Genomic DNA, 54,512 nt, shown 5'->3' on the forward strand with positions numbered 1-54,512 from the left:
TGCTTCTTCGTGCCGGCCGGGGCGGCAACAGTCGTCTCGGTCATCGACCCGACCCTAACAAGTCCCCCAAGCCGCGCCCGGGGTGTGTCGAGGGCTGCTCCCCGATGTGCGTAGGCAAACGGTTGCTGAGGATCGAGGGAGTTCCCCAGACAGGAGATTCCCCTGATGACAGCCAGACAAGTGCTCAGGACCACCGCGTGGGGTGTGGTCCTGGGATTCGCCGCGGCGGGTCTGACCGCGGTGCCCGCGCCGGCCGAGGTACCCAAGCCGGTGACAGTGCAGTGGTCCGACTGCAAGCCCGAGGGCAAGGACGATCCCGAGGAAGTGAAGGGATCGCAGTGCGCGACCTTGCAGGTGCCGGTGGACTGGCATCACCCGGACGGACCGACGTTCGGCCTCGCGATCGCCCGGCGTACTGCGAAGTCCCCGAGCGACCGGGTCGGCGTACTGATGTGGGGCCCGGGTGGTCCCGGTGACTCGGGCGTCGACCGGATCAAGACCGGCATGTTCCGGTTCAGCGAGGACCTGCAGGACCGGTTCGACATCGTGAGCTTCGATCCGCGGGGGGTGGCTCGCAGCAACCCGGTGAAGTGCACGGCCGCACTGCTGGCCCAGCAGCCGTCGCCGATCATCAAAAGCGCCACGGCGTTCCGCGTCACCATCGCCTACAACAAGCAGCTCGCGACCGACTGCCGCGAGCACACCGGGCCGGTGTACGACCACATCGACACCTGGCAGACGGTGCGCGACGTCGACGCGATCCGCACGGCGCTCGGAGAGTCGGCGATCTCGTTCCACGGCAGCTCGTACGGCACCGTGCTCGGCGGGCAGTACGCCGAGACGTACCCGGGCCGGGTGCGCGCGATGGTGCTGGAGAGCGTGGCCGACCACAGCGCGGCGTCGGCGAAGGAGTTCGTCGACGACCAGGCCGAGGCGGCCCAGGACTCGTTCTCGGAGTTCGTGAAATGGTGCGACTCGGCAACGACCTGTGCCCTGCACGGGCGCGACATCCACGCCCTGTGGACGGACCTCCTGGCCCGTGCCGACCGTGGCGAGGTGCCGGACCCACAGCACCCGGACGTCGCGACCACACCGTTCAACCTGAGCTTCTACGTGTTCCGCCAGCTCTACGACCCGGAGTGGCGAGCGCTCGCGGACACCTTGAAGCAGCTCGACGCCAGCGCGCCGCCGACCGCGCAGCCGCCGATCCCGCCCGGACTGGCATCGAACCCGCTGGCCGTGTTCTGCCAGGACTGGAACCTGCAGGTCAGCGACTACAAGGAGTACGCCGGTCTTCTCGCCCGGCTGGCACGGAACAACCCGGACATGCGGTACCCAGGTCAGCTGATGGCCGTGTCGATGTGCCTCGGACAGCCGCCGGCCACCAATCCGCAGCATCGGTTGAAGGTGCACGGCCTGGATACTCCGGTCCTGCTCGCGAACGCGATCCACGATCCGGCCACCGGCTACAACTGGGCGAAGAGCGTGGCACGCCAACTGGGTAACGACGGCAGGCTGCTGACCTACGAGGGTTGGGGCCACGGCAGCTACACGACCAGTCCGTGCGTGCAGTCGACGATCGACGACTACCTGATCGCACGCGAGGTCCCGAAGCGCGGCCGCAGCTGTCCCGCCGTACCACCGGTGGGCTGAGACGAGTCCGGGCCGGCGCTCCCAACTAGCGCCGGCCCGGGGTTCCTGCGTGGACTCAGACCGGTACGCCGGTCACATCGAGTACACGGTTGATCTCGTCGCCGCGGACCATGCGGCCCGCGAGCAGGCGAAGTTCGGCGCAGGCGGATTCGAGGGCCTGCGTCTGGGATCGGCAGTTGTCGACGTACCAGAAAGGATCGTCGGGCTGCGGATCATCGGCGTCGTCGATGTCGGCGTACCAGCGTTGATCGCCGCAGTGAACTACGCGCACTCGTAGGTTCATGACGTGCTCCCCGTGCCCCAGGATTCTGGGTCCCCCACGGCCCCAGTCGGGGCCGCCTCGGCCGGGCGCGTGGTACGCGGCCCCCCACTGCCACGCGCCGAGCCGAGTTCGACCCTCCCCCGCTCCCTACATCGTTGCCGAGGGCCTCAGTGTTACTGCTTGTGATGGGTAATTTTCCGGAGTCGACCGGTCACCGCGCGTCGAGGTGGGACCGCGTCCACTTCTCCAGGCCGTCGGTGGTGATCGGAAGGTCCTTGGTGAGGATCTCGAGCCGGTCGGAGTGGACCACGACGTTGTCCTCGATCCGGATTCCGATACCGCGCAGTTCCGGCGGCACGGTCTCGTCGTTCGGGTGGAAGTAGAGCCCAGGCTCGACCGCTAGCGCCATCCCGGCCTCGATGTCGCCGGCGAAGTACGCCTCCGGACGCGAAGCGTCACAATCGTGGACGTCGAGGCCGATGTAGTGGCCCGTCCCGCACACGATGAAACGGCGGTGCTGCTGCCCGTCCGGGCCGAGCAGTTCGTCGATCGAGACGTCGAGCAGCCCCCAGTCGCGCAGCCCTTCGGCCAGCACCCGCATCGCCTCGTACTGGAAGGCGCGGTACGGCGCTCCGACCTTGACGGCGTCGAGTGACGCCAACTGGGCCTTGTGCACCAGGTCGTGCACCTGCCGCTGGGCCGCGGTGTACTCGCCGGTGGCCGGGAACGTCCGGGTCACGTCGGCCGTGTAGAGCGTCCGGGTCTCGACGCCGGCGTCCAGCAGGATCACGTCGCCCTCGTTCACCGGGCCGTCGTTGCGGACCCAGTGCAGCACCGGCGCATGATTGCCAGCAGCAACGATCGAGGCGTACCCGACGCCGTTGCCCGCGGTCCGCGCGCGCCGGTCGAAGGTCCCCTGCAGCCACCGCTCCCCGCCGCCCCGGATCGCCTCCGGCAGCTCACGCGCCACGTCGCCGAACGCGAGCACGCTGGCCGCGACGGCCTCCCGCAGCTGGTCCAGCTCCCAGTCGTCCTTGATCCGGCGCAGCTCCGCCAGCGTCTGGCGCAGCGAGTTCCCGTCCGTCGGGGAGGTCCGGACCAAAGCGTCCAGCATCGGCTCGACGCCGGGCACCGACAGCATGAACGGCACCGCGCCGCGCACGCCCTGGGGCAGCTCCTCGATCGGGCGGCAGGGGATCTGCAGCGCGTCCGACCAGTCCTTCAGCCCGGGCACCGGCCCGATCCACAGCTCACCGTCGCGCGCGTTGGCGAAGAAGTCGGCCTCGTCCGGCCCAGCGGTCTCGCGCAGGTACAGCGTCGCCTCGCCGTCGGCCGACAGCACCAGTACGGCGCCTTCGGCCTGGCAACCGGTGAGCCAGACGAAGTCGCTGTCGGCGCGGAACATGTAGTCGGTGTCGTTCGAACGAACCGGCGCACGGCCGGCCGCGATCGCGATCCGCCGGCCCGGCAGCGACGCCGACAGCTTGCGCCGGTGTTCGGCCGCGGCCTCGGCAAGTCCCTCCGGCACGGTCACGGATCGGTCGACGGGCCCCCAGCCGCGCGAGATGGACTCCCGGAACCCCTTCGCGTCGATCGGGCGGTAGGACTTGGGTGTCTGCTCGGTACGGTCGTCGTCGGTCATGCGCTGTGCTCCCCTTTGCAGCTGACGGTTACAGGTATCAACTCAGGTCGTGGCGGAGCGCGCAAGCCCTTATCGCCTGTTGGATCAGCGAGCCCGGAATGCTTCGAGAATCCCCTGCTCGCTGTCGAGCAGGTACTGGTGCAGGTCGGCCGCGGCCTGCTCGTACTTGCGCGCCTCGAGCAGCTCGAACAGCCCGCGGTTGCGTGCGATGTACGGCTCGTGCAGCTCGCGCGGGGTCGCGATCACGTGGAAGAGCAGCCGCAACTCGGCCAGCAGGCGCCCGGTCATCGCGTCCATCCGCGTGCTGTCGGCCAGACCGATCAGGTGCTCGTGGAACCGCATGTTCGCCGTACCGACGGCCGGCCAGCGGTCGACGAGCGCGGCCGCCTCGGCTGCTTCGACGTCGGCCTGCAACGGCTCGAGCCGGCTGGCCGGCAGCTCCGGGTCACGCTCGGCCAGGCCGCGGACGACGTCGACCTCGAGCACGCGGCGCAGCCGGTACAGGTCGATCACGTCCCGCTCGTCCAGCTCCGGGACGAACACCCCGCGGTGCAGCTTGTAGACCAGCAGCCCCTCGTGGGTGAGCAGCCGGAACGCTTCCCGCAGCGTGTTCCGGCTGACCTCCAGGACCTCCGTCAGCTCGATCTCGGAGAGCTGGGCGCCGGGCGGCAGCGCGCCCTCGGTGATGCTGCGGCGCAGGATGTCGGCGGCCCGCTCGGCCGAACTACTGCGGTCCAGCCGCGCGACATCGTCGGCCACTGTCCGCAACCATGCCTGCCGGCCCTCGTCGGCCCCACCCGTGCTCATCTCCGCATCATCGCCCACCCGAGGCGGTGAGGGGAAGTTTAGTGGAACAAGACTCTTGCAGGATTGTTGAACAATCTCTACGCTCAAGTCATCCCTCGTTACTCACAGCCATGGAGCCCATCCCGACAGCAGCCCGCCAGACCCTGGAGACACGCCCATGTCGACGCCCACCTCGAAACGTCCGCACCGCCCACCGCGGCGGCCCACCACGAAGCCAGTCACCCGCCGGACCAATCCCTATGCCCGCCGGCTCGCCCCCGCGGCCGGACGGAAGACGCCGGACAACGCGATGAAGACCGGCAGCCGGTCGACGCTGATCGGCGCGATGTTCCTGATGGCCACCTCCGCGATCGGGCCGGGGTTCATCACCCAGACCACACTGTTCACGGTGTCGCTCGGCGCGGCGTTCGCGTTCGCAATCGTCGTCTCAGTGCTGGTCGACATCGCGGTGCAGTTGAACGTGTGGCGGGTGATCGGTGTCTCCGGGCGCCGGGCCCAGGAGCTCGGCAACCTGGTCGCCCCCAGACTCGGTACGGCGATGTCCGCGCTGCTGTTCGCCGGTGGACTCGTCTTCACGATCGGCAACGTCTCCGGCACCGGGCTCGGCACCGACGCCATGATCGGGCTGGATCCGCGCCTCGGCGGCGCACTCTCCGCAGTCATTGCCATCGGCATCTTCTTGTCCCGGCGGGCCGGGGTCGCGATGGATCGGGCCGTGATCATTCTCGGCAGCGTGATCATCCTGCTCACCGGGTACGTCGCGATCACCTCGGACCCACCGGTCGGCCAGGCGCTGCGGAACGTCGTACTGCCGTCCCACGCGGAGTTCCTCGTCATCACCACGCTGATCGGCGGAACGATCGGCGGCTACATCACGTATGCCGGTGCCCACCGGCTCCTCGACTCCGGGGTGTCCGGGCCGCCGTACGTCCGGGACATCACTCGCGCGGCGGTCGGCGGGATCCTGCTCACCGGCCTGATGCGGGTCGCCATCTTCCTCGCCGTACTCGGTGTCGTCGCGGGTGGAGCGACGCTCGACCCGGCGAACCCGACCGCCTCGGCCTTCCAGCACGCGGCCGGCGAGTTCGGCCTGCGCGCCTTCGGGGTGGTGCTGTGGGCGGCCTCGATCGCCTGCGTGATCGGAGCGGCGTACACGACTGTCACCTTCGTCACCTCGCGGACGAAGACGTCGGAAGGGACCAGGACGGTCCTCGTCGTGCTGTTCATCGCGGTCAGCACAGCGATCTACCTGGCCGTCGGTACTGCGCCTGCCCAGTTGCTCGTGTTCGCGGGAGCGTTCAACGGGTTGCTGTTGCCGCTGGGGATCGGCGTGCTTCTCTGGGTGGCATGGCAGCGCCCCGACCTGCTCCGCGGCCATCGCTACCCGCGGCGGCTGCTCTGGCTTGGTGGGGCGGCCTGGCTGCTCACCGTGTATCTGGCCGTTCGTTCGATCGTCGCCCTGTTCTAACTTGGAGGAGTGTTCATGGACCTCAACGCCGATCTCGGTGAGGGATTCGGATCGTGGCCGATGGGTGACGACAACGCCCTGCTGGACGTCGTCACCAGCGCCAACGTGGCCTGTGGCTTCCACGCCGGCGACCCGTCGATCATGCGCCGAGTCACCGCGCGGGCTGTCTCGCGTGGCGTGGCGATCGGGGCCCACGTGGGGTACGCCGACAAGGCGGGATTCGGCCGGCGCTTCGTCGACATCGAGCCGTCGGTACTGCGCGACGAGGTCGTGTACCAGATCGCCGCGCTGGACGGCTTCGCGCGGATCGCGGGCGACCGGGTCCGGTACGTGAAGCCGCACGGCGCGCTGTACAACACGATCGGCCACCATCTCGAGCAAGCCGCTGCCGTCGTGGACGCGGTCGCCGACTACAACCGTTCGCTGCCGGTGCTCGGCCTGCCCGGGTCGGCCTGGCTGCGGCTCGCGGCCGACGCCGGACTGCCCGTCGTACACGAGGCTTTCGCGGACCGTGCGTACACACCCTCCGGCACCTTGGTGTCGCGGCGCGAGCCCGGCTCGGTGCTGCATGACGCGGACGAGATCGCTGCCCGGTGTACGGCGATGGCCACCGGGCAGCCGATCCACGACATCGAGGGTGGGACGCTGAAGGTCGAGCCGGCCTCGATCTGCGTCCACGGCGATACGCCGGGCGCGGTCGACATCGCACGCAAGGTCCGGTCCGCGATGGAGGGGGCGGGCGTGACGTTGAGCCCGTTCACCCAGTGATGCGGATCCTGCCCTCCGGCGACCACGCGCTCCTGGTCGAACTCGACACCCTCGACCAGGTCCTCGGCTACTACACCGCCCTCACCGCCTCACCACCCGCCGACGTCATAGACATCGTCCCGGCCGCCCGCACCGTCATGGTCACGACTTCCGGTGGTCTGGACGCGCTGTCTCGCGTCCTGCGCGCTGTCACACCTGCTGACGGAGCCCACGCGATTGGAGATCTGATCGAGCTTCCGGTCGTCTACGACGGTGAGGATGTTGCCGACGTCGCCGAGGTGCTGGGCTGCAGCATCGCCGAGGTGGTCGAACGCCACACGGCAGCTGAGTGGACCGTCGCCTTCTGCGGCTTCTCCCCCGGCTTCGGCTACCTCACGTCCACCGCGACGTGGGACATCCCACGACGTCAGTCCCCACGGACAAAGGTGCCGACGGGAGCCGTGGCTCTGGCTGGGGAGTTCAGTGGGGTCTACCCGCGAGAGTCGCCGGGTGGGTGGCAACTGATCGGGCGAACCGACGTGAAGATCTTCGACCAGGAGCGCGATCCGGCCGCTCTGTTCCATCCGGGCCGCCGGGTCCGGTTCGTCGACGCGGGCCGTGGATGACCAGCCTCACCATCCTCGAAACGGGGCCTTTAGCAACAATCCAGGACGCCGGCAGAGCCGGACAGGCGTCCCTCGGCATCCCCACGTCCGGCGCCTGCGACCGCGCGTCGTACGCCCTCGCCAACCGCCTGGTCGGAAACCACGACGGTGCCGCCGCGATCGAGGTCACCTTCGGCGGCCTCGTACTGCACGCCGACAACGACCTGACCATCGCCATCACCGGCGCACCCTGCCCCGGCGTCCCGTTCAACGCACCGGCCGTGATCAAGTCCGGCCAGGTACTCCGACTCGGCCCGCCGCGGACCGGTCTCCGCACGTACGTCGCCGTCCGCGGCGGAATCGACGTACCGCCGGTCCTGGGGTCCCGCTCGACCGATCTCCTCTCCGGCCTCGGTCCCGCACCACTCACCGCCGGCGTAACCCTGCCGGTCGGCTGCTCCTACAACCCGATGCCCGGCGTCGACCTGGCCCCCGTCGCCGACCCGCCCACCGGCGAAGTCGTCGTACGCGTAACCCCCGGCCCCCGACGCGACTGGTTCACCGACGCCGCCTGGGCGACCTTCACCACCCAGTCGTATGCCGTCAGCAGCAACAGCAACCGCGTCGGCGTCCGCCTGGACGGCGAACCCCTCGAACGCGCGCGCACCGGCGAACTGGCCAGCGAAGGCATGACCCTGGGCGCCATCCAGATCCCACCCTCCGGCCTCCCCGTCATCTTCCTCGCCGACCACCCCGTCACCGGCGGCTACCCCGTCATCGCCTACGTCACCACCCCTCACCTCAACCCCTGCACCCAACTCCGCCCCGGCCAACCCCTCCGCTTCACCTAGGTGAGAGGTGGGAACCTCCGCCGCCCGTCGACGCCCACGCGCAGCCGCTCCGCCGGGTGGCGGTAGCAGCCTCGGTCCCGCGAGGGCCGGAACCAGAACCCACCCGCCTCGATGTCCATCTCCTGCAACTCGTCGGGCAGCGGAACGGCGCTGTCGCGAGCGGTACTCTCCGCCTTCAGTCGCAGGTCGTCGCCTGGTTGCGGCGAACCGGGGGTGTCGAGCGACTTGAACGCGGGATCGTTCGACTGGCCGTTCTGCTCCTGCGGCGATTCGGCTTGCACATAGTCGGCAAGGTCCGGGTACTGGTCGAAGTGATCGGGGTCGCCTGTGATCGTCACGAAGAACTTCTTCTCCGGGCCGGTGCCGAATCGGTGGTAGGTGTTCCCATCCGTCGGTCCGGGGAACTCACTCGGTGGCAGGAAAGCGATCGTCCTGGCCTCGCCCGGTCGCGAGTACACCGCCACGAAGATGTTGTTGTACGCCCTCCGTCGACCAGCAGGGCCCAGCGGCTTGTAGTGGCCGAAGGCGGTGAGCACGATCTCCTCGCGCGCCGCGCCGACAGCCCCAGGGTCGAGGACGATGCAGGTGTTGTGGAACAGGTCGAACGGTCCTTCGTCCGTGCCGTCCTTGTAGAACTGGCCGTGTCGCAACGATCGCTGCTCGGTCTGGCTGCGCGGCCGGTTTCCCAGGGTCGGGCGCCGGATGTCGATCAAGTTCCGGAAGATGGAGATCTGCCCGACACCGCCTCCGGCGAAGCTCAGCGCCGTCAGGCATTGCGTGATCACGTTCTGGTAGATCCTCGCGTCCTTGGTCCCCGGTACGCCGGCCACGATCATGCTGTCGTCGTTGATGTTGTGCACCCAGTTGTGGTGGAAGCGCATCTGATCGCCGAATGCGACCGAGATGTCATGCCCGTTGACAATCTCGCAATGATGCACCGAAACGCGCACGGCGCCTTCGTCCGAGGACAGCAGCACCCCACCGGTGGACGCGCCGAGCCGGTTCTCGACCACGGCAGCATCCGGCGCCGGGCGGAACCTGTACGTGTCCTTGCGGTCGCTGCGGAAGAACCACGTCGGGAGGCCGCCGTCGATCAGACAGTGCTTGACCTCGATGTCCGTGTTGGCCTCACCGGGGTTTTCCGACTCGGTCTGGAGCCGGATCCCGCGACTGGTTGCCCAGACCCGAACGTGGTCGAAGGTGATGTCGGTGCAGTTCCGGAGCCGGACCGTGTCTTCGTCACCGAACCGCAGGGTGAGGTTCTGGAACACCATGTGTTCGCAGGTCACCAGCCGCAGGACGTGGCTCTCGGCGGTGGACAGAGCCAGGCGCAGTTGCCGTGGGTCCGTCTTCCCGGTGTAGTCCGGCCATCCGTCGATCAGGTTAGACGTGTGCGACAGACGGATATGGACTCTGCGTCCGTCGTCGCTCTCGTCGAACCAGATACCGGGGCCCATGTACACGAACGGCCGATATCGCCTCTTCGGCGCGAACGACTGGTCATCGTCGGTGAGCTGCTCATGGGACACGTCCGGCCCGAGTTGGTCCGGATTGTCCGCCAGGTCCTCGGGGTTCGGCCAGAGTTGGTTCGGAGAACGCAGGTCCTCGACACGGTCGTAGGTGACCAGCCGCGTGTACCGGCCCGCGTTCAGAAACGCGCCCTTGCGGACCACCGTGGAGCGGGCCCCAGGCACCTGCTCGAACCGACGCGTCGATTCGTATTCGCCAGGATGCCCGGTCACGGGTTGCCAGTCGGTTGCGAACGATGCGCCACGGAACTCGGCGACGGTGGAGTCGATGGTCACCCGCTCGAGCTTGTATGGCTTGACCACGAGCTTGACCGAGTCGGTCCCCTTCACGCCGGTGAGATTGATCGACTCCACATAGGTCCCGCCCCGCAGGTAGACGAAACCGCCATCGGCCGCGGCCGTGATGCCCTGCGCGATCAGGTGGTACGGGTCCTCCAACGTGCCCGACCCCTCCGGCACGGGATCTACTCCAGGTGGCGGCGGGCTCACGTAGAACTCAGGAATCACCATGGTCTGCTCCGATCCGATCAGCGCCGCGGCGGCTGCAGTACACGGCGGGCGTTGTCATCGCAGTAGCTCGGCGGCCTTGAGGTCCTTGCCTACGGCCCAGCAGGCGTCTTCTGTGCAACTGACACCGCGCAGGTCGTTCTGGTCGAACCAGCGCCAGCTACGCCCACCGTTGGCGGTGATGTCACTGCCCGACATACCAACGGCCACGGCGGTGTCTCGTCGGCTCGGATCCACCGCCATGTTGATTCGGAAGCCAGCCAGCGATCGCACCCGCTTCCAGGTCCTGCCTCCATTGGTGGTCCTGGCAGCCACGCTCGGCTTGTTGGAGGACGGGTCGCCACCCCCGAGCGCCAAGCCGTGCCTGGTATCCCAGAAGGCCAACGAAGCGATGCCGAACTCCGGGTCACCGGGTATCGGGGTGTCTGCCACCGACCAAGTGCGACCACGATCGCCGGTATGGAACACGCGACCGTTGGCATCCTTCGACCCGGTGCCGAACCAGGCATCGTGAGGACCCTTGGTGACCAGACAGGTCCCAGTCGCGCGCCCGAACTCGTCGGGCAGAGCGTCAGGCATTCCCTTGGTGGGGGCGACTTTCCAGGTCCAGCCACCGTCGTCCGTGATCAGGATCCGGAATGTGCCCTGGACCGGGTCGCTCATCGCAATACCATTCACGGCATCAAAGAACGCGATGCCGTTGTAGAACGCGTCCGCCTCCCAATTCTCGAACACCAGCTTCCAATCCTGCCCGCCGTTGACAGTCCGATAAATCCTCGAACCTTGGAGCACACCGGACGCCAGCGCCAGGACCTGATCGCGATCGAAAGCGTAGACATCACGAAACGTCAGACGACCGGCATCGGGAGGAGTGACGTTCTCCCAGGACCCTCCTCGGTCCAACGTCCGGACAACCAGTCCCGGACTGCCGAGTTCGCCAGGGCCGTCGAAACCACCCGAGGCCCACACAACATCGCGGTTGACGACGTCGATGCCGATGAGACTTGAAGGAATTGTTTGCATGAAACGCCAGGACGACATGGCTACTCCGATGACAGGTATCCGTCAGTGCTGAGGGCCGGCCTACCTGGCACGCCACATGCTCGGCCGGCTTGCCTCAGCAGCTGGGGCCGCCATGAGTTCCGAAGAACTATCAATCTGCTGAGGTAGAGAGATACCTGTCAATTTCGACATTTGCGCCCCCCCCGGTCAGTTCCTGATTCCTCGGCCGTGCCGAACCAGAAAACTGCCGCTTTACTGTCACATTACAGCGGCGGATAGGCGCAGTCGATAGTCTTCGTCAGGTCGGGCCTTTGCGGCCGATGAGGTGGAAGATTCGGCTGAGTTGGCGGTAGGGGTCTCGGCGGCCGGCTTCGAGTTCTACTGCGGCTGTTGCTTCCAGTTGCTTTGTGTCACTGGGGTCCAGCTCGGCTCCGGCGAAATCGAGCCAGTCGACGAACAGCCAAACGCCGTACCAGCGCAGAGTCTCCACGTCCCGGATTCGCAGGAGGTCGGTGAGCTGCTCCACGGTGTGGGCTCGAGTCAGGAGCCCCAGTACTGCGATCTCTTCCGTGGCGTCGAATGCTGCCAGGGCGTCGTCCCATCGCCGTTCCATGGCCGGCCGGACCGCGGACGTGTTGGCGTTGCCCGCCATGATCGAGACGATGCCACCGGGAGCAGCGCGTTGGCACAACTGGTCGAGCAAGGGCTCCTGCTGCTCGAGGTAGCCGAGCACGCCGTGGCACAGCACGGCGTCGAAGTGTCGGCCATCGACCGCTTCGCCGGCGTTCGCACCGTCGGCCTCCACAAACGTGACCCGTCGCTGGGCCTCAGCGGGCAATCCCTCGAGTCGCTGTCGCGCCTTGTCCAGCATCGCGGGCGATGGATCGAGCAGCGTCACGTCGTACCCCGCTCGTGCCAACGGGAACGACTGATGGCCCGCGCCGCCGCCAACGTCGAGCACAGACGCCGGAGGCGGTGGCAGATGCTCGAGCAACTGCTGGTGCATCACGTACGTGCGCACCCGCCCCTTCACCGTGGCGTAGGCCCCATCGGCGAATTGGTCAACCAAACCGGCCCAGGTGTCAGCGTCCACCCGACCACAGTACAAGTTAGTAGTTAGTAACTAGTAACCTAGCCACCATGGCTGCGCGCATGAGGGGATCTGAACGGCGGTCCCAGCTGTTGGGGATCGCCGCGCGTGAGTTCGCGGCTCACGGACTGCACGGCGCGTCGATCGAGGCGATCGCGCGCGAGGCCGGGATCACGCAGGCCTACGTCTTCCGGATGTTCGGAACCAAGAAGGCCCTGTTCCTGGAGCTGGTCGGCGCAGCCTTCGACCGCTTCAGCGACGGCATGTCCCAAGCCGCCGCCGGCGCCCAAAGCCTCGACGCATTAACGCTGATGGGTGCGCAGTACTACGAACTGCTCGCCGAGCGCACCACGCTCCTGTTGCAGTTGCAAGGCTTTGCGGCCTGCGGTGACAGCGAGGTGCGCGACCTTGTCCGGACGCGACTCGCCCACATGTGGGACACGGTCGCCGACACCACAGGCCTGGACCCAGTAACAGTGAAGTCGTTCCTCGCCTACGGCATGCTCCTGAACAACGTCGCCGCCCTCGACGTCGACGAACTGGACGAGCCATGGGCCAACGGCGTACGCACCCGCATCCAGCCGGGTCTCTTCGAACACATCACCACACGAACCAACCGCTGAACGCCTGAGGCCGGTGGCTCAGCCGTTGGTGGTTCTTGTTTGCATTTCTGTGGCGAAGGAGGCTTGGGCTTCGCGCATGGTGGCTAGTTCGGTTGGGTTGGCGAAGAGGTCGGGGAGGGTGGCGGGGTCTACGTCTTGGAGGTGGGTTTGGAGCCACCAGATGTTGCCGAGGGGGTCTTTGACCCGGCAGCCGCGGTCGCCGGTGATGCCGGAGTACATCAGCGGGGTGACGACGGTTGCGCCGGCGTCGAGGGCGCGGGCGTAGGTCTTGTCGACGTCGTCGACGTACACGCTCAGGAAGCTGGGGGTGTCCTGCCAGTCCGGGGCGGCGTCGAAGGTCATGAGGACCGAGTGGCCTACGGTCACCTCGGCGTGGCCGATGGTGCCGTCCTGGTTGGGGACGCGGAGGCTGGTGCAGACCTCGAAGGTGTGCTCGACAAAGTCCAGGAAGCGAGCGGCACCCTTCACCACGACGTACGGCGTGATCGTCGACTTGCCACCGGGGAGCTGCTGCGTTGTCTGCGTCATGTCTCCGAGTCTGCAGCAGGAAGCGGCCAGCTTTTGTCCTCTTCTCGAAACGCTGGTCATCCGGCCGCGCGGAAGCGGCGGAGGTATTCGGTGGGCGTCGTACCGAGGTGTCTGGCGAAGGCTCGGCGGAGGGTTTCGTCGCTGCCGAGGCCGCTGAGCCGGGCGGCTGAGGTGATGCTGTGGCCGTCGAGGAGAAGTTGCTGGGCTCGGTCGAGGCGTACACGTTCGACCCACCGGGCCGGCGTGGTGTGGAACTCGGTGTGGAACAGGCGAGTGAGGTGCCGCGGGCTGAGGGCAGCCGACGCGGCCAGGGCGGGCAGGCTGTGGTCAGCTGCGGGGTCGGCGACCACAGATTCGGTCACTGCTCGGAGTGGATCGCTGCGAGGTGGTGGGGTTGCGATCGCTGTGGAGAACTGGGACTGACCGCCGGGTCGTTGCATGAAGACGACCAGCTCCCGGGCGATCTCGCGAGCGACCTCCGCGCCATGGTCCGCCTGGACGAGGGCGAGGGTCAGATCGATGCCGGCGCTGATACCGGCCGAGGTCACGTACCGGTCGTCGTGGATGTGTAGCGCGTCCGGTTCGACACGCACTGACGGATAGCGGCGGGCGAGGGTCTGGGCGTGACGCCAGTGGGTAGTGGCGCTCCGGCCGTCCAGGAGCCCGACTGCTGCGAGTACGAAGGCACCCGTGCAGACGGACGCCACCCGGCCGGCCTGATCCGTGAGAGCGCGGACCGCGGCGAGCAGGTCGCCGGGCACTCGATCGACCAGGTGGTCGGCTCCCGCGACCATCACCGTGTCGAAGGGACCCGCCCCGGCTGCTGCTGTGGTGGCGGCGAGGGTCGGACCGGAGGATGTCGCGATGTCTCCACCTCTTGGGGAGACGAGAGTCGACTCGTACCGGGCGCCGTTGCGGTTGGCCTGGTGAAGGACCTCGAGAGGGCCGCTGACGTCGAGGAGGGTCACGCCGTCGAACACCACCAGGGCGATCCGATGTGTCCGAATCTGTGGTTCACGTGGCGTTCTGGACATGGCATCAGCGTAGCCACACCAGCGAATCTGGACGCACAGACGAGGCCACATCAGGAAGGCAGAACGACGATGAGCGAAGAGATCGCCGGGGTACGGATCCCGGACAGTGCCCTGGTCCGCGAGGCGACCGAACTGGTCCGTGAGGTTGCGTCACCGCTGCTGTTCGATCATTCGCGGCGGGTCTTCCTGTTCGGTGCGTTGCGCGGCCGGGAGCAGCGCCTCGAGTTCGATCCGGAGTTGCTGTACGTCGGCGCGATGTTCCACGACCTCGGTCTGACCGACCGGTTCCGTCGTACCGACCAGCGGTTCGAGATCGACGGCGCCGATGAAGCGCGCCGCTTCCTGCAGGCGCACGGCGTCACCGGGGAGCCGGCCGATCGGGTCTGGACCGGCATCGCTCTGCACACGACCCCGGAGATCCCGTTGCACATGGCGGCCGAGATCGCGCTCGTCACCCGCGGTGTCGAACTGGATGTCCTCGGCATCGGTTATCTGGCGGTCACCGACGAGCAGCGGGCGGCCGTGGTCGCGGCGCACCCGCGGCCGGACTTCAAGAACCGGATCCTGGCCGCGTTCACGGACGGCATCAAGGACCGGCCGGAGACGACCTTCGGGAACGTCAAGGCCGACGTCCTGGAGCATTTCGTCCCCGGTTTCCACCGCGGCGACTTCGTCGACGTGATCAAGAACTCCGACTGGCCCGAGTAGGACCGAGCCACACCCGGCGGACGCGTCGGGCGTGCCTGGGCTGCTTGTTTGGGGGCGGTGGGCAGGCGAGGATGTGCGGTATGACGGAGAGTTCTGGGACACCGGGAATCGACAGCACGGTTCCGCCGAGCGGGACCGGGTGCGCGGAGTGCCTGGAGGTCGGCGGCTGGTGGTTCCACCTGCGCCGGTGTGCGCAGTGCGGACATATCGGGTGCTGTGACTCCTCCCCTGCGCAGCATGCATCGGCTCACGCGTCCACGACCGGGCACCAGATCGTCCGCAGCTTCGAGCCGGGCGAGGACTGGTTCTGGCACTACGGCGAGTCCCAGTACTACGAGGGTCCTGCGCTCGCACCGCCGGAGTCCCGCCCGGTCGACCAGCCGGCGCCCGGCGGCAACGTCCCGCCCGACTGGCAGAACCACCTCAACTAGTAGGCGACAGGGCTAGAGGACGAAGCCGGCGGGGAACGGGTCGTCGGGGTCGAGCATGTAGTTGGCTGTTCCGGTGATCCAGGCTCGGCCGGTCACGGTTGGTACGACGGCCGGCCGCCCGCCGACCGTGGTTTCCTCGATCAGGCGTCCGGTGAAGCGGGTGCCGATGAACGACTCGTTCACGAAGTCGGTGTCGAGCGCGAGCTCACCGCGGGCATGCAGTTGCGCCATCCGGGCCGACGTACCCGTCCCGCACGGCGACCGGTCGAACCACCCCGGGTGGATCGCCATCGCGTTGCGCGAGTCCGCACCGTCGAGACCGGGCGCGGTGAACTGCACATGCTTGCACCCGTTGATTCCCGGATCGAGCGGATGCACGGGCCGGTCGGTCGCGTTGATCGCGTCCATGATGTCCAGCCCGGCCTGCAGGATCCGGTCCTTCTCGGCCCGGTCGAACGGGAGGCCGAGCTGTTCCAACGGCAGGATCGCGTAGAAGTTGCCGCCGTACGCGAGGTCGTAGGTCACCTTCCCGAGTCCCGGAACGTCCACCGTCGCGTCCAGTGCATGGCTGTACGACGGAACGTTGCGCAACGTTACGTGCTCGGCCCGTCCGTTGCTGACGGCAACGTCGACGACGACCAGGCCGGCCGGGGTGTCGAGGCGGACCTTGGTGACCGGCTCGGTCACCTCGACCATGCCGGACTCCACCAGCACGGTGGCGACGCCGATGGTGCCATGGCCACACATCGGCAGCAGGCCGGACACCTCGATGTAAAGCACGCCCCAGTCCGCGTCGGACCGGGTCGGCGGCTGCAGGATCGCGCCGCTCATCGCCGAGTGCCCGCGTGGTTCGTTCATCAGGAACAGCCGCAGGTCGTCCAGGTGCTTGATGAAGTACTCCCGCCGCTCGGCCATCGTCGCACCGGGGACGACGCCGACCCCGCCGGTGACGACGCGGGTCGGCATTCCCTCGGTGTGCGAGTCGATCGCGCTGATGGTCCGGATGGACCTCATCGCAGCGACTCCACGGCCTTCTTCATGTCCTGCTCCAGTTGGGTGAGGTGCTCGGGCACCAGGGGTCCACGCGGCGGGCGGCACGGACCGCCGTACCGGCCGACGTAGTCCATGCCGTACTTGATCGCCTGGACGAACTCGGTCCGCGAGTCCCACCGGAACGCGGCGACCAGCGGCTCGTACAGCGCCCGCGCCTCTTCCAGCTTGCCTTGTACGGCGAGGTCGAACAAGCGGACCGATTCCTTCGGGAACACGTTCGGGAATCCGGCGAACCAGCCGGTCGCGCCCATCAGCAGGGCCTCGAGGGTCAGGTCGTCGGCGCCGGCGATCACGGCCAGGTCCGGCGCGACCTCGCGGATCTCGAGGATCCGGCGGACGTCTCCGGAGAACTCCTTGACCGCGACGATGTTCTCGATCTGCGCGATCTCGCCCAGCAGGTCCGGGGTCAGGTCGACCTTGGTGTCGTGTGGGTTGTTGTAGACCATCACCGGCAGGCCGGCCTTCGCGACCTCGGTGAAGTGGTGGATCACCTCGCCACGGTTCGCGCGGTACATGGTCGGCGGCAGGCACAGTACGCCGGTCGCACCGTCCTCGGCCGCCTTCTCCGCCCACGCGCGGGCCTGGTGTGCGCCGACGCCATGTACGCCGACCACCACGATGCCATCGTTGCCGACGGCCTCGATCGCCGTGCGGGCGACGGCACGGCGCTCGTCATCCGTCAGCGACGAGTACTCGCCGAGGGAGCCGTTCGGGCCCACTCCGCGGCAACCGTTGTCGACCAGCCACCGGCAGTGCTCGGCGTACTTGTCCAGGTCCGGACGCAAACCTGCCGGCGCCGACGCGTCCTCGGCGTACGGCAACGCGGTGGCAACGATCACGCCTTCCAACTTCTCCGTCACAGATCCTCCTGAGCCTCTGCCAGATCCCGCAGCCTCACCGGCACGGCGATCGGTCGTTTCATCGATGATTCCGGTGCACCAACCAGCGCACCGACGGTCCGCGAACAGACCCGTCCCTGACACATCCCCAGTCCGGCGCGGCTGCTGAGCTTCAGCGCCCGGCCGTCCTGCACACCACGTCCGGCCACAGCCGCGTCGATCTCTCCGCGCGTGACTTCCTCACACCGGCACACCACGGTCTCGGCCGTGCTCCACGCTCGCCACCCGTCCCGTACCGGATACGCCCGCGCCAACACCTCCGCAAACTGTCGCCCACGCACGACGGCTTCCCGTGCCCCCATCGCGCCCGCCAGACCCTCGCGGTCTCCCGCTGCCCCGGCACCAGGCGGGTCCGGCGTACTTGCTCCCGCGTGATGGGCGGCGGCTGCACCGGCCACTCGACCTTCGGCAGCCGCTAGGTCCGCGCCGCCGATTCCGGTGAGCTCACCGGCGGCAAACACAGCGGGGGTGGTGGTTTCTTGGTGGGCGTCGACGACAACTGCTGGGCCACCGTCCGGGCCGGTCGTGAGGTTGCAGCGGGCGGAGACTGCGAGCTCGAGTTGAGCGGTGAAGCCGAAGCCGAGACAGACCGCGTCGACCTCGATCCGTCGCTCGGAGCCCGTGATCGGCTGCCACGAGTCGTCCAGCCGTACGACGGTGACGGCTTCGACGTGGTCGGTGCCGTGTGCGGCGACGACCGTCCAGCCGTGACGGAGCGGAATGCGATGCTTCGCCAGTAGCGCGCCGTACCCGAGGGCCTCGCGGAATTTGCTGGAGGCAACTAGTGGGTTGGTGAGCCAGCCGCGGCGGACTGTTCGCAGGGTGTTGGCCTCTAGTAGCTCGACGACCTCGGCTCCGACTCCGATCAGCGATTCTGCTACCGGGAGGAGGAACGGGCCGGTGCCTGCGACGAGTACGCGTTTGCCGACGGCGATGCGTTGTCCTTTGGCCAGTGCTTGTGCGGCGCCGGCACTGTAGACGCCCGGTAGATCCCAACCGGGGAAGGGAAGTACGCGGTCGTAGGCACCTGTGGCCAGGACGATCGCCTTCGCGTCAACTGCGAAGACCTGTCGTCCGGCGCTGTCCGCTGGTCCTTGTTGCACCCACAGTCGGAGGCCTTCCATCGCCCACACGGAAGTCTCCGCGAGATGGGTGATCCGCTCATGCCTCGCAAGCCGATCCCGCTGCGTGACGAATCCTTTCCAGCCGTGCTGCAACCGGCCGGCCCGCCGAGCCCCGAATTCCACCGGCAGTTGCCGGTTGAATTGCCCGCCCACACTCCGCCCGTCGTCGATCAACGTCACCGACGCACCACCATCCGCAGCCGCCAAAGCTGCGGCGATCCCGGCTGGCCCAGCCCCCACCACAACCACGTCAGCCACCCGCGGGACATCCGAGGTGGAAGCAGAGTGGGAGGACCCCGAGGCCAGATCCGCCCAAGGCTGCGCGTGGGTGCTGGCTGACGTGCCGCGGGCCGTCTCCCGAGCCTGCGCGTGGGAGGTGGCTGACGTGTCGCGGGCCGTCTCGCGAGGCTGCGCGTGGGCGGGGGCTGGCGCTTCGACTGTCCGGTGGCCGTCTGCAGGTTGGGGTAGGGCTGCGCCTGGTTGGGTTGTGATGGTGTCTGCTGGCTGGATGGTGCGTTGGCAGGCTCGGATGTCGGGGGTGCCGTTGACTATGACGAGGCAGTCGTGGCAGGCGCCGATGCCGCAGAAGACGCCGCGGGGGCGTGCGGCGATGCGGGTGGTTCGCCAGGAGTCTCGGCCGGTGGACAGCAGCGCGGCGGCGACTGTTTGGCCGGCCAGGGCGGTCACCGGTTCGCCGTCCACGGTGATGTCGACGGGCGTCGGCGTACCGACTCGGGCGGGGTCGCCGTCGCGGGGGCGGAGGTAGGCGGTCATGAGGCGAGCACCGCCGGACGGTCGACGCGGAACGGATCCGGGTCGACATGGGGAGCCAGTCCCAGGAACAGCTCGGTGATCAACCGACCGGTCGACGGCGCGAGTCCGATGCCCGCACCTTCGTGACCAGCCGCGTGCCACAGACCCGGCGTACGAGGATCCGGCCCGATGACCGGCAGATGATCCGGCGCATAAGGACGGAAACCGCCGTACGCCCGCATCACCGGCACGTCGCCCAGGAAGGGAAACAGCCCAACCGCCTTCACAGCAAGCTCACGCAGCACCTTCACCCGGAGTGAGTCGTCGAACCCGATTCGCTCCCGACTCGAGCCGATCAGGATCGTCCCGGCCCGCGTCGACTCCACCACCGTCGACGTCTGCAGCTCAGCGTCGCCGCTCCCGACCGCACCGACGTAGTCCGCGTCGTACACCTTGTGCCGAACGCATTCCGGCAGCGGCGCCGTCACCAGGATCACCCCGCGCCGAGGCAGCACCTGAATCGGCGCACCCGCATCGGCACTGAACGACCCAGCCCATGGCCCGCAGGCATTGAGTACGGCGCCGCACGCGATCACACCGTCATCGGTCTCGACCCCGACAACCCGTCCCTGAGCCGAACGTCGTACCGCCCGAGCCGTCACCCCCGAGCGCACCTCACCACCGCGGTCCCGGACGGCCGCGAGCAAAGCTGTTGCCGCGAGCACCGGTTGCACCTGCGCATCATCCGGGTAGTGGACCCCGACCGTCACCCGAGGAGTCAGCAAAGGCTCCAGCTCGAAGGCCTCCATCGGCGTGATCACGCGAGCATCGAGGCCCGCCGCCCGCTGCTTGGCCGCGAACGCCTTGAGCGGCTCGGGGTCAGTCGTCGCCACCACGACCCCGCCCTTGGTCTCCCACTCGACATCGGCGACCCGCTCAGGCAACCGCGACAGCACGACGTCCCACTCGGCCCGCGAGGCGATCGCCAACTCGAGCTCCGGCCCGGGCTCCTTGTCCGAGACGAGCACGTTGCCCTCACCGGAGGCCGTCGTACCGGCGGCCGGGCCGTCGCGATCGATCACCAGCACCCGGACGCCCGCCGCGGAGAGCGCCTCGGCGCAGGCCGCGCCGATCACGCCCGCGCCGACGACCACCACGTCGGGTATCGCGGTACCGGGCATCAGACTCTCCGTTCAGTAAAATGAACGAAACCGAGCCTACGCGTCCACCCTCGGCACGGTCAATGCACTCATCCGGCACTCACCAAGCACTCACTGGGCACTCACCCTGTACTACCCCGGCAGATGCGGGCTGCCCGGCGTGATCGGGTACGCGTCCGGCGGGTACTCCAGCAGCAGCACGGAACGCACCAGACCGTCCACCGCCTCGTACCCGTGCGGCCCGCCGGCCCGGAACGCCAGGTAGTCCCCCGGCCCCAACTCCTCAGTCCTGCCACGCGAGGTGATCCGCAGCCGCCCGGTCAGGACGATGTGATGCTCGGTCCCAGGATGCCCGTCCGACTGCTGTACGGCGTCCGGCCGGACCTCCTGGTTGTAGACCTCGAACAACCCACCGGGTGTCTCCAGCCGCCGCAGCATCCGCAGATCGATCGCTTCACCGGACAGTACGTCGATGTCCGCCGACCGTACGAGGACCAGCTCCGCACTCGGCGACTCGCTCAGTAGCGCCGACACCGGGACCCCCAGAGCGTTCGACAGACTGAACACTGTCTCGATCGTCGGGTTGCCCGCCCCGGACTCCAGTTGCGAGAGCGTCCCCTTCGCGATCCCCGACCGCCGGGCCAGCTCGGACAGCGAGATGCCCTGCTCGTCCCGCCGCATCCGCAGATTCGTCCCGAGCAACCGTCCCGCACCCATCGCCGCCACAGCCCGGAGCATGCCACATGCCACGAAGCACCGGCTCGGTTTGACCTGTCCACCCCACGGGCACGCGAGGTGGGTGGCTGAGGAATCCGTCGGGACCGTACTGCTGGCCGGAGTGGCGAATCTGGCGATCGCGATCGCCAAGGTGGTCGCCGGCCTGCTCTCCGGCTCGACCGCGCTGCTCGCCGAGGCGGCACACTCCGTCGCGGACACCATGAACCAGGCGTTCCTGCTGACCGCGCTCCACCGCAGCCGGAAGCCCGCCGACGCACGTCACCCGTTCGGCTACGGAATGGAGCGCTACTTCTGGTCCCTGCTGGCCGCGGTCGGCATCCTAGTGCTCGGCGCGGGGTTCTCGATCGCCGAAGGTCTGCGAGCCCTCATCGACCCAGAGCCGATCGCCTCACTCGGGTTGATCTACACGGTCCTGGCAGTCTCGGCGATCTTCGAAGGTACGTCGTGGTTGCGTGCAGTCAGGCAGGTACGACGGGAGGCCCGCAGGGAAGGCCTGCCTGCGCTGGAACACCTGAGAAACGCAGAACCGGCAGTCAAGACCGTCGCATTCGAGGACACCGCCGCCCTGATCGGACTGCTGATCGCGGCCGTCGGCGTGACGCTCGCGGTCGTCACAGGGCAGCACCTGTGGGACGGCGCCGCGTCGATCGGCATCGGCGTACTGCTGATCGTCGTCGCCTTCACACTCGGCCGCGACAACAAGGCGATGCTGATCGGCCGGGCACTGCCGGACGACGTACAGCAGCGGATCCGCGCGATCATCAATGACACACCAGGCATCGACGGCGTCCTCGAACTGCTCAGTCTCCGGCTCGCTCCGGACCAGGTTCTGGTGGTGGCGACCGTCGATCTGGCCGACATGCAGACCACCGGCGCGGCGATCGAACAGCTTGCCGAGCGGGTCGACTTCGAGGTACGCCGGCACTACCCGATGGTCCGGCACCTCTACCTCGATCCCACTCCTGGGATCAGTCCTGACCCCAGTTCGCGACGATGACCGCGATCGGCGGCAGTACGGCGGCGACCGCGCTCATCCCGATCGCGACCGGAATCGAGAACAGCCGCACGACGAACCACGCCAGCCCGATCAGCACCAGACAGCTGCCCATCAGCCAGTAGTAGAGCTTGCGGTTGTCGTACTTGCGGGCCATGTCAGACCTTCGTCGCCAGCCTGTCCAGAGCACCGACCAGCGGAGCCAGCTCGGGCAGTCCAGCAGCCTTCTCCAGAGCAGCAGCCAGTACGGCGTCGTGCGTCGGCCGGGCCTGGTCACGCAGCTCACGGCCGGCCTGGGTGACCTCGGTGTAGATGCCGCGGCGGTCGGTCGGGCACAGGTACCGCTGCAGGAGCTTGCGGTCCTCCAGACGGTTCACCAGCCGGGTCGTGGCCGACTGACTAAGCACGACCGCGCTGGACAGCTGGTTCATCCGCAGGTGGTAGTCGTCCTGCCGCGCCAGCACGTCGAGCACGCCGTACTCGCTGACGGACAGGTCGTAGTGCTTCTGCAGCGCGCGCTCCAGCTCGTCCTCGATCCGGGCGTGCAGAGCGGCCAGGGTTCGCCAGCCCGCTGCCCGCGCCTCCGCGGCATTATCCGGCAGTCCCACGACGCCTCCACGTGAACGATCGCGAATAACCCGCTTCTGCAACTATCGCGCACGCCGGTAACAGTCACAAGACCACGGTCCGATCGTGCTTGCCGGCCAGGCTTTTCGATGCGGAGCAGCAAGCCTTGACAGTCGGCATCCTCGCTCCTACGGTGAGCAACCAGGTGGATTATGGCCATGACCGTAATCCGACCGACCTACCGTGAGGCTACCTGAGAGGGGCCGGTCGTGAGGAAGTTCGGATTGTTGCTGACGGCAACCGTATTGGTCGCCGGAAGTCTGGTCCAAGCCGGAACGGCGCGGGCCGCCGTACCAGCCGGGGTGTTCCAGGATTTCGAGACCGATGCCGACCTGACGGGGGCGACCGTCACCCTGCCGCAGGCCGACAAGATCGAGCGGACCGCCGATCCCACGCACGGCGCCTCCGGGGTGAAGTTCAGCATCGCGCCGGCCGGCACGCCGGGAGCGACGGCCTCGTCGGGGCTCACCCTCAACGCCGGTACGCCGAGCCTGCCGGTCAGCGACTGGTCCGGTCACACCCTGCTCGGGTTCGACTTCTTCACCGAGCAGGACTACACCGTCGTCGGCCGGATCACCGTCCGGGACCAGGCCAACAAGGCGTACGGCGTCGACTACAAGATCAACGCCCGCAGCTGGACGCCGGTCGACCTGCGGCTGAGCGCGATCACGGCCGCCGGCGTCGACATCAGCCGGATCGCCTACATCGGCATCTCGATGCCCCGTGCAGGCGCGACGGTCGTCGGCCACTACGACGCCTTCCGGCTCGTCGACACCGACCCGCACGACAAGACGGCGTACGGCGACCAAGCGGCCGCGCAACTGCTCCGGCTGACGGACTTCAACGGCGTACTGACCAAGCTGGCGGCTCAGATCGCCACCATGGACCGTTCACTCGGCCACACGCCTGCCGATGAGCGGCTGCGGGCGCAGGTCGACTCCGCGGCGGCACAGTGCGCCGAGTTGCGCCAAGCGCTGTCCGCGGGGCCGATGACGTATGCGCAGTACGCGCCGTTCAACGCGGGTGTCACGGCGTTGCAGCGATCGGTGCCACGACTGGCGAACACGATCCAGGCGCGGTCGCACGACAAGCATGCGGACTTCGGGCTGGAGTCGGCCGACTCGATGGCGCTGGTCTATCCGAAGGACCTGCCGTTCGGCTCGACCGGACCGGCGCCGTCGGTGTCGCTGACCCGTGGTGAGTACGAGAACGTGCAGGCCGTCGTACTGCCGTTCGCGGAGCAGCTCAACGGCGTACAGGCGCGGGTGACCTCGGTGTCCGGCCCCGCAGGTGCGCTCACCGCCTCGGTGGCGCCGGTCGGATCGCTGAATGTGACGCCGACGAACCAGTATCACCGTCCGACGTACGCCGGCTGGACGCCGGACCCGATCCGCGACGACCTGTCCTCGGTGGATGTCCCGGCCGACACGATCCAGCCGTACTGGATCCGGCTGAAGGCCTCGCCGGACGCGCGGCCCGGCATCTACAAGGTGAAGGTCGCGTTCTCCGCGGGCGGCAAGCACACCCGGACGATGACTGTGTCGGCGAAGGTGTGGCCGGTGACCGTTCCGGATCGGCCGAAGCTCAACACCACCTTCCAGTTCACGCCGGCGATCGTGAACGACATCTACGGGATCACCGATCCCGCCGCGCAGGAAGCGACCAAGCACACGTACTGGTCGTTCCTGAACGACTACAAGATCGAGCCGGACCAGCTCTACACCTGCCCGTGCATCCCCTCGAGCCCCGGACCGGTGATCGTGCCGACCCCGGTCGAGGACGTGCTCTACATCCGCGACCACTACGGGCTGCGTGACTTCAACGCCTTCTACCTGTGGGCCGGAATGCTGAACCCGTCGAAGCCGGAGACCTGGCAGGCGCAGATCGACACCTGGATCTCACAGCTGCGGACCGCGATGGACAGCTACCGCGCCGCGGGCGTCGACAAGTACGCCTACGTCTACGGATTCGACGAGGCCAACGGGCCACTGCTGCAGGCCGCCAAGCAGACCTTCGCCGCGGTGAAGGCCGCCTTCCCGGACGTGCCGATCATGACCACGCTGCGGGACAACTCGATGGGAGTCGACACCGGACTGGCCGGGCTGGTCGACATCTGGGCGCCGCAGCAGGACCTGTACAACCAGACGGTGGCCGAGCGGACCAGGGCCCGCGGCGACCAGGCCTGGTGGTACCCGGACATCGCCACCGGTTCGCCGCTGCCGAACTGGTTCAACGGCTACCCGCCGATCGACTCGCGCACGCTGATGGGCCCGATGTCGTACAAGGCCGGGGTCGAGGGCGTCCTGTACTACGCGACGAACCGCTGGCTCCGTTCGGACCACGCCAACCAGTTGCTGGTGAACGACGGGATCCTGTCGGCGTGGAAGGCGGCGACGTTCAACGGCACCGCAGGCGACGGGTCGATGTTCTACCCAGGTCCGACCGGGCCGATGGCCTCGATCCGGCTCGAGAACTTCCGCGACGGCATGGAGGACTACAACCTGCTCTGGCTGCTGTCGCATGACGTGGCGGCCAAGCCCCATCTGCCACCCGCGCTGAAGGCGCACGCCGCCAAGCTGCTGACGGCCGGCGACGTGGTCACCGACCAGCGGAACTTCACCGAGGACCCGGTCCGCTACCGGCACTGGCGCACCGACGTCATCGCGACCATCACCGCGGTCGGGCTAGTGCACTAGGTAGAAGCGGGAGACCGCCCGGAAGGACTCCTTCGGCTGCCACTGGTACCGCGATGCCGGGTCGTCGGAGTCCTTTCGGATCACCTTGCAGAGACTGAATGCGGCGATGTCCTCGTCGTGGGGACGGTCGTGCGGGCGGTGCGGCGCGTCGGGTGAGATGAAGGTGTACGGCGACACACCGAGGAAGCCTTCGGCGGTGAAGACGTCGAGCATCGTGGCCAGGTGGTCGGCCTGTTCCTGCTCGTCGCGGACGTACTGCGGCGGGATGACCGGGACGTCGCCGGTGTAGTCGACGATGTCCCAGCCCATCCCGCCCAGCTCGGCCGCGCCGGTAAACGTGCAGCAGCCGAACTCGAGGATCATGATCGGCTTGCCCCACTGGCGGAACCGCGCCAGTTCCTCGGTGTGGCCGGCGCGGTTCGCGTGGTACGAGTAGTAGTCCAGCCCGACGACGTCGAACAGCGACCAGTCCACCTGCTCCAGGTCCGACGCGGCGCCGTACGTGATCCGGCCCTTGAAGTTGCTGCGGGCAACCTTCACCATCCGGGCGGTGAAGGCGCGGAACTTCCGCTGCAGCTCCGCCAGGTCGAACTCGCCCTTGGTCAGGTACTCGACCCGCTCGAAGAAGGTTGCCCCCGGCACGATCCCCGGGGTGAACAGCATGAACTCGCAGCCGATCACCAGGATCACCTCCTGGTCGTACCGCCGGCGCAACCGCTCCGCCTGGACCGCGACCTTCCGCAGCTTCTCCAGCTCGTCCGCCTGCGGTTCGTCGAACGAACGCGGCTGGATCGACACCCGCAGACCGTGCTCGAGCGCAGTGGTCGCGGTGTCGACCAGCCGGCCGGCATCGCTGCCGTAGATGCTGACCCAGTTCGCGTGCAGGCGGTCGCGGATCGCCCGGATCTCACCCTGCATGATGCTGCGCCGCCACAGCATCCGGCTGTCGTCACCGAGGAACCCGGTCCCGGTGTCGTAGGCGACCCCCTTGAACTCGAGGCGTCTTCGTAGGGCGGAAGCGGTCTGGGTACTGGAGACACTTGTCACCGCGAGGGCGAGGAGCCCCAGGAAGTGCGCACGATTGAGAGCGGGAGTCGTCATGCTCCTCAGGTTGTCGTGGGATCGGCCGTGCGTCGTCGTACCGAGGTCCCGGCCGGAAAGACTTTGGTCGCGCGACGTCGGGTGACACAGCAATGACCAGTCACCGATGTGCCGGTCAAACGCTTGCGCTACTCCTAGCGGCCCCCGACTCTTCTCGGTCATGGGTCGCGACGGACACCTCTGCTCTGACAGCTCAGCTCAACAGCTGATCGCAGGACGAGTGGCCGGCCCACGGGGGTCGGTCACTCATTTCTTCGGATGCGCAATCACCACGGCATTGCTGAGGAACGCCGTACCATCCCAGTCCTCGCAGGTGACCAGAACCAGCCGGCCCGGAACACTCTGGTCGAAAACCTGCGTGGCCTGGGTGGCGAGCGCCTTCTTCCGATACGTGGTCACGGACGCGACCACGTAGTTGAGGGTCCCTTTGCCTGTGGTGACCTTGACCGCGTCTCCGGCCTTCAACCGGCCGAGGTCGTCGAACGCGCCGCCGCCGTCGTGCACGGTGTGGCCGGTGATGATCGCCGACCCCTTGGCCGCACCGGGCTGAGCGCCGTCGGACCACCAGCCGAGCAGCTGCGGATTGGACGGCGGGATGAGAGCGCCACCGCGGGCGCGGATCCCCAGCACGCGGGCGGAGACCCCGAGACTCGGGACGGATACCCGTACCGGGTTGCCCGGCCGCGCCGGGGCGGTGCTCCGGACCTCGGGCGGAAACGTGGTCTTCGGTGCTGTGCCCTTCGGTGTGGTCGCCTTCGGCATGGTGGGCTTAGGCGTGCTGGGCTTCGGTGACGATTTCGTCGGCACGGCCGACGTCGTACCGGTCGGGGCCGCGTCAGTGCTGTTGTCCGTCCTGAGCTGCAGGTAGCCGCCGGTCAGGAGTAGTACGGCGCCGACCGCCAGGGCCCCGATCGTCCACCACGACGAACGAGCGCGACCCGGGCGGCGACGCTGTGCGGACATGTCAGGCAGAGTGCTGACCGCGGTTCTGCCGCGACTTCAGGATGCCGGCGAACACAAGCACACCACCGAGCGTGATCAGGGCGAGGCCCCACGCGCTCTGGTGACCGGTGATCGCCGAGGTGAGCTTGAGCCCACCGGACTGACCGGCGTCGACCTCGGTCGGAACCGCGACCGGCGACGTCGAGGTGCTGGTCGGGCTGTCCGTTGGCACGACCGACGGCGACTCGGACGGCGTCGCACTCGGGCTGTCGGACGGCGTACTCGGGGTGTCACTCGGCGACGTGGTCGGGGTCTCGGACGGCGTTTCGCTCGGGGTCTCCGACGGTGTCTCGGAAGGAGTCTCCGACGGGGTTTCAGAGGGAGTCTCGGACGGCGTCTCGCTCGGCGTCTCCGAAGGAGTCTCGCTCGGCGTCTCCGAAGGAGTCTCGCTCGGGGTCTCCGACGGAGTGTCGCTCGGTGTCGGGGTCGGCGTCGGCGTGGTCGTCGCCTTCACGACACAGAAGCGCAGATGACCGATGGTGTAGTACTTCCCGGTGGACGACTGAACCGGCGCGTGTACGCCAGTCCCGGAGGTGACTCCGGCCGGCCGGTAGTCGAAGAAGCTCGCCGCGTAGCCGAAGCTGCCCGGATCAGCGCCGTCGGTCTTGACGTTGACGAGTACACCGCGCACCGTGCCGCCCGTCGCGGTGAAGTCGACCACCGTGCCGCCGGTCTGATCACCGTTGTGATCCGGGTCGTCCTGCTGGAGCGTGCTCGCGGTCCAGGTCACCGTCACGCCGTCCACGGTCTTCGTACCGGGAGCCGGCGGGGTGTCGTCGTCGGCCCCGTCGAACGCGATCTCGGTCGAGTCCGGGATCACGTCGATGCAGGCCGGGGTGCCGTCGATGATGTCGCCGTTGGCCGACGCGGACGGCGCCAGCGCCAAGGTCACCCCACCCAGGACCAGCGCCACAGCGCCCGCCCCACCGAGCAGCGCAACCACTCGAGAGCTCTTCGATTTCATGCGCGCGTCCGTGGATGCGTCGTTCACAAGTCTTCCCCAACCATGCTCTGAGACCGCGGCCGGACCGACCGGCGGCGTCGGCGTCGCTCCCCCCGGAGCCATCCCCGGGCCACCCCGGGAACCTCGGAAGTCTGGTCCTCGCGGGTTGTCGCGCGCAAGGAACCCCGGCCCGATCTAACACAAAAACATCGTGTCAGTTCATGAGACACTGTTTTCGTGCGGGAAGCAGATCAGAAGACGGTGCTCGGATCGGTGTGGTTGCGGACCGAGCCGGAGGCGACCAGGTCGCCGCTGAGCCGGGACGACATCGTCCGTACGTCGATCAAGGTGCTGGACCGGGACGGGCTGGACCTGTTCTCGATGCGGCGGGTGGCGGCGGAGGTCGGCACGGCGGCGACCTCGGCGCTGTACTGGCGGATCGCCAACAAGAACGACCTGCTCGAGCTCGCCGTCGACGAGGTGCTGGGTGACGCCCTGGTCCCACCCGGCGACGGCGATTGGCGCGACCAGGTGACCGTGGTGGTGCGATCGGCTTACGAGGCGCTGTGGATTCATCCCTGGGCGCCGCAGTTGCTGGCGTCACATGCGGGGCTCGGGCCGAACTACCAGGCGCTGGCCGATCAGGTGCTCGCGATCCTGCGGGCGGCCGGGTTCAAGGGTGTGCATCTCGACTCGGCCGTGTCGGCGATCTTCCACTACCTGATCGGGTCCGCGGTCACCGACGCCGCGTGGTCGGCCGTCGTACGGCGGAGCGGCCTGAGCGAACCCGACTGGGCGTCCGAGGCCGGCGACCAACTGGGCGTGGGCGCGGCCAGTCTCGCGGCGTACCTGAACCGCGAGAATCTGGCCGGGCCGGAGGCACGATTCACTTCGGGACTGCGGGTCATCCTGGTCGGGCTGCGGCCCCGGCAGCTCTCCTGAGGCTCAGCTCGCCGGCTTCTCTTGCGGGTCGTGGGCTTCGGCTTGAGCGATCGGGCGTAGGCGACGCTCACTGCGAAGTGCCCGCGCAGTTCGTCGGTGTTGGCCAGGAGCGCGTCGGGGACGACGACGTACTCCTTCTGCTGTACTCCGTGGGCGACGTTGAGGGTGGTGTCGTACCTGGAGAGAAACGCCTCGCGCTCGGCTTCGGGAAGGCGCAGCGCGAGGGTGCCGTTCTCGTTCAGCATCGAGAACATGTTGCCGTTGACCGCGGTGTACGGGAAACCGGCACCCTTGCGCTCGACGTCAGGGAACTGTTCGACGAGTGCGTCGAACAGTGCGACCTTCTCGGCCGGAGCCTTCGCCATGCCGCCACGGTAGGAGCTCGGGTGGACGACCGCTAGAGATCGGCGAACGCTGACGCCGGGTTCTCGAACGCGTCGGCGACGAACCGGAGGAACGCGGCCGCCGTCCCGCCGTCGCAGACCCGGTGGTCGAACACGAGCGACAGTTGGGTGAGCTTGCGGATCGCGATCTGGCCGTCGACCACCCACGGACGGTCGATGATCCGGCCGACGCCGAGGATCGCGACCTGCGGGTGGTTGATGATCGCCGCGCTGCCGTCCACGCCGAAGCTGCCGTAGTTGTTCAGCGTGAACGTCCCGCAACCGAGCTCGTACGGCGTCAGCCTGCCGGTCCGCGCGGATTCGGTCAGTCGGCGGATCTCACCGTCGAGAGCGCGCGTGGTCATCGTGTGCGCGTTCGCCACCGCCGGTACGACGAGACCTCGATCGGTCTGCGCGGCCAGTCCGAGGTTGATGCCGTCGTACTGGACGAGCTCCTCGCGCTCGGTGTCGACGAAACCGTTCAGCTCCGGGTAGCGCTGCAGACCCGCCACCGTGAACCGCGCCATCAACGCCAGCAGACCCGGACCGGAATCCTTTGCCGACCGCAACGATTCCCGCAGCTCCACCAGGGCGGTCGCATCCACGTCCACCCAGGTTGTCGCCTCGGGGATCTCCGCGCGGCTCCGAGTCAGGGTCGCCGCCACGACCTTCCGGAACCCACTCATGGGGATCCGCCGTAGCTCGGGCAGCCCGGTTCGCGAACTCACGTCCTCCACCTGGGGGGCGGGCTCCTGCTCGAACCGTTGAGCGATCGCCTGCTCGACATCCCGGCGGACAATCAGACCGTCCGGTCCGGAACCGGTCAACGTCCGCAGATCCACCTCAGCGTCCCGCGCGATCCGCCGTACCAGCGGCGAGATCACCAGCGGCACCCGCCGCGCACTGCCCGTGTCCGGCGCCGACCCGGTCTCCGGTGTAGCGGCGCTGCGCGCCGACTGGAGGCCGGGGCGCGTCGCCGAGGTAGTGGAGTCGGGGTGCGTCGCCGGTGCGGCGGCGCTGCGCGCCGGCTGGAGGTGGGGACGGGGCTTGCGGCGCCGACCTGAGCCGGTGCCGGTACCCGTGCCGTAGCCGACGAGTACGCTCCCGGACCCGGCCCGCTCCTCCTGCCGGTACGCCTCTCCGGCCACCTCGGACCGTGCACCCGACCCGGCCGGCTCGTCATGCCGGTTGTTCCCACCGGCCGTCTCGGACCGTGCACTGTCGTCCTGCAGGTCGTTCCCACCGGCCGCCCCGGACCGTGCACTGTCGTCCTGCCGGTTGTTCCCACCGGCCGCGTCGGACCGTGCACCGTGGTCCTGCCGGTTGTTCCCACCGTCGGGCGCAGGCCGTGTGCCGGTGTTGATCTCGCCGATGGTGATGAGGGGTTTGCCTACCGGGATGGTCGTGCCGGGGTCGCCGTGGAGTTCTTCGACGACACCGGCGTACGGGGACGGGAGTTCGACGATGGACTTGGCGGTCTCGACCTCCGCGACCGGGGCGTCGACGGTGACGACGTCGCCGACCTTCACCAGCCAGCGGACGATCTCGGCCTCGGTCAGGCCCTCACCGAGATCGGGCAGCAGGAACGTGTTCACGAGTCCTCCCACTGCAGGTCGTCCACCGCGTCGAGAATCCGGTCCACGCCGGGCAGCTGGTACTTCTCCAGCTTCGGCGGCGGGTACGGGATGTCGAACCCGGTCACCCGCCGGATCGGCGCGGCCAGCGAGTGGAAGCACCGTTCGGTGACGCGGGCAACGATCTCCGACGACACACTGGCGAACCCGCTGGCCTCCGCGACCACGACAGCCCGCCCGGTACGCCGTACCGCCGCGCACACCGTCTCGTCGTCGAACGGCACGATCGACCGCAGATCCACCACGGACAGCTGCCGCCCTTCGGCCGCCGCGACCTCGGCCGCCTCCAGCGCGACCGGCACCGTCGGCCCGTAGGCGATCAGGGTCGCGTCCGCGCCTTCCCGCCGTACGACGGCCGTGCCGATCCCGGGCTGGTCCTCGGTGAGATCGACCTCTTCCTTGGCCCAGTAGAGCTTCTTCGGCTCCATGAACACGACCGGATCCGGCAGTTCGATTGCCCTGCGCAACAACGTGTACGCGTCCGCGACCGTGGCCGGCGCGACGACGGTCAGGCCTGGCGTGTGCGCGTAGTAGCTCTCCGACGAGTCGCAGTGGTGCTCGACGCCGCCGATCCCGCCGGCGTACGGCATCCGGATCACCATCGGCAGGGTGATCTTGCCGCGGGTCCGGTTCCGCATCTTGGCGACGTGGGAGACGATCTGCTCGAACGCCGGGTAGCCGAACGCGTCGAACTGCATCTCGACGACCGGGCGCATCCCGTTCATCGCGAGCCCGACGGCCATCCCGACGATGCCGGACTCGGCCAACGGGGTGTCGAAGCAACGATCCTCGCCGAACTCCTCGGTCAGCCCGTCGGTGATCCGGAAGACGCCGCCGAGCGCGCCGACGTCCTCACCGAACATCAGCACGGTGTCGTCGGCCTTCATCGCATCGCGGAGGGCCTGGTTGAGGGCCTGCGCCATGGAGATCTTCATGTGGGTCATCGCTCAGACCTCCTCTCGCGCCAGCTCGTCGCGCAGGAACGCCGCCTGCTCGCGCAGCTGCTGCGTCTGCTCGGAGTAGAGGTGCGTGAACAGTTCCCTCGGATCCACTTCGGGCTCCGGCATCAGTCCGTCGCGCAACCGCGTCGCGACCTGGTCCGCCATCGCCTCCGCGCGCTCGCGCACCGCGTCGTCGAGCCAGCCCCGCTCGTCGAGGTACGCCCCGAGCCGCTTGATCGGGTCGCGATCCAGCCACGGTGTGACCTCGTCGTCCTCGCGGTACCGGGTCGCGTCGTCGGCGTTGGTGTGCGCCTGCACTCGGTACGTGTGGGCCTCGACGAGCTGCGGTCCCTCGCCCGAGCGCGCCTTCTCCACGGCCTGTCCTAGGACGGCGAGCAGCCCGGCCAGGTCGTTGCCGTCGGCCCGTTCGCCGGGGACGCCGTACCCGATGCCCTTGTGGGCCAGCGACGGAGCGACGGTCTGCCGGGCGAGTGGCACCGAGATCGCGTACTCGTTGTTCTGGATGAAGAAGACGACCGGGGTGTGGAAGACGGCGGCGAAGTTCAGCGCCTCGTGGAAGTCGCCCTCGCTGGTGGCGCCGTCGCCGCAGAGCGCCATGACCACCGTGTCCTCGCCCTTCAGCCGGGCCGCGTGCGCGACGCCGACCGCGTGGGTGAGCTGCGTCGCGAGCGGCGTGGACTGCGGCGCGACGTTGCGCGCGTACGGGTCGTACCCGGAGTGCCAGTCGCCGCGGAGCAGCGTCAGCGTCTCGATCGGGTCGACACCGCGGCTCACGATCGAGACCGTGTCGCGGTACGTCGGGAACAGCCAGTCGCCCTCGCGGAGCACCATCGTGGCCGCGATCTGACAGGCCTCCTGGCCGTGCGACGACGGGTAGACGGCGAGCCGGCCCTGGCGGACCAGCGCGCTGGCCTGGTCGTTGATGCGACGGCCCTTGATCAACTGAACGTAACCGTCGACCAGGGCTTCCTTGGTGGGCAGCCGGTACAACGGATGGTCGTGCGGTACGCCGTCCTGGTCGATCAACCGGACGGGTTCGGCAGAGGGGAGCAAACGCTCCTCAACGAGACTCATCGACGTCCTCGCTTCGCTCCGGGCGCCGACGAGGCGCGGAGCGGACTGTTCTTGATGATGAACTCGCTTCGCTCGTTCATGTGACCCTCCTGCGCAGGAGACGGACGGTGGCCTCATCGTCGTACTTCTGGCCAATCGGATCCAGACCTGTGAGAATCACGAGACGTTTGGTTCAGTTGGTTGCGCGAGAGGGAGCACGATGTCCGACGAGGTGGCGGTCCACCGGGCCGGTCCTGGACAGATGGTCGTCGCCCCGGCGCTGGACGAGGTCGACCGGCAGATCGTCGAGGCGCTCGGGCGGGACGGACGGCTCTCGATCCGGGCCCTCGCGGACCAGGTCCACATCTCCCGCGCGAACGCCTACGCGCGGGTCGAGCGACTCACCGCGACCGGGGTGATCACCGGTTTCACCGTCACGGTCGACCCGCTGAAGCTGGGCCTCGCGACCTCGGCGTACGTCACTCTCAGTCTCCGCCAAAGCTCCTGGCGAACCCTGAGAGAACAACTCCAGGCCATCCCCGAGATCAAGCACATGGCACTCGTCGGCGGCGACTTCGACGCCATCCTCCTGGTCCGAGCCGCCGACAACGAAGGCCTCCGCCGAGTAGTCCTCGAAAAACTCCAAGCCATCCCCGAGGTCCTGGCCACCCGAACAGCCCTCATCTTCGAAGACCTCGGCACGCTCTAACAGCCGCAGGATCTTCGTAGGATCAGGGCGGTTGGGTAGGTGAGGGACTGGACGGCGTCTTCGCCGTCTATCAGGCGACGGACAGCCTCGTGGGCCATGCGGTCCAGGGGTTGGCGTACGACGGTCAGGGGCGGCCAGCTGTATTCGGTCTCGGCTGTGCCGTCGAAGGCCAGGACCGCTATGTCGTCGGGGACTCGGAGGCCGGCTTCGTGGATCGCGCGGAGTGCGCCGACTGCTTGCAGGTCTGAGCTGGCGAAGATCGCGGTCGGTCGTTTCGTTGCCGCGAGCAACTCTCGGCCGGCGTCGTACCCGCCCTGCCGGCTGAATCTCGCCCGCGCGATCGGCCCGTCTTCGAGCCCCGCCTGGCGAAGTGCGTCCCGCCACCCAAGCTCACGCTCCGGCGCCCGACCGCCTGTGCCGCGACCACCGATCACCAGCCCGATCGTGCGATGGTCGTGCTCGATCAGGTGCTTGACGCCGGCGCGCGCACCCGCGCGGTACTGCGGCCGGACCGAGCTCACGGTCGGCAACACCCGGTTGATGGCGATCACCGGGATGCCGACCTCGGTCAGGTCCGGATCCTCGGTCGGAGCAACCAGGAGCAATCCGCTGACCTGGCGGATCAGCAGTTCGGCGATCTTGGCCTGCTCGGTGACCGGATCACCGTCGGCGCTGGTCTGCAGAACGACGTACCCGCGAGCCGACGCCTCCTTGTCGATCGCCTTCGCGAGTTCGGCGAACAGCGGGTTGCCGCCGTCCGGCGTGATGAGCCCGAACGTGCGCGTCGTACCCATCCGCAGCGCCCGCGCGGTCGCGTTCGGCCGGTAGCCGAGTACGCGGATCGCCTCCAGGACCCGTTCCCGGGTCTCCGGCGCGACCCGGCGCGGGCCTTCGTTCACCACGTAGCTGACCACGGCGGTACTGACCCCGGCGTACTGCGCCACGTCGTTCCGGGTGATGGGGGTGGCCTTCGGCATGTGCCGATAGTACGACGGTTGACCGGTTTGGAAAGCGGTTGCTAGCGTGCTGTTCTACACGAGTAGAAAGGGTCCGCCGTGCCCAGACGTTATGCAGTCGCCGGAACCGGGTCGCGAGCGCGGGCGTATGTCCGCGCGATCTTCCAGGAGCACCCCGAGGAGGCGCAGCTGGTCGCCCTGCTCGACCCGAACCAGGGCCGCCTCGCCTTCCACGAGCGGTACGTCAAGGAGCTCGGTGGTCCCGAGTTGCCGCAGTACGGCGCCGACGATCTCGAGCAGATGATCAAGGAGCAGTCGGTCGACCGGGTGGTCGTGACGAGCCCCGACCACACGCACGCAGCGGTCGTGTCCCGGATCCTGCGCGCCGGCGCCGACGTGATCGTCGAGAAGCCGCTGACCATCGACGCGGACGGCACCCGGCAGATCGTCGCCGCGATGAACGAGTCCGGCAAGTCCGTGGTCGTCACCTTCAACTACCGCTACTCGCCGCGCAACAGCGCGCTGCGGCAGGTGATCGCGGACGGCGAGATCGGCACCGTCACCAGCGTCGAGTTCCAGTGGGTGCTCGACACCCGGCACGGCGCGGACTACTTCCGCCGCTGGCACCGGGAGAAGAAGAACTCCGGCGGCCTGATGGTGCACAAGGCCTCGCACCACTTCGACCTGGTGAACTGGTGGATCGCGTCGAAGCCGACCAAGGTGTACGCGTCCGGCGGCCTGTTCTTCTACGGCTCGGACAACGCGGCAGCCCGTGGCCTCGGGCAACGACCTGCCCGGGGCACGATCGAGGGCTCGGCCAACGATCCGTGGTTGCTGGATCTGCGCACCGACGAGATCAACCGGCAGCTGTACCTGGAGAGCGAGCAGTACGACGGGTACCTGCGCGACCAGGACGTGTTCGGTCCGGGGATCACGATCGAGGACAACATGGCGGTGGTCGCGGAGTACGCGAGTGGCGCCCGGCTGAGCTACTCGCTGAACGCACACTCGCCATGGGAGGGCTATCGGGTGTCGGTCAACGGCACCGAGGGCCGCGCCGAGCTCGAGGTCATCGAGCGGGCGGCCGTGATCGATGATCAGATCGACCCGAGCTACCCGTCGGACCGGGTGATCCCGGGCGACGTGCGCTCCAACGGCGAACGGCTCGTCCTGCAGAAGCACTGGGCACCCGCGGTCGAGGTCGAGATCCCCCGCGGCGTCGGCGGCCACGGCGGTGGCGACCGCCTCCTCTACGACGACCTCTTCAAGGGCCCGGGCAACGACCCGCTCGGGCGTGCCGCCGACGTCCACGACGGCGTCCGGGCCGTTGCCGTCGGCATCGCCGCCAACCAGTCCCTAGCCACCGGCCAGCCGGTCGTCATCGCCGACCTGGAGCTCGGCGGCTGGGTCTAACCCGGTCTCGCGCAGGATCCGCTGGACGGTCGCGTCGAGTGAGCTGGTCTGATCGATCACCGTCTCCCGCGGCCACTCCAGCAGATCCTGCGGCCGGTACCACTCCGCCATGGCCTCGGCGGTGAATGCGCTCACCTTCTCCCGCGTCGCATGCCGCCGAACGGTCTCCTCGAACGGAATGTCCAGGTAGTAGAAGTACGCCGACCCCGGATAGTCACGGGCGAGATCGGCGAACAATCACGATCAGCCGGGGATCCACCCGTAGTTTTCTACCAGGTGGCGGGGAGGCCTGGGCGGTGGGTGCCGAAGGTCCATTCGTAGCCTTCGGGGTCGGCTACTCGGCAGCGGTAGTTGCCCCACTCGGTGGTGGCCGGGGTCCAGATGGACTCGGCGCCGGCGGCCACTGCGCCGGCGTGGACGGCGTTGACCTCGGCCTCGGTGTCGAAGGCGATGTAGGCGCCGTGGCCGACGGTGTCACCCTTGCGGGCGGGCTTGTCGTAGCCCTCCTCGTCGGTGAAGAGCGTGAAGGCCACACCGCCGTACCGCATCTCGGCGTGCATGATCCCGCCCTTGTCGTCCGGGACCTCCATCGTGGTCTCGAAACCGAAGGCCTTCTCCAGCCAGCGCAGGGCGCCGACCGCGTCGCGGTAGCCGAAGTACGCGTGGAATGTCGCTGAGGTAGTCATGTACCCAGCATCGATCGAGTAGCGGACAGCTTCCGTCCGCTACTCGATCAACCTTCGGCTACTTCCGGAACTGACCCGGGCCGAGGACCTGCCAGCCCTTGGTGGCCGGCGTCTTGATCAGGTCGAGCGGCATGGCGAACGTGTGCACCACCTTGTTCGGCCGGCTGATCGCCCAGAAGGCCGGGTGCCGCGGGTTCGAGCGGTCCCAAGCGATGCCTTGACCCTGGACGTCGGGCAGGTCGACGGTGGCGATCCAGCGCAGCTCGGCGCCCGCCGTCGGCAACTCCATCACGTACGCCTCACCGAGGTCGTGACCGGTCAGCCAGAGCCGGCCGTCGGGACCCCACGAGCCACCGGAGTTCGACATCGGCTTGAACCGGTCCAGGATCGGCTTCGGGATCGTGTACGACGCGAGCGGCTCGAACTTGTCGTCCAGCTTCACGATCTGGGTGTTGTAGGTCTGGCCGTACGGCTCGTTCGTGTCGTCCGAAATCTCGTCGTAGTTGGCGAAACCGGCCCACCACGCGCCGTCGTGCCGGTCCAGCCAGGTGAGTGAACCGCGGTAGATGCCGAACGAGTACGAGTCGATGTGCTTCATCGTCTTGGTGTCGAACACCTCGATCGAGCTCTCCATCGGCCACTCGGGGTAGTTCGAGTGGACGGCGTACAGCTTCGAACCGACGACCACACCGCTGTCCATGTGCTTGAACGGACCGTCGGTGTCGCCGGCGAACTGCAGCAGCGGCTCGCCGGTCCGGCGGTCGTGCTTGGTGATCGTCCGATTGTTGACCGCGTAGAAGTACTTCGCGTCGACCGCGATCGCCTGGTTCGCGTCGAAGGCGGCGTACGACGTGAGCGGGGTCGCCGGGTACGACGGCGGTTCGGCCGTCGCAGCGGCCTGCGCGGCGGGAGCCGGGGCCGCGGGGCGGGCGGCCGAGACGGACGGGATCGCCACAGCGGCCAGGACGGCCGTCGCGGCGATGAGGGCGGGGAGCTTTCGCATCACAAACCTCCGAGGGGATGATTCCTGCTCCCCGACCCTCGGTGCCGCACGGGAACGACCGCGGACGGCCGCATGAACCTGCCGCGTCAGGTAGGTTGCCGGGCCGCTCGTTGCCGGCGGAACCAGACGAACAGGGCGAGGCAGGGAATCAGGAGGCCGCCGACCCCGAGGACGAGGAAGTCCCACTCGGCGCCGATGTGGTCGACCAGCCAGCCGAAGTTCTGGCCGAAGAACCCGGTGACGAAGGTCAGCGGCAGGAACACCGTGGCCAGGATGGTGAGCTGCTCGATCGTCGCGTTCTGCCGGACGCTGACCTTGGTCTGCTCGACCGAGATCACCGCCATGTTCGCCTCCAGCACCGTCGCGAGCAGGTCCCGCTGGGCGGCGACCTCCTCGTTCACCAGCACCAGGTGGTCGTGCACGTCGCGGAAGTACGGCAGCAGTTCGGTGTTGCGCGCGCCGCGCTCGAGGGTCGCGAGTACGGCGAGCAACGGGTGGACCGCACGGTAGAAGTCGGTGACCTCGCGACGGAGGAAGTAGATCCGCTCGGTCGGTGCGACCGATCCCGCGAACACGGTCCGCTCGACCTGCTCGATGTCGCGTTCCAGCTCAGCCACCACCGGGCCATAGCCGTCGACGACCTGGTCGAGGATGGCCCACAGGACGGAGTTCGTGCCGACCTCCAGCAACTCTGGCCGTTGCTCGAGGCGGATCCGGGCGTCGTGCAGGTCGCTGGCGACCCCCTGGCGGACCGTGATCACGAACGACGGGCCGACGAACACACTCACCTCGCCGAAGTCCACCTCCTCCCGCTGGTCGTCGTACCGGGCGGTGCGCAGGATGACGAGGCGGATGTCGCCCTCGTACGGCTCGACCTTGGGCCTGAGGTGGAAGGTCTGCGCGTCCTCGACGGCCAGTTCGTGCAGGCCGAAGCTCTCCCGGACCTGGACGAGTTCCTCGGGGGTGGGCTCGAACATGCCCAGCCAGACGAATCCGCCCTGCTTGCAGTGGGCGGCGGCATCCTCGACCGACATCGCCTCGACGTGCTGGCGGTGACCGTCCCGGTAGTAAGCGCAGTCGATGATCATGGTGACCTCCTCCCCCGATCGTCGTCCGTTCCGGTGGCGGGAAATAGGGTTGGGCAGGAAAGCGGCGGTGAACATCGGTGCAGGACGCGCGAGGAGGACTCTGATGGGACTACCAGTGGTGCTGATGCCGGGACCGATGCACAGGGCGGTCGCGGCCGGTCTGGACGGTCACTGTGAGCTGATCCGGCTCTGGGAGGAGAGCGACCCGGACGCGGTCCTCGCGGCCCGCCGCGACGAGATCGTTGCCGTCGCCACCGGTGGCTCACTGATCGACGGCGCGTTCCTGGACCGGCTGCCCGCCGTACGCCTCGTGGCGAGCTTCGGCGTCGGGTACGACCGGATCGACGCGGCCGCCGCGGCCGAGCGCGGCGTGGTCGTGACGAACACGCCTGGCGTCCTGGACGACGAGGTCGCCGACACCGCGCTCGGTCTGCTGCTGATGACGGTCCGCGAACTGCCCCAGGCCGAGCGCTACCTGCGGGCCGGCAAGTGGGAAGCCGACGGCGCGTATCCGTTGACCAAGGCAACGATGCACGGCCGCCGGGTCGGCATCCTCGGTCTCGGCCGGATCGGGCAGGCGATCGCGGACCGGGTCGCTCCGTTCGGCATCTCCGTTGCCTACCACAACCGCCGCCGCAAGGACGTCGGCTACCGCTACTACCCGTCGCTGCTGGACATGGCGCGCGACGTCGACACGCTGGTGATCGTCATCCCCGGCGGCGACTCGACCCGTCACCTGGTGAACGCCGAGGTCCTGGCGGCGTTGGGGCCGGACGGCATCGTCATCAACGTGGCCCGCGGCTCAGTCGTCGACGAGCAGGCCCTGGTCGACGCGCTTCGCGACGGCACCATCCTCGCGGCCGGCCTCGACGTCTTCGAACACGAGCCGGAGGTCCACCCCGACCTGCTGACCCTGCCGAACGCGGTCCTCCTCCCCCACGTCGGCTCGGCCACCCTCCCCACCCGCGACGCCATGGCCGGCCTTGTCGTCGAAAACCTGACCAACTGGTTCGCCTACAACGCCCCCCTCACCCCGGTCCCGGAGTCCATTCCGCTCACGACGTAGGCAGGTCCCAGATTCGTTCGGTTTCCCAGGCGTATTCCCAGGCTTGGATGTCCGGGGGCTCGATGCCGAAGCCGGTGAGGATCGCGCAGACCTGTTCGCGGTGGTGGTTGGCGTGGTTGATCGCCTGCGCGAGGAAGATGCCGACACGGGTACCGCGGGTGTTGTTGTCGACGATGATGATGCGCTCGACGTCGATCGGCTTGGCGAGGACGTCCTCCCAGAGGGCGCCGGCCTCGTCGTTCCAGCGTTCGAGCGTGTCGAAGTCCGGCGTCTCGTCGCTGTCGACGAAATCGAGGGGGCTGTCGGCGACCCGGCGTACGTAGCCGCCGTCACAGCGGACGATGTGATCCAGCGTCGCCACGATCCCGCCGTACGTCCCGACGCCGGTGACCTCGAGTTGCTCGGCGGTCAGGCCCTGCGCCCGGCAGAACTGGATCAGGCTCTTGGTCGCCCAGTTGTTGTGGCGGATCGGGTCATACAGCAGATCGTTGAGTCCCATGCTTCAGGCTAGACCGCGGGCATCGCGTTCCTGTACTCAATTTCCGCCGGTCAGTGTGGTGAGGACGTCGTCCCAGTGGTCGTGCAGTACGGCGAGATGCGTGGTCTGCTCGCGGATGAGCAGGGTCGCGTGCGGGAGGTGCGCGGCGAGCCAGTGGCCGTTGCGGACGGAGGCGTTCGCGTCGAGTTCGCCGTACCAGAGGAAGGTGGGGCAGGTGATCGCCTCGGGGCGGAAATCCCAACGTCTGAAGGAGATCGCGGCATCGCGGAGGTAGCCGTCCGGGTTCGCGAGTGCTTCGCGGACCGCGGCCGCGGAGGCCGTCGTTCCTTGCCTGGTGGCGATCTCGGCGTCGTACGACGGTAGTTGCGCGACGAAGCGGCGTACCAGGGCTTCGTCGTCGGGATCGGTCGGGTTGAGCCGGGCGACGTACTGCTGGAAGTCGGCGCGCATGTACTCGGCCGCCTCGTCGGGAGTCATGCTCGCGAGCCGGGCGAAGAAGGCCTGCTCGTCCGGGCCGAGGTCGTCGCGGTGGTACGGCGGATCGAGCTCGGGGACCTCAGCCGGCGCGGCGATTACTCCGACCGCGGTCACGCGGTCCGGGTGCCGCACAGCGCAGGCCAAGGCATACGGGCCGCCGATCGACATTCCCAGTACGGCGAATCGGTCGATCGCGAGCGCGTCCGCGACCGCCACGACATCGTCGGCCACCGACAGGTGCGTCGACGCGTGCGAATCCGACCGCCCGTAGCCCGGACGGTTCACCGCCACCAGGCGCACGCCGGCACGCAGCGCGGCGTGCTCGCCCGGATACGCGGCATGCCGGGTATCCGGGCAGCCTGGCAGGAAGAGCACCGGCGTGCCGCCGGGAGAGCCGCCGGCCCAGATCTGGACCCAGCGGCCGTCCCCCAGCCGCACTCCTGCGTCCGCCCGCGGATCAGCTGCCGGCGACGTTCACCATCCAGCTGACGCCGAACTTGTCGGTGACCATGCCGAACTCGTCGCCCCACATCTGCTTCTCCAGCGGGACCGTCACCTTGCCGCCCTCGGACAGCTTCGCGTAGTAGCCACGCAGCTCGTCGCCGTCGTCACCGCTCAGGCTGATCGCCATGTTCTCGCCCGGGTTGTACGGCATCCCCTGCGGGGTGTCGGCCGCCATCAGGGTGAACCCGCTCGGCGTCTCCAGCTGGCTGTGCATGAGTTTGTTGTCGTCGTCCGGTCCGTGGCCCGCGCCGAACTCGGCGAACGTGTTCGACTGCACCTCGCCCCCGAACACGCTCTGGTAGAACTCCATCGCCTCCCGTGCGCTGCTCTCGAACTGGATATACGGATTGAGTCGAGACGCCATTGGAAATCTCCCCTTCCCCCTGCGAATACCGCTCTTTGCCCGCACAGTAGACCCCGCCGCCGACAGTCCGCGAGGCCGGATGGCGGTTAGGGTCAGCGCATGATCCTGCGACACATCACGATCGACTGTGCGAACCCGTACGAGCTCGCGCAGTTCTGGTGCACCGTCACCGGCTGGCCGCTGGGCGAGGGCGACGAGCCGGGCGACGACGAGGTCCTGGTCGACGCGCCTGCGCCGGTCCCGGACCTGCTGTTCATCGCCGTTCCCGAGGCCAAGTCGGTGAAGAACCGCGTGCACATCGACTGGGTGCCGACCGAGCGGACCCGTGACGAGGAGGTCGAGCGCCTGCTCAGCCTCGGCGCCAGCATCCACGAGGACCACCGCCTGCCCGACGGCCGCGGCTGGGTCACCATGCTCGACCCCGAGCGCAACGAATTCTGCATCGAACGCAGCGAGGCCGAACGCGCGTCCTGACCTCAGCCGTCCCGTCGGGTACACCTCGGTCCGGGGTGTACCGCTGGATCACGTGATCGCTGTGGCCTGCGACCAGCGGAGCTGCCAGCCGTCCGGCGTACGGCGATAGCAGTCGAGATGCCAGGCCTCGAGGTCGCCGGGTTCGCGGCCGCCGACGGAGATCTCGATCGCGGAGCGATACCGCAGTACGGCGACATCACCGTCGAGCATCACGTCGATCTCGGTGATCGGCTCGAAGCGGCGGTAGTCGATCTCGCCGGACTCGATCCCGCCCAGGTACTCCGCTTTGGTCCACGAGAGCCCGCTCGGCGTCACGATGACGAAGTCGTCGGCGTGCACGGCGGCGGCCTCGGCGACCCTGCGGTCCACCAGCCACGTCAACCGGTCCCGCTCGATCCGTCGCAACCTGTCGGCTTCCACCCTCGAGAACCTACCGTTCGCCCGGTTCGTCCGTCATGCTCGACCCATGAAGTGGTTCAGGCGAAAGAAGAAGGACCCGAAAGACCGCGACGCCCCGCCGCGCCAGCGTCCTCCCGCCGAGGTCAAGGACCTCCGCGCCCGCCTGACCAGCGAGGGCTTCACCCTCAAGCACTGAGGCACACCCGACTCCCAGGCAGCCGCCGAGTCGTGGATCTCCGCAGCGAAACCCCGCAACGCCCGACCCAAATCCACGACTCGACAACCGAGAACGGATCACGCGGGGGTGTGGCGGCAACTTTTTGGGGCGGCGGGACATCTTTTGGGTGTCGGGGGTGCGTTGTGGGCGGGACCGCGGAGAGGGTGCTTGGCCGGCTTGTCTAGTCTCTGTTCGGGTACGGCGCCCGCGGATCCTGCAACGTTGTGCCGGGTTCACGACATTGAAGGATGTAGAGGGGTCAGTGCGCCGAGAGTTCTGGGGGAGTGAGGGCTGTTGAGTCAGCGACGCCGGCTGCGTGAGCATGTCATCGACCCGATCATCGCCATCACGGTGACGCTTGCGGTCCTGACCCTTATCGGCGGCCTGCTGGTTCTGCTGGAGCCCCCGCGTCCGAGCACCGCGATCAGCAACGTCATCGCGCCCGACCCCTCCGCCGGTACTCCGTCCGAGCCGTCGATCGGCGGGGAGCCGGCCGCTCCCGCGCCGGCCCAGGACGACTACGGGTCGGGGAAGCTGGGCTCGTGGCAGAACCTGGCCCGACGGATCGCCTCCGAGGACCAGATCCGCGACGCGCTGATGTTCAACGGGATCTTCATGTTCGGCGACAGCATCTCGGTCCAGGACGGTGCGGCCCTCGAGCGCATGGTGACGGCACAGACCGGCGACCCGATCGCCAGCCACGACTGGTCGGGTGAGCCGGCCTCCGCCGCGGTCGACGCGCTGGCGGAGTGGTCACACCACTACGGCCTGCCCGGCCGGATCGTGATGGCGGTCGGTACCAACGACATCTTCGACCCGCCCGCCTTCGCGGCGCAGGTCGAGCGCACGATGGAGATCGTCGGCCCGGTGCGGACCGTGTACTGGGTGAACGTGCACGCCGGCCGCTTCAAGAAGTCGGCCACCGTCCGGGCCGCCGACGAGCGGAACAGCGCCTGGATCAACCAGCAACTGGACCAGGCCGCTGCGCGCCACCCGAATCTGAAGATCGTGCGGTGGGCCGAGTACCTCGCCACACAGCCGAGCGGGCCCGCGACGTACCTGCGCGACGGTGTGCACACCACCGAGCCGGTCGGCCAGGACGCCCGCAACTCGCTGATCCTGCGGGCGATCAAGGGCCGCTGAATCCTGCCCTTCCGGGCATTCCGGGAACCGAAGTAGGGGATCCGGACAACCTTTTGTGTGGGCCGAACCATCAAACACACAGGCGATGCATTCACCTTGGGGGACAGATGACGGCGAAGCTCGGGTAGGAACCCGCACACCCTCTACCACGCGACGTTTCCGGGATCTTCCGGCGTTGACCGGGCAGGGGCGCGAACACCCACACGCACGGCCGCGGCCCCGCCGCCGGCCGTGGCGACACCATCACTGAACCAGGTCGACGTACTGCAGCAGTGTGGCGTCGACCCGGGTACGACGATCAAGGCGCGCCGGCTCGAACTCGCGAAGTGGCTCGCGCTCAGCACCAACTCACTCGGCCGCCTGCACCAGATCGGCGACACCGAGGTGGTCAAGACCTACCCGTTCCCCGGAACCGGAGCCCTGGAGTACGCCGGCAGTCTCGGGACCCGCGGGATCCGGCCGACCCAGCGGATCGGGATCTTCGACGCCGGGTACATCTTCGGCCGCACCGGGTGGGGCGAGACCAGGCCGTTCACGCAGGAGTCGACGTACAGCATCCGGTTCGGGCCGGCGCGGGCGGTGCACGGGCACGACGACCATACGTCGATCACGTACACGTCGCGCGGCCGCGACATCCTCGTAGACGGTGGGCACGCCGGCTACAAGAACGACGACTGGCGGGTCTGGGCGAAGAGCGAGTTCGCCGAAACCGGAATGACGGTGCTGGGGACTGACTCGGCGCGACCCGCGACAAACCTGGAGCGCTCGTCGATCGGGAAGACCTCGGAGTTCTACGCACTGAGCGACTCGCTGGGCAACGGCATCGCCCGGCAGCGGAGCGTGCTGGTACTTAAGGACCCGGACCTGATGGTCGTGCTCGACCGCGGTACGTCGTCGTCCAATGAGGACTACCAGACGTTGTGGCGTCTGCCGTCGGACCAGAAGGTGTCAGTGCACGGCACGCAGGCCGTCGCACTGGCGCCGGGCGACCGGACCAAGACCACGCTGCTGCAGATCCCGTTCCAGCAGGACGCGACGCCGATCCAGGTCGCGACCGGCGAGACCGATCCGATCCAGGGCTGGCACTTCCTGACCATCGACAAGCGCAAGCCGGCGCCGGTGGTCAAGTTCACGCGGTCCGGGCGGAGCGCGTCGATCCTGTCGGTCATCGTGCCGACGCGCTCCAACGCACCGGTCAGCTACACCACGTCGTGGCAGGGATCGCGGATGCTGATCAACCTCACAGTCGACCACGGCACGACCACGGTCGCGGTCACTCCGGATGGGATCCTGCAGCGGATCAAGTGAGCATCAGGCAGGTTGCGAGGCCTTGGCGCCGACGGGGCGCCAGCCCTCGGGCGGGTCCTCGCCGACCCGCCCGTCGATGGATTCGCGGATGAGGTCGGCGTGGCCGGTGTGACGCCCGTACTCCTCGACCAGGTCGCAGACCAGGCGGCGAAGGCTGGGGTGCCGCCCGTCCGGCCAGGTGATGTGCGCAGGCTGGTCGAGCCCACCATCGGCGATCGCCGCCTGCAGCATCGCCCGGGACCGCTCGACCGCGCCGTCCCACCACGCGTACAGCTCCTCAGGCGTGTCGTCGACGGCGGAGTTCAACTCCCAGTCGTTGTCGTCACTCCACCCGTTCACGGTCCACGGCTCCCCCATCGGCTCGCCCCGGAACTTCACCTTGAACATGTAGTCCTCGTTCGCGGCCAGGTGCTTCAGCAACCCACCGATCGTCAGCGTGGACGCACCGATCCGAGCCTGCATCCCGGCCGCGTCCAACTCGTCCGCCTTGAACCGGAACGTCGTACGCAACCGCTCGAGCGCCCCGACCAAGTGCTCAACCTCAGTGCCCGCCAACGGCGGTTCCCACGGAATCAAGGTCATGCCGTCACCGTAAGCCCGATTCCGGACACTCCCCTTCCGGAACTTTGGAGTTCTCCAGAAGACCAGTCAAGGTAGTCCGGTGCGAAGGTACTGCGGCGTGATCGCGAGGTACGACGGGCAGGTGGCGTTGGTGCGGGAGCAGTACGACGCGTGGGACGCGGAGTACTGGAATCTGCCGAGTGGCGCCGTGGAGGAGGGCGAGACGCCGGCTGGTGGTGCGGTGCGCGAACTGCGGGAGGAGACCGGGCTCCGGGTGGACGAGGATGCACTCCAGCTGGTGTGGCGGACGATCTCGACGATTGACGGCGAGGCGGAGACACAGTCGTGGAACTACGTGGTCTCGGTGGGCGATCCGTCGTTCTGCATCGACGATCCCGACGGGTACATCACCGACGTGCGGTGGTTCCCCGTCGAGGCCGCCGTACGGCTGCTCCGGCAGGTCCCGTATCCTCCGCTCGCCGTACCGTCCAGCCACTTCCTGCAGACCGGCGAACGGCTGGTCTGGAACTTCACTCCTGCCGACGACGGCCAGTGGGGCTGGTCCCATTTCGCCATCGTTCAAGCCTGAGCAGCCCGCCCTACCCGCTCATGCCGGTCCCGCGCGTCGAGGTACGTGATCCGCCCTCCACGTCGCCGTACCGGCTCCACCGTCCGAGCAGATCCAGCTCATGCACGACCTCGTACCCCGTGCGCAGTCGCGCGTCCGCCCTCTCCCTGAGATCAGTCATGCGAACCACCCTCACACTCCGGGGGTTCGTCTCGTCGTAGTACCGACGACGAATCTGGACGAGAGGAACGCACTAGTCATGAGTAACGCCGAGCATGAGGTTGGCGCTCTGCTGGAGAGCCGTGAGCAGGCTTGCCGGGACAAGGACATCGAGCAACTGATGTCGCTCTACTCCCCCGACATCATCTACTTCGATGTCGTCCCGCCGCTGCATTTCTCCGGATCCGACGCGGTACGGAAGAACTTCCTTCGCTGGTTCGACGAGTACGACGGACCGATCGGCCTGGAGACGCACCAGCTCAAGATCGCGGCCAGCGAGAACGTGGCGATCGCCCACATGTTCCACCTGGACACCGGTGCGATGCAGGCCGACGGATCACCGAGCCGCAGCCTCTGGCTCCGCTCCACCGTCTGCCTCGAACGCACAGACACCCAGTGGCTGATCACCCACGAACACATCTCTCTCCCGGTCGCCCTCGACACCATGCAGGCCGTCCTGGACGCCACTCCCTGACAATCACAGGTATGACGAAGTGGACCGTGCGGGACTATGCGCCCGCCGACGAGACGCCGTGGCTGCGCTGCCGCGTTCTGGCTTTCCTCGACACGACGTACTACGACGACGTCGCGACAGCCAAGCCGCAGCGTGAGGCCGGCCTCCAACTGGTGGCGGTCGCCGGTGACGAGCTCATCGGGCTGGTGGACGCGAGCGTGACCGGTCAGGAGGCGACCATCGAGACGATCGCGGTGCACCCTGACCACCGCCGGATGGGCGTGGCGCAAGGACTTCTCGACGAGATCTGCGGCCGGCTGCAAGCCCGTGGAGCAACCCAGGTCGACGCCTGGACGCGCGACGACGAGGGCACCCTGGCCTGGTACCGGTCGCAGGGCTTCGAGCAACGGATGCGGTATCTCCACGTCTACGCATCCGATCCGGACGAGGCCGGCCGAGCCTTCGGTCCGCGCACGGACCTGATGCCGCGATCGGGCTTCTTCCATGCCTGGACCGACCACGAGGACGCCCTGCGGAAGGAGTTCGGCCGCGTCTACTCCTGCCGGCAGTTCGTGAGACCCCTCGGGGTCACGTCTGAAGACCGTTGAGGATGCGCGTCAGGCCCCAGAGGAACTGCTCGGTGGTGAAGTCTTTCGAGATGGTGCCGGCCGTTTCGGTGGTGCGGGGATAGACCTCGGCGGAGATGGTGTCGAGTACGGCGCGCCGGGTGGAGACGCGGTCGCGTTCGGTCGGAGGGATGCGGCGCTGGTCGAGCTCGGCGACCTCGAGAGCGATGGCGCCGAAGATGTAGACGAGGATCACGTACGACGCGCGGGCGGCGTCATCCGGAGACGAGCCACCGTCGGCGAGGACCTCACTGAGGGACTCGCGCAAGGTCAGAGCGTTCGGGCCGTCCATGGGTCCGCCGAGGAGAAGCTGAACGGCGCCGCGGTGTGCGACGAGGTGCGTTCGGAGCTCGAGCGCGAGCGCCTCGACGCGCTGCCGCCAGGGCTGGTCCCGGTCGACGAACCGGTCGTGGTTGACGTCGCCCAGGAACCGCTCGACCAGAGCCCGTAGCACCGCGGCCTTGCTGGGGTAGTACGTGTACACGGCGTTGGGTGCGATGCCCACCTGAGCAGCGATACCCCGGATCGAGACCCCGGCCGCGCCCGCAGCGTCCAACTGCCACAGGGCGGCGTCGAGGATCGCCTGCTCCGTGACCGCGCGCGGCCGGCCCGTCCGCCGGCCCGTCGGTGTCGTCATCGACGAGAACCTCCGCTGTTGACATCTTTCTGTACGCCGTCCATATTATGTACAGAGTACAAAAAGACCCGGTCACCGGGTCTCACCTTTGGCAGTCGGGGAACGGGGCGGACCACCGGAGGTCCATTCGTTCTGGGGACCTGGTGGGGGAACGCCGGTCCCACTCGCCGAGGGGGCAGTCCAGCATGACGAAACTGGGCGCATCGCAGACGCAACAATCAAGCGGCGGTCGCACCGCATCCCGCGCACCGCTCACCCGCCTGGCCGGGCCGCTCGCGTTGGCCGCCGGGGTGTTGATGGTCGTGGTCGAGGTGGTGATCTTCCCGATCGTCGATCGCGACGACCACGTCGGTACGTCGACCAACTCGGTCTACCGGGTCAGCGGCGTCGTGTACTTCCTGGCCTTCTGTCTGCTGGTGCTCGCCGCGGTCGCGGCGTACACCTGGCAGGCACACAAGGCCGGCCGCTTCGGCGTCGTCGGGCTGTTCGGAGCGTTGGTGGGCACGATGTTCCTCGGCGGCGACCTGTGGTTCGAGACGTTCTACGTCACCTACGTGGCCGACATCGCACCTGAGGTTCTCGACGCCGATCCGGCCGGCATGATCGTGATCGGCGCCGTGTCGAGCTACCTGCTGTTCGCGATCGGCTGGGCGCTGTTCGGCCTCGCGAGTTTCCGGGCCGGCGTCTTCCCGCGCGCCATCTGCGTCGCCATCGTGATCGGCGGACTGGTCGGCTTCCAGTCGTTGCTGCCGCCGTTCGGGATCGTGCTCGGGCTGGCCATGATCTGGCTCGGCATCTGGATGATCAGAACGCCCGGCGCGAGCGAGGTCGTCTCATGACCACGACCCCGTCCACGCCTGTCCCGAGTCCTGCACCGGTACGCCGTTCCTGGAGCGCCTGGCGCACGGTATGGGTGATCCTCGGCAGCCTGCTCATCCTGCTCGGCGGCGGCCTGCTGGTCGGCGGCGGCATCGGACTGTGGGCGCACAGTCAACGCGATGCGGAGGGCTATCACACCGCGGGCCCCGAACGCATCACCACCGACACCTACGCGTTGACCGCGCCGTCACTCGATGTCAGTCTCACCGGCCCCGACGAGCTCTACGCCGACGACCTGCTCGGCGACGTACGGATCAGGATCGAGTCGAGCAACGCGGAGACACCGCTGTTCATCGGCATCGGCCCGGCCGGCGAGGTTGCCAAGTATCTCGACGGCGTCGGCCGGTCGGAGGTCTCGGACATCGACGTCGACCCGTTCAAGGTCAGCTACGTTCCGCACCAAGGCGGCGCACCCGCGGCCGATCCCAGCACGCAGACCTTCTGGGTCGCCTCCGACAGCGGGACCGGCCCGCGCACGCTCGGCTGGGACGTTGCTGACGGCAACTGGTCGGTCGTCGTGATGAACGCCGACGGGTCACCGGGTGTCGACGCCGACGTCAGCGTCGGTGGCACCCTGCCGATCGTCCTGCCCATCGCCATCGCCACGCTCGTCGTGGGCGGCGTACTGCTGATGCTCGGAATCGTGCTCATCGCGGTGACCGTCGCAACCCGACGTACCGTCCGCACGCCGGTGCAGCCCGCACCGGGCCAGGTCCCGGCGCCCTAGCCGGGATCACCGCCAGCCGGCGCGCTGTACCGCCGGCTGGCCCTCGACCGTGGCCTGGCGACGGGATCGCGGGCACGCGGACATCCAACGTAAGGAGTCCCTTCATGTCGTCCTCAGCGGACAAGTCTGTCCGGTCGCGCCGTGGCCGGTGGGTAGCGGTCATCGCACTCGCCACCGCCGCGAGCCTGGCCACAGCACCGGTCGTCTCGGCGTCGTCCTCGGCACCGGCACGGTCCTCGACCAGTCAGCCCCGCGGAGTTCAGGCCGCGCTCGATCAGGTCGTCGCGGCCGGCGCGCCGGGCGCGGTCGCGTACGTGCGAGTCGGTGATCGCACGTATCGCTACTCCAGCGGGTACGGCAACCTCGCGCCGCTGACGCCGATCCGGGTCGCCGACCGATCGCGGATCGGTGGCGTGACCAAGACCTTCACCGCCACCGTGGTCCTCCAACTGGTCGGCGATCGGGTGCTCAAGCTCAACGACTCCGTCGAGAAGTGGCTCCCAGGTGTCTTCCCCAACGGGGCGGGCATCACCATCCGCCAACTGCTCAACCACACCAGCGGAATCTACGACTACGCACAGGACGAACGGGTCTTTGCGCCGTACTTCGAAGGTGGCGACCTGACCCTGATCTTCGATCCCCGCGAGGGCGTCCGGATCGCGGCCGAACACGGTCCGCTCTACGCACCGGGAACGGGCTGGAACTACTCGAACACCAACACTCTCCTGCTCGCGATGATCGTCGAGGCGGCCACCGGCAACTCGTTCGGCACCGAACTGCGCCGTCGCATCTTCAAGCCACTCGGCCTCGACCACACCAGCTACCCGACCACGTCGGCGATCCCCGGCTCCTATGTCCACGGCTACTGGATCATCGGCGGACCGGATCCGGTCGACTTCACGTCGCTCAGCCCCACGCTGCTCGGCGCCGCCGGAGCAATCCTGTCCAACCCTGAGGACGTCACCCGCTTCTATCGCGCGCTGCTGCGCGGCCACTTGCTCAAACCCGCCCAGCTGCGGGCCATGCAGACCATCGACGCGGTTGCCACCGATCCGCCAGGGTCCATCGACTCGGGCATCCCTGGTGGCGGCTGGGGTCTCGGCCTACTCCGAGAGACGTTCCCGTGCGGTGACGCCTGGGGCCACGACTCGGAGATCCCCGGCTACATGACCGCGGCCTGGAGCAGCGAGGACGGCAGCCGCCAGGTCGTCGTGGTCGTCAACATGGACAACCTCCCGCACGACCACCCCATCACCCAAGCCATGCGCACCGTCCTCCTCAGGGCGTACTGCGGCTGACCGAACCGAGGCGAACGACATGCAAGATCCCACCAACACCTCGGCCGCCTCGTTGCCGGCGGCATCGAGGAAGGTACGACGTTCAGCGGCGTGCTGCCGCGACTGTTGCGCAAGTCATTGACGAAGACGCTGGACCGCACGCTCGGCAACGTTCTGGACCACCTCGAGGTCGAGGCCGAGCTGCGACACAGTCACAGCCGCGCCTGACCTGCAGGCGCATCCGTACTCAGGGGGAAATATGGCCATCACGACCAGCACCACCGTTCGGGCGACAGCCGCTCGGGCCGAAGGTATCAGCAAGTTCTACGGCACCGGCGACGCAGCCGTCGCCGCGCTCAAGGACGTCACCGTCGAGCTCGAAGCCGGCCGATTCACCGCCATCATGGGGCCGTCGGGGTCCGGCAAGTCGACCCTGCTGCACATGCTCGCCGGCCTCGACCGGCCGTCGTCGGGCGAGGTGTACGTCGGCGACACACTGATCACCGCCCTCAACGACAAGGCGCTCACGCTGTTGCGGCGCGACCAGATCGGCTTCGTCTTCCAGTCGTTCAACCTGCTGCCGACGATGACCGCGGCCGAGAACATCGTGCTCCCGATCCGCATCGCCGGCCGCAAGCCCGACACGGCCTGGGTGCAGTCGATCGTCGACAAGCTCGGACTCGCCGATCGGCTCGACCACCGCCCCACCGAGCTGTCCGGTGGCCAGCAGCAACGAGTGGCCGCCGCGCGGGCCCTCGCGTCCCGGCCGCAGATCATCTTCGCCGACGAACCGACCGGCGCCCTCGACTCGACTTCTGGCACCGAACTTCTCGGCTTCCTGCGGACCGCGGTCAAGGAACTCGGCCAGACCGTCGTGATGGTGACCCACGATCCGACCGCCGCGAGTTACGCGGATCGGGTGCTCTTCCTTGCCGACGGCCACGTTGTCGACGAGATGGAGGAGCCGACCGCTGACGCCGTACTCGATTTCATGAAGCATCTGGGCGGCTGACGCCATGTTCACCGCAACCTTGCGCGGCATGCTCGCGCACAAACTGCGCCTGGTGCTGACCGTGGCATCGATCGCGCTCGGAGTCTCGTTCCTGGCCGGCACGCTGGTCCTGACCGACACCATGCGCCTGGCGTTCGACCAGTTGTTCGGCAAGGTCTCCGCCGGCACCGATGCGGTCGTCCGCGCCGAGGCGGCGTACACCCAGTCCGAAGGCACCGGCACCAGCCGCGGACCCATCCCGGCTTCGGTCCTTCAGCAGGTCCGCGGCGTCGACGGCGTACGGGCGGCGGAGGGTTCCGTCAGCGGATACGCCCTGCTCACCGACAACTCCGGTCGTGCCGTCCTGACCAGCGGCGGGGCCCCGACCATGGGCTACAGCATGCCGGCCGACACCACCTTGCGTGGCGACGTCAAGATCCTCACCGGCACCGCACCATCGGCACCACACCAGGTCGCGATCGACGCGACCAGCGCCGAGGAGCATCACATCGCGCTCGGCTCGACGATCAAGGTGCTGTTCCAGGGGCCGACACAGGAGTTCAACGTGGTCGGCACCGTCGGCTTCGGCGGCGAGAAGAACCTCGGCGGTACGACGTCGGCGTACTTCGACCCGACGACAGCCCAGCAGGTCCTCGGTTCTCCCGCCGTCTTCGACACCATCAACATCAGCGCGGCCGACGGCGTGAGCCAGGCCGAGCTCGTCCAGCGGATCGACGCGACCCTGCCAAACGGCACGGAGGCAGTCACCGGAGCGACCGTGGTGAAGGAGTCCGCGGACGCGATCGACGAGGACCTCCGGATCGTCCGCATCCTCTTCATGGTGTTCGCCGGCATCGCGTTGTTCGTCGGCTCGTTCATCATCTGGAACACCTTCACGATGACCGTGACGCAACGCTCTCGCGAGATCGCCCTGCTGCGTGCGATCGGTGCGACCCGTCGCCAGGTGGCGCGGAGCCTGATCATCGAGGCGCTGCTGCTCGGCGTACTGGCCTCGGCCCTCGGCATCGGCCTCGGGCTCGTGGTCGCCAAGGGCCTCAACCTGCTGTTGGACAGCGTGGGGTTCACTCTGCCCAGCACGTCATTGCAGGTCGAGCCACGCACCATCTGGCTGTCGCTGCTGGTCGGCACGGTCGTCACCGTCGTGGCGGCACTCGTCCCGGCGATGCGGGCCACGAAGGTGCTGCCTGTCGAGGCGCTGCGCGATGCGGTGCCCGGCGGCGGCAACCCCTCGAAGAGGCGCATCGTGATCGGAGCCGTCCTGACCGCGCTCGGCCTGGCCGGGCTGTTCACGTCCCTGTACGGCGGCCTGACGATGAAGGCGTTCGGCCCGAGTCTCCTGGCGATTCTCGTCGGCATCATCACGCTGCTGCCGGTCGCTGCGCGGCCGCTCGCTTCGCTGATCGGCATACCGCTGCGACTCCGCGGACTGTCCGGCGAACTGGCCAGGCAGAACGCGATGCGCAACCCGCGTCGTACCGCCTCGACCGCAGCCGCACTGATGATCGGCCTGACGCTGGTCGTGAGCATGGGCGTGTTCGCGTCCTCGCTGAAGTCGTCCTTCAGCGACATCATCGGCGACTCGACCAACGCGGAACTGTTCGTCACGCCTGCGAGCGCCCAGGCACCCGGCTTCAGCCCCGAGGTCATCGCGGCGGTCGCCGGCGTGAACGGCGTACGGCAGGTGTCGCCCAGTGG

61 protein-coding genes (2 of these 61 cut by a window edge) are annotated in these 54,512 nt (G+C 68.1%); 28 read left to right on the plus strand and 33 right to left on the minus strand.

Translation table 11 applies throughout. The features are described 5' to 3' along the window. Positions 1-44, minus strand: the beginning of a protein-coding gene (locus ACGFH6_RS06405) for a DUF3817 domain-containing protein (RefSeq protein WP_393381008.1). Its footprint begins 340 nt before the window's first position; the window shows 44 of its 384 coding nt (coding positions 1-44); the start codon lies at positions 42-44; its stop codon lies off the left edge, out of view. A 121-nt stretch (positions 45-165) separates the two neighbouring features. On the opposite strand from ACGFH6_RS06405, the gene ACGFH6_RS06410 reads away from it, so the two are divergent. Then, positions 166-1,653 (plus strand): alpha/beta hydrolase, encoded by a 1,488-nt coding sequence (locus ACGFH6_RS06410; RefSeq protein ID WP_393381010.1) that lies wholly within the window; start codon positions 166-168, stop codon positions 1,651-1,653. 49 nt (positions 1,654-1,702) lie between these two features. Next, entirely contained in the window at positions 1,703-1,930 is a 228-nt protein-coding gene (locus ACGFH6_RS06415; RefSeq protein WP_393381012.1) for a hypothetical protein, read from the plus strand. A gap of 196 nt (positions 1,931-2,126) precedes the next feature. Here the strand turns inward: ACGFH6_RS06415 and ACGFH6_RS06420 are convergent, their stop codons facing one another. Both ACGFH6_RS06420 and ACGFH6_RS06425 read right to left on the minus strand, forming a co-directional pair. Beyond that, positions 2,127-3,557 carry an aminopeptidase P family protein gene (locus tag ACGFH6_RS06420; RefSeq protein ID WP_393381014.1) on the minus strand — a complete coding sequence of 477 codons (1,431 nt, stop codon included), beginning with the start codon at positions 3,555-3,557 and terminating at the stop codon, positions 2,127-2,129. A gap of 84 nt (positions 3,558-3,641) precedes the next feature. Further along, entirely contained in the window at positions 3,642-4,364 is a 723-nt protein-coding gene (locus ACGFH6_RS06425; protein WP_393381016.1) for a GntR family transcriptional regulator, read from the minus strand. A 157-nt stretch (positions 4,365-4,521) separates the two neighbouring features. Here ACGFH6_RS06425 and ACGFH6_RS06430 point away from each other — a divergent pair, with 157 nt between their 5' ends. The 4 genes from ACGFH6_RS06430 to ACGFH6_RS06445 are packed head-to-tail and all read left to right on the plus strand — an operon-like array spanning position 4,522 to position 8,035. After that, positions 4,522-5,832, plus strand: a complete 1,311-nt coding sequence (locus ACGFH6_RS06430; protein ID WP_393381018.1) for an NRAMP family divalent metal transporter — start codon at positions 4,522-4,524, stop codon at positions 5,830-5,832. 15 nt (positions 5,833-5,847) lie between these two features. Further along, positions 5,848-6,600, plus strand: coding sequence for a LamB/YcsF family protein (locus tag ACGFH6_RS06435; RefSeq protein WP_393381020.1), 753 nt, complete (start codon positions 5,848-5,850; stop codon positions 6,598-6,600). Next, entirely contained in the window at positions 6,600-7,205 is a 606-nt protein-coding gene (locus tag ACGFH6_RS06440) for an allophanate hydrolase subunit 1 (protein WP_393381021.1), read from the plus strand. Before ACGFH6_RS06435 ends, ACGFH6_RS06440 begins: the two co-directional genes overlap by 1 nt. Next, a complete protein-coding gene (locus tag ACGFH6_RS06445; RefSeq protein WP_393381022.1) occupies positions 7,202-8,035 on the plus strand; it encodes a biotin-dependent carboxyltransferase family protein in 834 nt (277 codons plus the stop codon). The genes ACGFH6_RS06440 and ACGFH6_RS06445 overlap by 4 nt, the downstream gene beginning before the upstream one ends. Here the strand turns inward: ACGFH6_RS06445 and ACGFH6_RS06450 are convergent. From ACGFH6_RS06450 to ACGFH6_RS06460, 3 genes are all read right to left on the minus strand, one after another. Further along, positions 8,032-10,074, minus strand: coding sequence for a hypothetical protein (locus tag ACGFH6_RS06450; protein ID WP_393381024.1), 2,043 nt, complete (start codon positions 10,072-10,074; stop codon positions 8,032-8,034). The two genes, ACGFH6_RS06445 and ACGFH6_RS06450, sit on opposite strands and share 4 nt — an antisense overlap. A gap of 54 nt (positions 10,075-10,128) precedes the next feature. After that, positions 10,129-11,112 carry a WD40/YVTN/BNR-like repeat-containing protein gene (locus ACGFH6_RS06455; protein ID WP_393381025.1) on the minus strand — a complete coding sequence of 328 codons (984 nt, stop codon included), beginning with the start codon at positions 11,110-11,112 and terminating at the stop codon, positions 10,129-10,131. Positions 11,113-11,371: 259 nt separating this feature from the next. Further along, entirely contained in the window at positions 11,372-12,166 is a 795-nt protein-coding gene (locus ACGFH6_RS06460; protein WP_393381026.1) for a class I SAM-dependent methyltransferase, read from the minus strand. A gap of 59 nt (positions 12,167-12,225) precedes the next feature. On the opposite strand from ACGFH6_RS06460, the gene ACGFH6_RS06465 reads away from it, so the two are divergent. Continuing rightward, positions 12,226-12,786 (plus strand): TetR/AcrR family transcriptional regulator, encoded by a 561-nt coding sequence (locus ACGFH6_RS06465; protein ID WP_393381028.1) that lies wholly within the window; start codon positions 12,226-12,228, stop codon positions 12,784-12,786. Positions 12,787-12,804: 18 nt separating this feature from the next. On the opposite strand, the gene ACGFH6_RS06470 is transcribed toward ACGFH6_RS06465, so the two are convergent. Further along, positions 12,805-13,314: a VOC family protein gene (locus tag ACGFH6_RS06470; protein ID WP_393381029.1), complete on the minus strand. Its 510-nt coding sequence runs from the start codon at positions 13,312-13,314 to the stop codon at positions 12,805-12,807. Between the two features lie 56 nt (positions 13,315-13,370). Further along, entirely contained in the window at positions 13,371-14,348 is a 978-nt protein-coding gene (locus ACGFH6_RS06475; protein ID WP_393381031.1) for a GlxA family transcriptional regulator, read from the minus strand. 69 nt (positions 14,349-14,417) lie between these two features. On the opposite strand from ACGFH6_RS06475, the gene ACGFH6_RS06480 reads away from it, so the two are divergent. Then, a complete protein-coding gene (locus tag ACGFH6_RS06480) occupies positions 14,418-15,056 on the plus strand; it encodes an HD domain-containing protein (RefSeq protein ID WP_393381032.1) in 639 nt (212 codons plus the stop codon). 80 nt (positions 15,057-15,136) lie between these two features. Continuing rightward, a complete protein-coding gene (locus ACGFH6_RS06485; RefSeq protein WP_393381034.1) occupies positions 15,137-15,487 on the plus strand; it encodes a UBP-type zinc finger domain-containing protein in 351 nt (116 codons plus the stop codon). A gap of 12 nt (positions 15,488-15,499) precedes the next feature. Here the strand turns inward: ACGFH6_RS06485 and ACGFH6_RS06490 are convergent, their stop codons facing one another. From ACGFH6_RS06490 to ACGFH6_RS06510, 5 genes are all read right to left on the minus strand, one after another. After that, positions 15,500-16,501, minus strand: coding sequence for a proline racemase family protein (locus ACGFH6_RS06490; RefSeq protein ID WP_393381035.1), 1,002 nt, complete (start codon positions 16,499-16,501; stop codon positions 15,500-15,502). Continuing rightward, positions 16,498-17,400, minus strand: coding sequence for a dihydrodipicolinate synthase family protein (locus ACGFH6_RS06495; RefSeq protein ID WP_393381036.1), 903 nt, complete (start codon positions 17,398-17,400; stop codon positions 16,498-16,500). The genes ACGFH6_RS06490 and ACGFH6_RS06495 overlap by 4 nt, the downstream gene beginning before the upstream one ends. Continuing rightward, complete coding sequence (locus tag ACGFH6_RS06500) at positions 17,397-19,337, minus strand: FAD-dependent oxidoreductase (protein ID WP_393381038.1); 1,941 nt, start codon at positions 19,335-19,337, stop codon at positions 17,397-17,399. The genes ACGFH6_RS06495 and ACGFH6_RS06500 overlap by 4 nt, the downstream gene beginning before the upstream one ends. Next, complete coding sequence (locus ACGFH6_RS06505) at positions 19,334-20,497, minus strand: NAD(P)/FAD-dependent oxidoreductase (protein WP_393381039.1); 1,164 nt, start codon at positions 20,495-20,497, stop codon at positions 19,334-19,336. Before ACGFH6_RS06505 ends, ACGFH6_RS06500 begins: the two co-directional genes overlap by 4 nt. Before the next feature lie 111 nt (positions 20,498-20,608). Next, entirely contained in the window at positions 20,609-21,214 is a 606-nt protein-coding gene (locus ACGFH6_RS06510) for a helix-turn-helix domain-containing protein (protein ID WP_393381041.1), read from the minus strand. A gap of 61 nt (positions 21,215-21,275) precedes the next feature. Between ACGFH6_RS06510 and ACGFH6_RS06515 the strand changes: the two genes are divergently transcribed. Beyond that, the gene (locus ACGFH6_RS06515; RefSeq protein WP_393381043.1) at positions 21,276-22,211 is read left to right on the plus strand and encodes a cation diffusion facilitator family transporter; all 936 of its coding nucleotides are present in this window, start codon (positions 21,276-21,278) and stop codon (positions 22,209-22,211) included. Here ACGFH6_RS06515 and ACGFH6_RS06520 read toward each other — a convergent pair. Beyond that, the gene (locus ACGFH6_RS06520) at positions 22,183-22,365 is read right to left on the minus strand and encodes a DUF3099 domain-containing protein (protein ID WP_131359803.1); all 183 of its coding nucleotides are present in this window, start codon (positions 22,363-22,365) and stop codon (positions 22,183-22,185) included. The genes ACGFH6_RS06515 and ACGFH6_RS06520 overlap by 29 nt on opposite strands. A 1-nt stretch (position 22,366) precedes the next feature. Then, complete coding sequence (locus tag ACGFH6_RS06525; protein ID WP_393381045.1) at positions 22,367-22,816, minus strand: MarR family winged helix-turn-helix transcriptional regulator; 450 nt, start codon at positions 22,814-22,816, stop codon at positions 22,367-22,369. A 228-nt stretch (positions 22,817-23,044) separates the two neighbouring features. Between ACGFH6_RS06525 and ACGFH6_RS06530 the strand changes: the two genes are divergently transcribed. After that, positions 23,045-25,531, plus strand: coding sequence for a glycoside hydrolase domain-containing protein (locus ACGFH6_RS06530; RefSeq protein WP_393381047.1), 2,487 nt, complete (start codon positions 23,045-23,047; stop codon positions 25,529-25,531). On the opposite strand, the gene ACGFH6_RS06535 is transcribed toward ACGFH6_RS06530, so the two are convergent. The 3 genes from ACGFH6_RS06535 to ACGFH6_RS06545 form a co-directional block, all read right to left on the minus strand. Beyond that, complete coding sequence (locus ACGFH6_RS06535) at positions 25,520-26,632, minus strand: hypothetical protein (RefSeq protein ID WP_393381048.1); 1,113 nt, start codon at positions 26,630-26,632, stop codon at positions 25,520-25,522. The genes ACGFH6_RS06530 and ACGFH6_RS06535 overlap by 12 nt on opposite strands. 246 nt (positions 26,633-26,878) lie before the next feature. Further along, positions 26,879-27,595: a sortase domain-bontaining protein gene (locus ACGFH6_RS06540; RefSeq protein ID WP_393381050.1), complete on the minus strand. Its 717-nt coding sequence runs from the start codon at positions 27,593-27,595 to the stop codon at positions 26,879-26,881. A gap of 1 nt (position 27,596) precedes the next feature. Continuing rightward, complete coding sequence (locus tag ACGFH6_RS06545) at positions 27,597-28,598, minus strand: hypothetical protein (RefSeq protein WP_393381052.1); 1,002 nt, start codon at positions 28,596-28,598, stop codon at positions 27,597-27,599. Between the two features lie 216 nt (positions 28,599-28,814). On the opposite strand from ACGFH6_RS06545, the gene ACGFH6_RS06550 reads away from it, so the two are divergent. After that, positions 28,815-29,519 (plus strand): TetR/AcrR family transcriptional regulator, encoded by a 705-nt coding sequence (locus tag ACGFH6_RS06550; protein WP_393381054.1) that lies wholly within the window; start codon positions 28,815-28,817, stop codon positions 29,517-29,519. Between the two features lie 77 nt (positions 29,520-29,596). Then, positions 29,597-29,920: a hypothetical protein gene (locus ACGFH6_RS06555; RefSeq protein WP_393381056.1), complete on the plus strand. Its 324-nt coding sequence runs from the start codon at positions 29,597-29,599 to the stop codon at positions 29,918-29,920. Here ACGFH6_RS06555 and ACGFH6_RS06560 read toward each other — a convergent pair. From ACGFH6_RS06560 to ACGFH6_RS06570, 3 genes are read right to left on the minus strand one after another with little or no spacing between them, the layout of a single operon-like run. Next, entirely contained in the window at positions 29,917-31,497 is a 1,581-nt protein-coding gene (locus ACGFH6_RS06560; protein ID WP_393381058.1) for a dihydrolipoamide acetyltransferase family protein, read from the minus strand. The two genes, ACGFH6_RS06555 and ACGFH6_RS06560, sit on opposite strands and share 4 nt — an antisense overlap. After that, entirely contained in the window at positions 31,494-32,480 is a 987-nt protein-coding gene (locus tag ACGFH6_RS06565; RefSeq protein ID WP_131359788.1) for an alpha-ketoacid dehydrogenase subunit beta, read from the minus strand. The genes ACGFH6_RS06560 and ACGFH6_RS06565 overlap by 4 nt, the downstream gene beginning before the upstream one ends. Positions 32,481-32,483: 3 nt before the next feature. Continuing rightward, complete coding sequence (locus tag ACGFH6_RS06570; RefSeq protein WP_393381060.1) at positions 32,484-33,572, minus strand: thiamine pyrophosphate-dependent dehydrogenase E1 component subunit alpha; 1,089 nt, start codon at positions 33,570-33,572, stop codon at positions 32,484-32,486. Between the two features lie 199 nt (positions 33,573-33,771). Between ACGFH6_RS06570 and ACGFH6_RS06575 the strand changes: the two genes are divergently transcribed. Continuing rightward, positions 33,772-34,260 (plus strand): Lrp/AsnC family transcriptional regulator, encoded by a 489-nt coding sequence (locus ACGFH6_RS06575; protein ID WP_393381062.1) that lies wholly within the window; start codon positions 33,772-33,774, stop codon positions 34,258-34,260. Here the strand turns inward: ACGFH6_RS06575 and ACGFH6_RS06580 are convergent. Continuing rightward, complete coding sequence (locus tag ACGFH6_RS06580) at positions 34,257-35,237, minus strand: LacI family DNA-binding transcriptional regulator (RefSeq protein ID WP_393381064.1); 981 nt, start codon at positions 35,235-35,237, stop codon at positions 34,257-34,259. The genes ACGFH6_RS06575 and ACGFH6_RS06580 overlap by 4 nt on opposite strands. Positions 35,238-35,315: 78 nt before the next feature. On the opposite strand from ACGFH6_RS06580, the gene ACGFH6_RS06585 reads away from it, so the two are divergent. Beyond that, a complete protein-coding gene (locus tag ACGFH6_RS06585) occupies positions 35,316-36,629 on the plus strand; it encodes a Gfo/Idh/MocA family protein (RefSeq protein ID WP_393381066.1) in 1,314 nt (437 codons plus the stop codon). Here ACGFH6_RS06585 and ACGFH6_RS06590 read toward each other — a convergent pair. The 4 genes from ACGFH6_RS06590 to ACGFH6_RS06605 form a co-directional block, all read right to left on the minus strand. Continuing rightward, entirely contained in the window at positions 36,573-36,866 is a 294-nt protein-coding gene (locus ACGFH6_RS06590; protein ID WP_393381068.1) for a hypothetical protein, read from the minus strand. The two genes, ACGFH6_RS06585 and ACGFH6_RS06590, sit on opposite strands and share 57 nt — an antisense overlap. A 32-nt stretch (positions 36,867-36,898) precedes the next feature. Then, a complete protein-coding gene (locus ACGFH6_RS06595; protein WP_393381070.1) occupies positions 36,899-37,315 on the minus strand; it encodes a VOC family protein in 417 nt (138 codons plus the stop codon). Positions 37,316-37,373: 58 nt separating this feature from the next. After that, positions 37,374-38,318 (minus strand): hypothetical protein, encoded by a 945-nt coding sequence (locus tag ACGFH6_RS06600; protein WP_393381072.1) that lies wholly within the window; start codon positions 38,316-38,318, stop codon positions 37,374-37,376. An 86-nt stretch (positions 38,319-38,404) separates the two neighbouring features. Next, positions 38,405-39,406, minus strand: coding sequence for a magnesium and cobalt transport protein CorA (locus ACGFH6_RS06605; protein ID WP_393381074.1), 1,002 nt, complete (start codon positions 39,404-39,406; stop codon positions 38,405-38,407). 103 nt (positions 39,407-39,509) lie between these two features. Here ACGFH6_RS06605 and ACGFH6_RS06610 point away from each other — a divergent pair, with 103 nt between their 5' ends. Further along, the gene (locus ACGFH6_RS06610; protein WP_393381076.1) at positions 39,510-40,472 is read left to right on the plus strand and encodes a 2-hydroxyacid dehydrogenase; all 963 of its coding nucleotides are present in this window, start codon (positions 39,510-39,512) and stop codon (positions 40,470-40,472) included. Here the strand turns inward: ACGFH6_RS06610 and ACGFH6_RS06615 are convergent. The 3 genes from ACGFH6_RS06615 to ACGFH6_RS06625 are packed head-to-tail and all read right to left on the minus strand — an operon-like array spanning position 40,462 to position 42,316. Further along, a complete protein-coding gene (locus ACGFH6_RS06615) occupies positions 40,462-40,971 on the minus strand; it encodes a DinB family protein (RefSeq protein WP_393381078.1) in 510 nt (169 codons plus the stop codon). The genes ACGFH6_RS06610 and ACGFH6_RS06615 overlap by 11 nt on opposite strands. 36 nt (positions 40,972-41,007) lie before the next feature. Next, positions 41,008-41,886, minus strand: coding sequence for an alpha/beta fold hydrolase (locus ACGFH6_RS06620; protein ID WP_393381079.1), 879 nt, complete (start codon positions 41,884-41,886; stop codon positions 41,008-41,010). A gap of 19 nt (positions 41,887-41,905) precedes the next feature. Next, entirely contained in the window at positions 41,906-42,316 is a 411-nt protein-coding gene (locus tag ACGFH6_RS06625; protein ID WP_393381081.1) for a VOC family protein, read from the minus strand. A gap of 99 nt (positions 42,317-42,415) precedes the next feature. Between ACGFH6_RS06625 and ACGFH6_RS06630 the strand changes: the two genes are divergently transcribed. Next, positions 42,416-42,790: a VOC family protein gene (locus ACGFH6_RS06630; protein WP_393381083.1), complete on the plus strand. Its 375-nt coding sequence runs from the start codon at positions 42,416-42,418 to the stop codon at positions 42,788-42,790. 48 nt (positions 42,791-42,838) lie between these two features. Here the strand turns inward: ACGFH6_RS06630 and ACGFH6_RS06635 are convergent, their stop codons facing one another. Continuing rightward, complete coding sequence (locus ACGFH6_RS06635) at positions 42,839-43,210, minus strand: nuclear transport factor 2 family protein (RefSeq protein WP_393381084.1); 372 nt, start codon at positions 43,208-43,210, stop codon at positions 42,839-42,841. A gap of 46 nt (positions 43,211-43,256) precedes the next feature. Here ACGFH6_RS06635 and ACGFH6_RS06640 point away from each other — a divergent pair, with 46 nt between their 5' ends. The 3 genes from ACGFH6_RS06640 (at position 43,257) to ACGFH6_RS06650 (ending at position 45,857) form a co-directional block, all read left to right on the plus strand. Further along, on the plus strand, positions 43,257-43,385 hold the full coding sequence (locus ACGFH6_RS06640; protein WP_393381086.1) for a hypothetical protein: 129 nt from the start codon (positions 43,257-43,259) through the stop codon (positions 43,383-43,385). Positions 43,386-43,700: 315 nt separating this feature from the next. Then, positions 43,701-44,549, plus strand: a complete 849-nt coding sequence (locus ACGFH6_RS06645; RefSeq protein ID WP_393381087.1) for a hypothetical protein — start codon at positions 43,701-43,703, stop codon at positions 44,547-44,549. Positions 44,550-44,780: 231 nt separating this feature from the next. Next, the gene (locus ACGFH6_RS06650) at positions 44,781-45,857 is read left to right on the plus strand and encodes a heparinase II/III family protein (protein ID WP_393381089.1); all 1,077 of its coding nucleotides are present in this window, start codon (positions 44,781-44,783) and stop codon (positions 45,855-45,857) included. 3 nt (positions 45,858-45,860) lie between these two features. Here ACGFH6_RS06650 and ACGFH6_RS06655 read toward each other — a convergent pair whose 3' ends face one another. Then, positions 45,861-46,439: a DUF664 domain-containing protein gene (locus ACGFH6_RS06655; RefSeq protein WP_393381090.1), complete on the minus strand. Its 579-nt coding sequence runs from the start codon at positions 46,437-46,439 to the stop codon at positions 45,861-45,863. A gap of 79 nt (positions 46,440-46,518) precedes the next feature. Here ACGFH6_RS06655 and ACGFH6_RS06660 point away from each other — a divergent pair, with 79 nt between their 5' ends. After that, the gene (locus ACGFH6_RS06660; protein ID WP_393381092.1) at positions 46,519-47,007 is read left to right on the plus strand and encodes an NUDIX hydrolase; all 489 of its coding nucleotides are present in this window, start codon (positions 46,519-46,521) and stop codon (positions 47,005-47,007) included. A 10-nt stretch (positions 47,008-47,017) separates the two neighbouring features. Here ACGFH6_RS06660 and ACGFH6_RS06665 read toward each other — a convergent pair whose 3' ends face one another. Then, the gene (locus ACGFH6_RS06665) at positions 47,018-47,167 is read right to left on the minus strand and encodes a hypothetical protein (protein WP_393381093.1); all 150 of its coding nucleotides are present in this window, start codon (positions 47,165-47,167) and stop codon (positions 47,018-47,020) included. 78 nt (positions 47,168-47,245) lie between these two features. Between ACGFH6_RS06665 and ACGFH6_RS06670 the strand changes: the two genes are divergently transcribed. Further along, positions 47,246-47,680 carry a YybH family protein gene (locus ACGFH6_RS06670; RefSeq protein ID WP_393381095.1) on the plus strand — a complete coding sequence of 145 codons (435 nt, stop codon included), beginning with the start codon at positions 47,246-47,248 and terminating at the stop codon, positions 47,678-47,680. An 11-nt stretch (positions 47,681-47,691) separates the two neighbouring features. Beyond that, entirely contained in the window at positions 47,692-48,267 is a 576-nt protein-coding gene (locus ACGFH6_RS06675; protein WP_393381097.1) for a GNAT family N-acetyltransferase, read from the plus strand. On the opposite strand, the gene ACGFH6_RS06680 is transcribed toward ACGFH6_RS06675, so the two are convergent. Further along, the gene (locus ACGFH6_RS06680) at positions 48,248-48,922 is read right to left on the minus strand and encodes a TetR/AcrR family transcriptional regulator (protein ID WP_393381099.1); all 675 of its coding nucleotides are present in this window, start codon (positions 48,920-48,922) and stop codon (positions 48,248-48,250) included. The two genes, ACGFH6_RS06675 and ACGFH6_RS06680, sit on opposite strands and share 20 nt — an antisense overlap. Positions 48,923-49,107: 185 nt before the next feature. Between ACGFH6_RS06680 and ACGFH6_RS06685 the strand changes: the two genes are divergently transcribed. From ACGFH6_RS06685 to ACGFH6_RS06705, 5 genes are all read left to right on the plus strand, one after another. Next, on the plus strand, positions 49,108-49,761 hold the full coding sequence (locus ACGFH6_RS06685) for a hypothetical protein (protein WP_393381101.1): 654 nt from the start codon (positions 49,108-49,110) through the stop codon (positions 49,759-49,761). After that, the gene (locus tag ACGFH6_RS06690) at positions 49,758-50,528 is read left to right on the plus strand and encodes a hypothetical protein (protein ID WP_393381103.1); all 771 of its coding nucleotides are present in this window, start codon (positions 49,758-49,760) and stop codon (positions 50,526-50,528) included. Before ACGFH6_RS06685 ends, ACGFH6_RS06690 begins: the two co-directional genes overlap by 4 nt. Positions 50,529-50,632: 104 nt before the next feature. Then, the gene (locus tag ACGFH6_RS06695; protein WP_393381104.1) at positions 50,633-51,826 is read left to right on the plus strand and encodes a serine hydrolase domain-containing protein; all 1,194 of its coding nucleotides are present in this window, start codon (positions 50,633-50,635) and stop codon (positions 51,824-51,826) included. 238 nt (positions 51,827-52,064) lie between these two features. After that, positions 52,065-52,817: an ABC transporter ATP-binding protein gene (locus ACGFH6_RS06700; protein WP_393381106.1), complete on the plus strand. Its 753-nt coding sequence runs from the start codon at positions 52,065-52,067 to the stop codon at positions 52,815-52,817. Positions 52,818-52,821: 4 nt separating this feature from the next. Next, positions 52,822-54,512, plus strand: partial view of an ABC transporter permease gene (locus ACGFH6_RS06705; protein ID WP_393381108.1) — the 5' portion only. The gene runs 850 nt beyond the window's last position; the window shows 1,691 of its 2,541 coding nt (coding positions 1-1,691); its start codon is at positions 52,822-52,824; the stop codon falls past the right edge of the window.

It is taken from the genome of Kribbella sp. NPDC049227 (genome assembly GCF_043197265.1).
Taxonomy (GTDB): domain Bacteria; phylum Actinomycetota; class Actinomycetes; order Propionibacteriales; family Kribbellaceae; genus Kribbella.

Coding starts and splice junctions, on each gene's coding strand:
- ACGFH6_RS06675 (WP_393381097.1), top strand. CDS start 47,692: ATGACGAAGTGGACCGTGCGGGACTATGCGCCCGCCGACGAGACGCCG.
- ACGFH6_RS06565 (WP_131359788.1), bottom strand. CDS start 32,480: ATGACCCACATGAAGATCTCCATGGCGCAGGCCCTCAACCAGGCCCTC.
- ACGFH6_RS06485 (WP_393381034.1), top strand. CDS start 15,137: ATGACGGAGAGTTCTGGGACACCGGGAATCGACAGCACGGTTCCGCCG.
- ACGFH6_RS06500 (WP_393381038.1), bottom strand. CDS start 19,337: ATGACCGCCTACCTCCGCCCCCGCGACGGCGACCCCGCCCGAGTCGGT.
- ACGFH6_RS06630 (WP_393381083.1), top strand. CDS start 42,416: ATGATCCTGCGACACATCACGATCGACTGTGCGAACCCGTACGAGCTC.
- ACGFH6_RS06425 (WP_393381016.1), bottom strand. CDS start 4,364: ATGAGCACGGGTGGGGCCGACGAGGGCCGGCAGGCATGGTTGCGGACA.
- ACGFH6_RS06595 (WP_393381070.1), bottom strand. CDS start 37,315: ATGACTACCTCAGCGACATTCCACGCGTACTTCGGCTACCGCGACGCG.
- ACGFH6_RS06440 (WP_393381021.1), top strand. CDS start 6,600: ATGCGGATCCTGCCCTCCGGCGACCACGCGCTCCTGGTCGAACTCGAC.
- ACGFH6_RS06670 (WP_393381095.1), top strand. CDS start 47,246: ATGAGTAACGCCGAGCATGAGGTTGGCGCTCTGCTGGAGAGCCGTGAG.
- ACGFH6_RS06510 (WP_393381041.1), bottom strand. CDS start 21,214: ATGCTCCGGGCTGTGGCGGCGATGGGTGCGGGACGGTTGCTCGGGACG.
- ACGFH6_RS06410 (WP_393381010.1), top strand. CDS start 166: ATGACAGCCAGACAAGTGCTCAGGACCACCGCGTGGGGTGTGGTCCTG.
- ACGFH6_RS06455 (WP_393381025.1), bottom strand. CDS start 11,112: ATGTCGTCCTGGCGTTTCATGCAAACAATTCCTTCAAGTCTCATCGGC.
- ACGFH6_RS06610 (WP_393381076.1), top strand. CDS start 39,510: ATGGGACTACCAGTGGTGCTGATGCCGGGACCGATGCACAGGGCGGTC.
- ACGFH6_RS06465 (WP_393381028.1), top strand. CDS start 12,226: ATGAGGGGATCTGAACGGCGGTCCCAGCTGTTGGGGATCGCCGCGCGT.
- ACGFH6_RS06420 (WP_393381014.1), bottom strand. CDS start 3,557: ATGACCGACGACGACCGTACCGAGCAGACACCCAAGTCCTACCGCCCG.
- ACGFH6_RS06505 (WP_393381039.1), bottom strand. CDS start 20,497: ATGCCCGGTACCGCGATACCCGACGTGGTGGTCGTCGGCGCGGGCGTG.
- ACGFH6_RS06430 (WP_393381018.1), top strand. CDS start 4,522: ATGTCGACGCCCACCTCGAAACGTCCGCACCGCCCACCGCGGCGGCCC.
- ACGFH6_RS06435 (WP_393381020.1), top strand. CDS start 5,848: ATGGACCTCAACGCCGATCTCGGTGAGGGATTCGGATCGTGGCCGATG.
- ACGFH6_RS06615 (WP_393381078.1), bottom strand. CDS start 40,971: ATGGGACTCAACGATCTGCTGTATGACCCGATCCGCCACAACAACTGG.
- ACGFH6_RS06680 (WP_393381099.1), bottom strand. CDS start 48,922: ATGACGACACCGACGGGCCGGCGGACGGGCCGGCCGCGCGCGGTCACG.
- ACGFH6_RS06605 (WP_393381074.1), bottom strand. CDS start 39,406: ATGATCATCGACTGCGCTTACTACCGGGACGGTCACCGCCAGCACGTC.
- ACGFH6_RS06475 (WP_393381031.1), bottom strand. CDS start 14,348: ATGTCCAGAACGCCACGTGAACCACAGATTCGGACACATCGGATCGCC.
- ACGFH6_RS06490 (WP_393381035.1), bottom strand. CDS start 16,501: ATGAGGTCCATCCGGACCATCAGCGCGATCGACTCGCACACCGAGGGA.
- ACGFH6_RS06700 (WP_393381106.1), top strand. CDS start 52,065: ATGGCCATCACGACCAGCACCACCGTTCGGGCGACAGCCGCTCGGGCC.
- ACGFH6_RS06480 (WP_393381032.1), top strand. CDS start 14,418: ATGAGCGAAGAGATCGCCGGGGTACGGATCCCGGACAGTGCCCTGGTC.
- ACGFH6_RS06545 (WP_393381052.1), bottom strand. CDS start 28,598: ATGAAATCGAAGAGCTCTCGAGTGGTTGCGCTGCTCGGTGGGGCGGGC.
- ACGFH6_RS06665 (WP_393381093.1), bottom strand. CDS start 47,167: ATGACTGATCTCAGGGAGAGGGCGGACGCGCGACTGCGCACGGGGTAC.
- ACGFH6_RS06570 (WP_393381060.1), bottom strand. CDS start 33,572: ATGAGTCTCGTTGAGGAGCGTTTGCTCCCCTCTGCCGAACCCGTCCGG.
- ACGFH6_RS06520 (WP_131359803.1), bottom strand. CDS start 22,365: ATGGCCCGCAAGTACGACAACCGCAAGCTCTACTACTGGCTGATGGGC.
- ACGFH6_RS06600 (WP_393381072.1), bottom strand. CDS start 38,318: ATGCGAAAGCTCCCCGCCCTCATCGCCGCGACGGCCGTCCTGGCCGCT.
- ACGFH6_RS06540 (WP_393381050.1), bottom strand. CDS start 27,595: ATGTCCGCACAGCGTCGCCGCCCGGGTCGCGCTCGTTCGTCGTGGTGG.
- ACGFH6_RS06655 (WP_393381090.1), bottom strand. CDS start 46,439: ATGACCTTGATTCCGTGGGAACCGCCGTTGGCGGGCACTGAGGTTGAG.
- ACGFH6_RS06685 (WP_393381101.1), top strand. CDS start 49,108: ATGACGAAACTGGGCGCATCGCAGACGCAACAATCAAGCGGCGGTCGC.
- ACGFH6_RS06445 (WP_393381022.1), top strand. CDS start 7,202: ATGACCAGCCTCACCATCCTCGAAACGGGGCCTTTAGCAACAATCCAG.
- ACGFH6_RS06470 (WP_393381029.1), bottom strand. CDS start 13,314: ATGACGCAGACAACGCAGCAGCTCCCCGGTGGCAAGTCGACGATCACG.
- ACGFH6_RS06535 (WP_393381048.1), bottom strand. CDS start 26,632: ATGACGACTCCCGCTCTCAATCGTGCGCACTTCCTGGGGCTCCTCGCC.
- ACGFH6_RS06575 (WP_393381062.1), top strand. CDS start 33,772: ATGTCCGACGAGGTGGCGGTCCACCGGGCCGGTCCTGGACAGATGGTC.
- ACGFH6_RS06640 (WP_393381086.1), top strand. CDS start 43,257: ATGAAGTGGTTCAGGCGAAAGAAGAAGGACCCGAAAGACCGCGACGCC.
- ACGFH6_RS06695 (WP_393381104.1), top strand. CDS start 50,633: ATGTCGTCCTCAGCGGACAAGTCTGTCCGGTCGCGCCGTGGCCGGTGG.
- ACGFH6_RS06625 (WP_393381081.1), bottom strand. CDS start 42,316: ATGGCGTCTCGACTCAATCCGTATATCCAGTTCGAGAGCAGCGCACGG.
- ACGFH6_RS06690 (WP_393381103.1), top strand. CDS start 49,758: ATGACCACGACCCCGTCCACGCCTGTCCCGAGTCCTGCACCGGTACGC.
- ACGFH6_RS06580 (WP_393381064.1), bottom strand. CDS start 35,237: ATGCCGAAGGCCACCCCCATCACCCGGAACGACGTGGCGCAGTACGCC.
- ACGFH6_RS06450 (WP_393381024.1), bottom strand. CDS start 10,074: ATGGTGATTCCTGAGTTCTACGTGAGCCCGCCGCCACCTGGAGTAGAT.